Origin of the sequence: Paraburkholderia sp. GAS348, from assembly GCF_050434205.1 — a bacterium.
Taxonomy (GTDB): Bacteria; Pseudomonadota; Gammaproteobacteria; order Burkholderiales; family Burkholderiaceae; genus Paraburkholderia.
The window spans coordinates 400,618-457,064 of record NZ_JBNPVT010000004.1; the positions used below are offsets into that span (position 1 = coordinate 400,618).

General features: G+C 61.3%; 53 protein-coding genes and 2 tRNA genes (2 of these 55 only partly in view). 25 read left to right on the forward strand and 30 right to left on the reverse strand.

The features are described 5' to 3' along the window. Window positions 1-799, forward strand: the 3' portion of a protein-coding gene (locus P3T22_RS09875) for a pyridoxal phosphate-dependent aminotransferase (RefSeq protein ID WP_429324849.1). 398 nt of this gene lie to the left of the window's left edge; only the last 799 of its 1,197 coding nucleotides appear in the window; its start codon lies off the left edge, out of view; the stop codon is at window positions 797-799. 207 nt (window positions 800-1,006) lie between these two features. Here the strand turns inward: P3T22_RS09875 and P3T22_RS09880 are convergent, their stop codons facing one another. Continuing rightward, window positions 1,007-2,185: a lytic transglycosylase domain-containing protein gene (locus P3T22_RS09880; protein ID WP_063497064.1), complete on the reverse strand. Its 1,179-nt coding sequence runs from the start codon at window positions 2,183-2,185 to the stop codon at window positions 1,007-1,009. 608 nt (window positions 2,186-2,793) lie between these two features. Here P3T22_RS09880 and P3T22_RS09885 point away from each other — a divergent pair. Both P3T22_RS09885 and P3T22_RS09890 read left to right on the forward strand, forming a co-directional pair. Then, window positions 2,794-4,362, forward strand: a complete 1,569-nt coding sequence (locus P3T22_RS09885; protein ID WP_429324850.1) for a UbiD family decarboxylase — start codon at window positions 2,794-2,796, stop codon at window positions 4,360-4,362. Between the two features lie 126 nt (window positions 4,363-4,488). Continuing rightward, window positions 4,489-5,166 carry a LysE family translocator gene (locus tag P3T22_RS09890; RefSeq protein ID WP_063497066.1) on the forward strand — a complete coding sequence of 226 codons (678 nt, stop codon included), beginning with the start codon at window positions 4,489-4,491 and terminating at the stop codon, window positions 5,164-5,166. Between the two features lie 79 nt (window positions 5,167-5,245). On the opposite strand, the gene P3T22_RS09895 is transcribed toward P3T22_RS09890, so the two are convergent. Both P3T22_RS09895 and P3T22_RS09900 read right to left on the reverse strand, forming a co-directional pair. Then, window positions 5,246-6,211, reverse strand: coding sequence for a threo-3-hydroxy-L-aspartate ammonia-lyase (locus P3T22_RS09895; protein ID WP_429324851.1), 966 nt, complete (start codon window positions 6,209-6,211; stop codon window positions 5,246-5,248). A 146-nt stretch (window positions 6,212-6,357) separates the two neighbouring features. Further along, window positions 6,358-6,657, reverse strand: coding sequence for a hypothetical protein (locus P3T22_RS09900; protein WP_429324852.1), 300 nt, complete (start codon window positions 6,655-6,657; stop codon window positions 6,358-6,360). Between the two features lie 767 nt (window positions 6,658-7,424). Here P3T22_RS09900 and P3T22_RS09905 point away from each other — a divergent pair. The 5 genes from P3T22_RS09905 to trmB all read left to right on the forward strand — a co-directional run bounded on the left by P3T22_RS09905 (window position 7,425) and on the right by trmB (window position 10,951). Next, on the forward strand, window positions 7,425-8,360 hold the full coding sequence (locus tag P3T22_RS09905) for a Rossmann-like and DUF2520 domain-containing protein (protein WP_429324853.1): 936 nt from the start codon (window positions 7,425-7,427) through the stop codon (window positions 8,358-8,360). 77 nt (window positions 8,361-8,437) lie between these two features. Beyond that, window positions 8,438-8,758, forward strand: coding sequence for an EthD family reductase (locus tag P3T22_RS09910; RefSeq protein ID WP_429324854.1), 321 nt, complete (start codon window positions 8,438-8,440; stop codon window positions 8,756-8,758). 217 nt (window positions 8,759-8,975) lie between these two features. Further along, window positions 8,976-9,539, forward strand: a complete 564-nt coding sequence (locus P3T22_RS09915; RefSeq protein WP_063497070.1) for a YggT family protein — start codon at window positions 8,976-8,978, stop codon at window positions 9,537-9,539. Window positions 9,540-9,621: 82 nt separating this feature from the next. Then, window positions 9,622-9,695 (forward strand) — tRNA-Gly (locus P3T22_RS09920). A gap of 470 nt (window positions 9,696-10,165) precedes the next feature. Continuing rightward, window positions 10,166-10,951, forward strand: a complete 786-nt coding sequence (gene trmB / locus P3T22_RS09925) for a tRNA (guanosine(46)-N7)-methyltransferase TrmB (protein ID WP_429324855.1) — start codon at window positions 10,166-10,168, stop codon at window positions 10,949-10,951. An 85-nt stretch (window positions 10,952-11,036) separates the two neighbouring features. On the opposite strand, the gene P3T22_RS09930 is transcribed toward trmB, so the two are convergent. The 3 genes from P3T22_RS09930 to P3T22_RS09940 all read right to left on the reverse strand — a co-directional run bounded on the left by P3T22_RS09930 (window position 11,037) and on the right by P3T22_RS09940 (window position 12,982). Next, window positions 11,037-11,873 carry an undecaprenyl-diphosphate phosphatase gene (locus P3T22_RS09930; protein ID WP_429324856.1) on the reverse strand — a complete coding sequence of 279 codons (837 nt, stop codon included), beginning with the start codon at window positions 11,871-11,873 and terminating at the stop codon, window positions 11,037-11,039. Between the two features lie 81 nt (window positions 11,874-11,954). Then, the gene (locus P3T22_RS09935; protein WP_429324857.1) at window positions 11,955-12,548 is read right to left on the reverse strand and encodes a DUF1439 domain-containing protein; all 594 of its coding nucleotides are present in this window, start codon (window positions 12,546-12,548) and stop codon (window positions 11,955-11,957) included. A gap of 104 nt (window positions 12,549-12,652) precedes the next feature. Continuing rightward, window positions 12,653-12,982 (reverse strand): YkgJ family cysteine cluster protein, encoded by a 330-nt coding sequence (locus P3T22_RS09940; RefSeq protein WP_082855104.1) that lies wholly within the window; start codon window positions 12,980-12,982, stop codon window positions 12,653-12,655. Window positions 12,983-13,202: 220 nt separating this feature from the next. Here P3T22_RS09940 and hemN point away from each other — a divergent pair, with 220 nt between their 5' ends. The 3 genes from hemN to P3T22_RS09955 all read left to right on the forward strand — a co-directional run bounded on the left by hemN (window position 13,203) and on the right by P3T22_RS09955 (window position 16,461). After that, window positions 13,203-14,588 carry an oxygen-independent coproporphyrinogen III oxidase gene (gene hemN, locus P3T22_RS09945; RefSeq protein WP_429324858.1) on the forward strand — a complete coding sequence of 462 codons (1,386 nt, stop codon included), beginning with the start codon at window positions 13,203-13,205 and terminating at the stop codon, window positions 14,586-14,588. Window positions 14,589-14,694: 106 nt separating this feature from the next. Then, a tRNA-Leu gene (locus P3T22_RS09950) sits at window positions 14,695-14,779 on the forward strand. A 707-nt stretch (window positions 14,780-15,486) separates the two neighbouring features. Further along, window positions 15,487-16,461 carry an alpha/beta hydrolase gene (locus P3T22_RS09955; RefSeq protein WP_429324859.1) on the forward strand — a complete coding sequence of 325 codons (975 nt, stop codon included), beginning with the start codon at window positions 15,487-15,489 and terminating at the stop codon, window positions 16,459-16,461. A 63-nt stretch (window positions 16,462-16,524) separates the two neighbouring features. On the opposite strand, the gene P3T22_RS09960 is transcribed toward P3T22_RS09955, so the two are convergent. Next, window positions 16,525-18,234 (reverse strand): sigma 54-interacting transcriptional regulator, encoded by a 1,710-nt coding sequence (locus tag P3T22_RS09960; RefSeq protein WP_429324860.1) that lies wholly within the window; start codon window positions 18,232-18,234, stop codon window positions 16,525-16,527. Window positions 18,235-18,554: 320 nt separating this feature from the next. On the opposite strand from P3T22_RS09960, the gene P3T22_RS09965 reads away from it, so the two are divergent. Then, complete coding sequence (locus tag P3T22_RS09965; protein WP_429324861.1) at window positions 18,555-20,306, forward strand: flavin-containing monooxygenase; 1,752 nt, start codon at window positions 18,555-18,557, stop codon at window positions 20,304-20,306. A 240-nt stretch (window positions 20,307-20,546) separates the two neighbouring features. After that, entirely contained in the window at window positions 20,547-21,497 is a 951-nt protein-coding gene (locus tag P3T22_RS09970; protein ID WP_429324862.1) for a transporter, read from the forward strand. Between the two features lie 253 nt (window positions 21,498-21,750). On the opposite strand, the gene P3T22_RS09975 is transcribed toward P3T22_RS09970, so the two are convergent. Genes P3T22_RS09975 through P3T22_RS10000 form a run of 6 tightly spaced genes read right to left on the reverse strand, consistent with a single transcriptional unit; the run spans window position 21,751 to window position 26,469 of the window. Beyond that, window positions 21,751-22,815: an NADH:ubiquinone reductase (Na(+)-transporting) subunit F gene (locus tag P3T22_RS09975; protein WP_429324863.1), complete on the reverse strand. Its 1,065-nt coding sequence runs from the start codon at window positions 22,813-22,815 to the stop codon at window positions 21,751-21,753. Window positions 22,816-22,855: 40 nt separating this feature from the next. Then, complete coding sequence (locus P3T22_RS09980) at window positions 22,856-23,218, reverse strand: phenol hydroxylase subunit P4 (RefSeq protein ID WP_063497097.1); 363 nt, start codon at window positions 23,216-23,218, stop codon at window positions 22,856-22,858. 36 nt (window positions 23,219-23,254) lie between these two features. Continuing rightward, entirely contained in the window at window positions 23,255-24,850 is a 1,596-nt protein-coding gene (locus P3T22_RS09985; RefSeq protein ID WP_063497098.1) for an aromatic/alkene/methane monooxygenase hydroxylase/oxygenase subunit alpha, read from the reverse strand. 21 nt (window positions 24,851-24,871) lie between these two features. After that, complete coding sequence (locus P3T22_RS09990) at window positions 24,872-25,144, reverse strand: MmoB/DmpM family protein (RefSeq protein ID WP_063497099.1); 273 nt, start codon at window positions 25,142-25,144, stop codon at window positions 24,872-24,874. Beyond that, window positions 25,137-26,165, reverse strand: a complete 1,029-nt coding sequence (locus P3T22_RS09995; protein ID WP_429324864.1) for an aromatic/alkene monooxygenase hydroxylase subunit beta — start codon at window positions 26,163-26,165, stop codon at window positions 25,137-25,139. The genes P3T22_RS09990 and P3T22_RS09995 overlap by 8 nt, the downstream gene beginning before the upstream one ends. 28 nt (window positions 26,166-26,193) lie before the next feature. Then, window positions 26,194-26,469 carry a phenol hydroxylase subunit gene (locus P3T22_RS10000; RefSeq protein ID WP_429324865.1) on the reverse strand — a complete coding sequence of 92 codons (276 nt, stop codon included), beginning with the start codon at window positions 26,467-26,469 and terminating at the stop codon, window positions 26,194-26,196. A 422-nt stretch (window positions 26,470-26,891) separates the two neighbouring features. Here P3T22_RS10000 and P3T22_RS10005 point away from each other — a divergent pair, with 422 nt between their 5' ends. Then, complete coding sequence (locus P3T22_RS10005) at window positions 26,892-28,721, forward strand: sigma-54-dependent Fis family transcriptional regulator (protein WP_236720856.1); 1,830 nt, start codon at window positions 26,892-26,894, stop codon at window positions 28,719-28,721. An 11-nt stretch (window positions 28,722-28,732) separates the two neighbouring features. On the opposite strand, the gene P3T22_RS10010 is transcribed toward P3T22_RS10005, so the two are convergent. Both P3T22_RS10010 and P3T22_RS10015 read right to left on the reverse strand, forming a co-directional pair. Beyond that, window positions 28,733-29,092, reverse strand: a complete 360-nt coding sequence (locus P3T22_RS10010; RefSeq protein WP_335341175.1) for a hypothetical protein — start codon at window positions 29,090-29,092, stop codon at window positions 28,733-28,735. 316 nt (window positions 29,093-29,408) lie between these two features. After that, entirely contained in the window at window positions 29,409-30,794 is a 1,386-nt protein-coding gene (locus P3T22_RS10015) for an amino acid permease (protein WP_063497102.1), read from the reverse strand. Between the two features lie 214 nt (window positions 30,795-31,008). On the opposite strand from P3T22_RS10015, the gene P3T22_RS10020 reads away from it, so the two are divergent. Next, window positions 31,009-32,004, forward strand: coding sequence for an alpha/beta fold hydrolase (locus P3T22_RS10020; RefSeq protein WP_429324866.1), 996 nt, complete (start codon window positions 31,009-31,011; stop codon window positions 32,002-32,004). A 99-nt stretch (window positions 32,005-32,103) separates the two neighbouring features. On the opposite strand, the gene P3T22_RS10025 is transcribed toward P3T22_RS10020, so the two are convergent. Both P3T22_RS10025 and P3T22_RS10030 read right to left on the reverse strand, forming a co-directional pair. Beyond that, complete coding sequence (locus P3T22_RS10025) at window positions 32,104-33,096, reverse strand: isoaspartyl peptidase/L-asparaginase family protein (protein WP_063497104.1); 993 nt, start codon at window positions 33,094-33,096, stop codon at window positions 32,104-32,106. Continuing rightward, on the reverse strand, window positions 33,093-34,058 hold the full coding sequence (locus tag P3T22_RS10030; RefSeq protein WP_063497105.1) for a MurR/RpiR family transcriptional regulator: 966 nt from the start codon (window positions 34,056-34,058) through the stop codon (window positions 33,093-33,095). Before P3T22_RS10030 ends, P3T22_RS10025 begins: the two co-directional genes overlap by 4 nt. A gap of 195 nt (window positions 34,059-34,253) precedes the next feature. Between P3T22_RS10030 and P3T22_RS10035 the strand changes: the two genes are divergently transcribed. The 3 genes from P3T22_RS10035 to P3T22_RS10045 all read left to right on the forward strand — a co-directional run bounded on the left by P3T22_RS10035 (window position 34,254) and on the right by P3T22_RS10045 (window position 35,627). Further along, the gene (locus tag P3T22_RS10035) at window positions 34,254-34,457 is read left to right on the forward strand and encodes a hypothetical protein (RefSeq protein WP_063497106.1); all 204 of its coding nucleotides are present in this window, start codon (window positions 34,254-34,256) and stop codon (window positions 34,455-34,457) included. Between the two features lie 101 nt (window positions 34,458-34,558). After that, window positions 34,559-35,269, forward strand: coding sequence for a pseudouridine synthase (locus P3T22_RS10040; RefSeq protein WP_429324867.1), 711 nt, complete (start codon window positions 34,559-34,561; stop codon window positions 35,267-35,269). Window positions 35,270-35,438: 169 nt separating this feature from the next. Then, window positions 35,439-35,627 (forward strand): hypothetical protein, encoded by a 189-nt coding sequence (locus P3T22_RS10045; protein WP_063497108.1) that lies wholly within the window; start codon window positions 35,439-35,441, stop codon window positions 35,625-35,627. A 49-nt stretch (window positions 35,628-35,676) separates the two neighbouring features. Here the strand turns inward: P3T22_RS10045 and P3T22_RS10050 are convergent, their stop codons facing one another. After that, window positions 35,677-36,705 (reverse strand): NAD-dependent epimerase/dehydratase family protein, encoded by a 1,029-nt coding sequence (locus P3T22_RS10050; RefSeq protein ID WP_429324868.1) that lies wholly within the window; start codon window positions 36,703-36,705, stop codon window positions 35,677-35,679. A gap of 94 nt (window positions 36,706-36,799) precedes the next feature. On the opposite strand from P3T22_RS10050, the gene P3T22_RS10055 reads away from it, so the two are divergent. The 3 genes from P3T22_RS10055 (at window position 36,800) to P3T22_RS10065 (ending at window position 39,872) form a co-directional block, all read left to right on the forward strand. Next, window positions 36,800-37,831, forward strand: a complete 1,032-nt coding sequence (locus tag P3T22_RS10055; RefSeq protein ID WP_063497110.1) for a CDP-6-deoxy-delta-3,4-glucoseen reductase — start codon at window positions 36,800-36,802, stop codon at window positions 37,829-37,831. A 373-nt stretch (window positions 37,832-38,204) separates the two neighbouring features. Next, window positions 38,205-39,389, forward strand: coding sequence for an acetylornithine transaminase (locus P3T22_RS10060; RefSeq protein ID WP_063497111.1), 1,185 nt, complete (start codon window positions 38,205-38,207; stop codon window positions 39,387-39,389). Window positions 39,390-39,407: 18 nt separating this feature from the next. Further along, complete coding sequence (locus P3T22_RS10065) at window positions 39,408-39,872, forward strand: GNAT family acetyltransferase (protein WP_429324869.1); 465 nt, start codon at window positions 39,408-39,410, stop codon at window positions 39,870-39,872. Between the two features lie 116 nt (window positions 39,873-39,988). Here the strand turns inward: P3T22_RS10065 and P3T22_RS10070 are convergent, their stop codons facing one another. The 7 genes from P3T22_RS10070 to P3T22_RS10100 form a co-directional block, all read right to left on the reverse strand. Beyond that, window positions 39,989-40,705 (reverse strand): ABC transporter ATP-binding protein, encoded by a 717-nt coding sequence (locus P3T22_RS10070; RefSeq protein ID WP_063497113.1) that lies wholly within the window; start codon window positions 40,703-40,705, stop codon window positions 39,989-39,991. Further along, window positions 40,705-41,505 (reverse strand): ABC transporter ATP-binding protein, encoded by an 801-nt coding sequence (locus P3T22_RS10075; protein WP_063497114.1) that lies wholly within the window; start codon window positions 41,503-41,505, stop codon window positions 40,705-40,707. The genes P3T22_RS10070 and P3T22_RS10075 overlap by 1 nt, the downstream gene beginning before the upstream one ends. A 190-nt stretch (window positions 41,506-41,695) precedes the next feature. Then, window positions 41,696-42,865: an ABC transporter permease subunit gene (locus tag P3T22_RS10080; RefSeq protein ID WP_063497115.1), complete on the reverse strand. Its 1,170-nt coding sequence runs from the start codon at window positions 42,863-42,865 to the stop codon at window positions 41,696-41,698. A 13-nt stretch (window positions 42,866-42,878) separates the two neighbouring features. Beyond that, window positions 42,879-43,829, reverse strand: a complete 951-nt coding sequence (locus P3T22_RS10085; RefSeq protein WP_429324870.1) for a branched-chain amino acid ABC transporter permease — start codon at window positions 43,827-43,829, stop codon at window positions 42,879-42,881. A 229-nt stretch (window positions 43,830-44,058) separates the two neighbouring features. Next, a complete protein-coding gene (locus P3T22_RS10090) occupies window positions 44,059-45,258 on the reverse strand; it encodes a branched-chain amino acid ABC transporter substrate-binding protein (protein ID WP_063497117.1) in 1,200 nt (399 codons plus the stop codon). Between the two features lie 541 nt (window positions 45,259-45,799). Beyond that, the gene (gene ispH / locus P3T22_RS10095; RefSeq protein ID WP_063497118.1) at window positions 45,800-46,759 is read right to left on the reverse strand and encodes a 4-hydroxy-3-methylbut-2-enyl diphosphate reductase; all 960 of its coding nucleotides are present in this window, start codon (window positions 46,757-46,759) and stop codon (window positions 45,800-45,802) included. Window positions 46,760-46,761: 2 nt separating this feature from the next. Then, a complete protein-coding gene (locus tag P3T22_RS10100; protein WP_063497119.1) occupies window positions 46,762-47,217 on the reverse strand; it encodes an FKBP-type peptidyl-prolyl cis-trans isomerase in 456 nt (151 codons plus the stop codon). Between the two features lie 200 nt (window positions 47,218-47,417). Between P3T22_RS10100 and radC the strand changes: the two genes are divergently transcribed. From radC to nadB, 4 genes are all read left to right on the forward strand, one after another. Then, a complete protein-coding gene (radC, locus tag P3T22_RS10105; protein WP_082855111.1) occupies window positions 47,418-48,284 on the forward strand; it encodes a RadC family protein in 867 nt (288 codons plus the stop codon). A 241-nt stretch (window positions 48,285-48,525) separates the two neighbouring features. Then, window positions 48,526-48,759, forward strand: coding sequence for a 50S ribosomal protein L28 (gene rpmB / locus P3T22_RS10110; protein WP_007180631.1), 234 nt, complete (start codon window positions 48,526-48,528; stop codon window positions 48,757-48,759). Window positions 48,760-48,769: 10 nt separating this feature from the next. Next, on the forward strand, window positions 48,770-48,937 hold the full coding sequence (gene rpmG, locus P3T22_RS10115) for a 50S ribosomal protein L33 (RefSeq protein ID WP_006050116.1): 168 nt from the start codon (window positions 48,770-48,772) through the stop codon (window positions 48,935-48,937). A gap of 237 nt (window positions 48,938-49,174) precedes the next feature. Then, window positions 49,175-50,773 (forward strand): L-aspartate oxidase, encoded by a 1,599-nt coding sequence (gene nadB, locus P3T22_RS10120; protein ID WP_063498067.1) that lies wholly within the window; start codon window positions 49,175-49,177, stop codon window positions 50,771-50,773. An 83-nt stretch (window positions 50,774-50,856) separates the two neighbouring features. On the opposite strand, the gene nadC is transcribed toward nadB, so the two are convergent. From nadC to P3T22_RS10145, 5 genes are all read right to left on the reverse strand, one after another. Continuing rightward, window positions 50,857-51,768, reverse strand: coding sequence for a carboxylating nicotinate-nucleotide diphosphorylase (nadC, locus tag P3T22_RS10125; RefSeq protein ID WP_429324871.1), 912 nt, complete (start codon window positions 51,766-51,768; stop codon window positions 50,857-50,859). Continuing rightward, window positions 51,768-52,907, reverse strand: a complete 1,140-nt coding sequence (gene nadA, locus P3T22_RS10130; RefSeq protein ID WP_429324872.1) for a quinolinate synthase NadA — start codon at window positions 52,905-52,907, stop codon at window positions 51,768-51,770. Before nadA ends, nadC begins: the two co-directional genes overlap by 1 nt. 142 nt (window positions 52,908-53,049) lie before the next feature. Beyond that, a complete protein-coding gene (locus P3T22_RS10135) occupies window positions 53,050-54,246 on the reverse strand; it encodes a DesA family fatty acid desaturase (protein WP_063497122.1) in 1,197 nt (398 codons plus the stop codon). Window positions 54,247-54,448: 202 nt separating this feature from the next. Then, window positions 54,449-55,804, reverse strand: coding sequence for a mechanosensitive ion channel family protein (locus P3T22_RS10140; protein WP_429324873.1), 1,356 nt, complete (start codon window positions 55,802-55,804; stop codon window positions 54,449-54,451). 72 nt (window positions 55,805-55,876) lie between these two features. Further along, window positions 55,877-56,447 carry the 3' end of an RsmB/NOP family class I SAM-dependent RNA methyltransferase gene (locus P3T22_RS10145; RefSeq protein ID WP_063497124.1) on the reverse strand. Its footprint extends 689 nt past the window's final position, so only the last 571 of its 1,260 coding nucleotides appear in the window; the start codon falls outside the window, past its right edge; it ends in the stop codon at window positions 55,877-55,879.

Below are 56,447 nucleotides of genomic sequence, written 5' to 3' on the forward strand. Positions count from 1 at the left end.
GTGCAACCGCCACTTCGTGATCGCCGCGGAAGGCAAGCCGGTGATGGTGTCAAGCGGTCCGGCCGAACGCTTTCAGCTAACCGCCGCCGACGTCGAGCGCCGGTGGAACGAGCGCACGCGCGGCGTGCTGCTGGCGTCGCCGTCGAATCCGACCGGCACGTCGATCGAACCGGCCGAGCTCGAACGCATCGTCAAGGCCGTGCGGGCGCGTGGCGGCTTTACGATCGTCGACGAGATCTACCAGGGCCTGAGCTACGACGCCAAGCCTGTCTCGGCGCTCTCGTTCGGTGACGACGTCGTCACCGTCAACAGCTTCTCGAAGTACTTCAACATGACTGGCTGGCGGTTGGGCTGGCTGGTGGTGCCGCCCGGCATGGTCGGCGCGTTCGAAAAACTCGCGCAGAACCTGTTCATCTGCGCGTCGGCGCTCGCGCAGCATGCGGCGCTGGCCTGCTTCGAACCGGAAACGATCGCAATTTACGAAGCGCGCCGCCTCGAATTCAAACGCCGCCGCGACTTCATTGCGCCGGCGCTGGAATCGCTAGGCTTCTCTGTGCCGGTGATGCCTGACGGGGCGTTCTATGTGTACGCGGATTGCCGCACGGTCGCGCATCAGGCGGCCGGAGACAGTGCGGCGCTAACCAAAGCGATGCTGCACGACGCGGGCGTGGTTTTGGTGCCGGGCATGGACTTCGGCACGCACGCGCCGAAAGACTACATCCGGCTGTCGTATGCAACCGCCCTGCCGAAGCTGGAAGAAGCGGTCGAGCGGCTGGCGAGGCTTTTCGGGCGGCACTGAGCGGCAGGCGTCAACGACTGCGGCTTGAGTCCCCAAAGAGCCCGGCGAGGCGGGTTGCGAAGCGGGTTGCTATGCCTGTGACCCGCCCCTCACGGCCGCGCACGCCGCCACAAGTGCAAGCCATCAAAGGAAAAAGGACACCCGACGGAGGTGTCCTTTTTTGTACCGGCCGCTCTCATGCCAGACGAACTGAGTTAAGTCACAACCTCAGGCGCCCAACTCCGAGGCCGATGCCACATGCTTGGTCGCATTGGAACTGGCGTCGTCCTGCTCGGATACCGGCGTCTTCACCGGCGTTGCCGCGCTCAGCGGATGACCGGCATCGAGCGTCATCTGCACGCGCTTGCCGTTAGCCGATGCAGCAGCAGCCGTAGCCGTAGCCGTGTTCGAGGCCGTCAGAACCGGAGCCTGCGGTGCATTGATCGGCACCTTGCGGCCACGCACCACATCGCGCAAACGGCCACGCTCGGCCATCACCTTGGCGCCGTAGCCGCCGTCGTCCTGCGAGGTCGAGCCGACGTAGAGACGCAGGCCGCCCGGCAGCGAACCGCCGCGTGCGATGCAATCCTTCAGCACCAGCGCCCCCACCTTGATGTTCGCAACCGGTTGGAGCGCCGCGCTCTGACCGCCGAAATACTGGAATTTGTCCGAGTGGACCTTGGACATGACCTGCATCAGGCCCTGCGCGCCCACGCCGCTCTCGGCGTACGGATTGAAGCCCGATTCGATTGCCATCACGGAGAGCAGGAGAAGCGGATCGAGATCGACTTCGCGGCCGGTGTCGAACGCTGCCTTCACGAGCTCGCTAACGGGCGCCTGTGCGACGCGATAGCGCCGCGCCAGGTACGACGCGACCAGATCCTGCTCGCGGGTCGAGACCAGCACGCGATCGTCGCGCGCGTCGGCCGAGACACGCTGCGCCGGGATCAGCCGCGCCAGCGCGGAGACGCTGTGCATGGTGCGCGGGTCGAGGCCGTTCAGCGCCGCCACGCCCATACCGGATATCCCGGTGCCGTCGGAGGCCCCGTCGTAGCTGGTGTTGGTGGCAGTGGCACCGCTGTTCGCGCCGTTGGCGGCGTCGCTACCGGTCGAATTGGCGGCCAGCGAGTCGTCAGAGGACGCGCCGGGCGGTGCGAAGGCGGGCAGCGGGTGGCCTTGCAGCAGACGGGCAGGTCCGGCTTGCACAGCGGCGGAAATGACCGGCATCAGCTTGGCGGCAAGGGTGCCGCGCCAGGCCGGCATCAGCCACAGTGCAAGTGCCAGCACGACAGCGATTCCGCCGACAATGCTGAACAGGTGATGACTCATTTGCGTCCCGCGACGCAACGCACCACGCACAACTTGCGCGATACGCTCATCGGGACGCCACGATAACCAGGCGTTCATTCAGATCTCCCATGTTGCATGATCCACGAACCCCGCCAGTTGAACAGGCGGTAACACGCGTTCGCAGAATCAAGACGTCGCGCGCTCTGTCTGGTTAGGGCAGCAGCGACGTCGGGAAAACGGTAAATACCGTTTGTGGAGAGCCATCTTGAAAAGATGTCCGCGGCATGCCAAAAAAGCATGCAGGCGTTAGCTCCCACGCGAAAAACCAGCGTCAGTTGACGCTGGCCAGGACTTCGGTAAAGCCGTCAGATACCGTGCAGGGGGTCGGTAAACGGTGACGCGTTGCGTCTAAAGGGACCGGGGGCAGTGGTAAAAAGGTTCACGCCCTGCAACCAATGTGAACGGATTCTATGCAGGGTTTTATAGATCGTCAACACTATAGATAAGTAAATCTATAACTAATTGTAATAATGAACAGTGTTCAGTCCGCTGAAAACCGTACGGCGCGCGCCTCTTGAGCTATCTCAATTACGCCTCTGGAAGTAGGCCGTTTGGCCAATCTACGTGCAGGTGCTAACACAGGTAAAATCGACAATCGTTCTGGCACCGCAAAGCCCTGCGGCCCCCTTCTTTTTTGCCGCTTGCGCGGCTCTCTACCGCACCAGATGAAATACAAAGACCTGCGCGATTTCGTCGGCCGTCTCGAAACGATCGGTGAACTGCGCCGCATCTCGCAAAACGTCTCGCCCGTCCTGGAAATGACCGAACTGTGCGACCGCGTACTGCGCGCCGGCGGTCCGGCGATATTGTTTGAGAGCCAGCAGCAGCACGCGTTCCCGGTCCTCGGCAACCTGTTCGGCACACCGCGCCGCGTCGCGCTCGGCATGGGGATCGACGCGCAAGCGGGCGTTGGCGACGGCGCCGCGCTGGAGTCGCTGCGCGACGTCGGCCGCCTGCTCTCCGCACTGAAGGAACCGGAGCCGCCGAAGGGGCTCAAGGACGCCGGGAAACTGTTCTCGCTCGCGAAGGCGGTTTGGGACATGGCGCCCAAAACGGTGAGCGCGCCGCCCTGTCAGGAAATCGTCTGGGAAGGCAACGATGTCGACCTCGGAAAGCTGCCCATTCAGACTTGCTGGCCGGGCGATGCGGGGCCGCTGATCACATGGGGCCTGACCGTCACAAAAGGCCCGAATAAGAGCCGACAAAATTTAGGCATATATCGCCAGCAGCTGATCGGGCGTAACAAACTGATCATGCGCTGGCTCGCACATCGCGGCGGCGCACTCGATTTCCGCGAATTCGCGCTGCAGAATCCGGGCAAGCCGTATCCCGTGGCCGTGGTGCTGGGCGCCGATCCGGCGACCATCCTCGGTGCGGTGACGCCGGTGCCCGACACGCTCTCCGAATACCAGTTCGCCGGGTTGCTGCGCGGCGGCCGCACCGAACTCGCGAAATGCCTCACGCCGGGCGTCGACAGTTTGCAGGTGCCAGCCCGCGCGGAAATCGTTCTGGAAGGCTTCATCTATCCGCAGGAAGGCACGCCCTCTCCTGCTCCCGCGGGCGCGCCGCCGCGTCCGGCGAAGGGCGCATCGGCCGCTTACGAACACGCGCTGGAAGGTCCCTATGGCGACCACACCGGCTACTACAACGAGCAGGAGTGGTTTCCCGTCTTCACGGTCGAGCGCATCACGATGCGGCGCGACGCGATCTATCACTCCACCTACACCGGCAAACCGCCCGATGAGCCCGCCGTGCTCGGCGTCGCGCTCAACGAAGTGTTTGTGCCGCTGCTGCAAAAGCAGTTCACCGAGATCACCGATTTCTATCTGCCGCCCGAAGGATGCAGCTACCGGATGGCGATCGTGCAGATGAAAAAGAGCTACCCGGGTCACGCCAAACGCGTGATGTTCGGCGTGTGGAGCTTCCTGCGCCAGTTCATGTATACGAAGTTCATCGTCGTGGTCGACGAGGACGTGAATATCCGCGACTGGAAAGAAGTGATCTGGGCGATCACCACGCGTATCGATCCGGCGCGCGACACCGTGCTGGTCGATCGCACGCCGATCGACTATCTGGATTTCGCCTCGCCGGTAGCGGGCCTCGGATCGAAGATGGGGCTCGACGCGACCAACAAATGGCCCGGTGAAACCGATCGCGAATGGGGCCGCGCGATCGAGATGGACCGTTCGGTCAAACAGCGCATCGACACCTTGTGGAATGAGTTGGGACTGTAAAAACAGGCCTCGAAGCATGCCATTGAATTATTAGGATTCAGTCGGCATCGAAGCGATCCAGTTACTAGCAGGATCGCGCCCGCTCGAACAAGTCTGAAGAACAAAACTGATGGAGCCGTTGCGCGGATGCACGCCTTTTCAATGATGTCGGATGGTTTTTTTCTGTCGCTGTCGTTGTGTCTGGATATCGGTCTCGTCAATGTCGCGATGATTTCGCTGACGCTGTCGCACGGCTTCAAACCGGGCTTCTGGTTGGGCCTGGGTTCCTGTTTCGGCGATCTGGCTTACGCGGCGCTAGCGCTCGCAGGAATGGCTGCGCTGCTGCAGTTCGAATCGGTGCGGTGGGTAGTGTGGATCGGCGGCGCGGCGATCCTGCTGTTTCTCACGTGGAAGATGGCGCGTGAAGCGCTGTTCCCAGCGTCGGCACCCGCAGTCGCCGGAGAAGCGGATGCCAACGCGCCGCATCTTTCCCCGTGGCGCGGTTTCTTGCGCGGCGTGCTGCTGGCGATGTCGTCGCCTTCGGCGATTCTGTGGTTCGCCGCAGTCGGCGGCGCATTGATTGCAAAAGCCGGCGCCACCAGCGTGACGACTGCACCGGTATTCCTCGGCGGCTTCTTCCTCGGTGGCTTGTGCTGGACGATCTTTGTCTGTGGGCTCGGCAGCCACGGACGCAAACGCGCCGGCACCGGTTTGCTGCGCGCGTGCCACGTGTTGTCGGCGCTGCTGTTCGCGTACTTCTCGTATAGCGTGATCGTGAACGGCTATCGCGATCTGATCGTGCAGACCGCACAGATGGCGAGCTAGAAAAAACGGCTCGTCAAGGCGAGCCGCCTTCCATCAATTTCACCGCGCACAGCGCGGCGTAAAAACGATCGGCCGCCGATCAGGCGAGATACTGCGCCAGTTTCTCCAGATCGACGTTGCCGCCGCTCACCACCACGCCCACGCGCTTGCCCTTCACCGGCACGATGCCGTTGAGCACGGCAGCCGCAGCGAGACAACCCGTCGGCTCGACCACGATCTTCATGCGCTGTGCGAAGAAACGCAGGGTCTCGATCAACTGCTCGTCACTGACCGTTTCGATCTGCGCGACCAGCTTTTGAATAATTGCGAACGTGTAGTCGCCGAGATGCGTGGAGGCAGCGCCATCAGCGATCGTGCGCGGTGCTTCGATATGCACGATCTCGCCGCGAGCCAGCGATTGCTGGCCGTCATTGCCCGCTTCAGGCTCGACGCCGATCACCGTGCACGCCGGGCTCAATGCCGCCGCCGACAACGCGCTGCCGCCGATCAGGCCACCGCCGCCGAGGCAAACAAACAGCATGTCGAGCGGGCCGGTTTCTTCGATCAACTCCTTCACCGCCGTGCCCTGCCCCGCGATCACGTGCGGATGGTCGTACGGCGGAATCAGCGTCATGCCACGCTCTTCGGCGAGCCGCCGGCCGATCGCTTCGCGATTCTCGGTGTAGCGGTCGTAGCTGATCACTTCGCCGCCATAGCCCTTGGTCGCCGCGACTTTGGCGGCAGGCGCGTCGTGCGGCATGATGATCGTCGCGTGAATCCCGGCGAGGCGCGCCGACAGCGCGATCGCTTGCGCGTGGTTACCCGACGAGTACGTCAGCACGCCCGCTTTGCGTTGCTCGGCGTCGAAATGGGAAATCGCGTTGTAGGCGCCGCGAAACTTGAAGGCGCCCATGCGCTGAAAATTTTCGCACTTGAAGAACACCGACGCGCCCGTGCGCTCGTTGAACGTGCTTGAGGTTAGAACGGGGGTGCGGTGGGCGACACCTTCAAGACGCGCAGCGGCGTCGAGTACATCGTCGAAAGTGGGAGCGGGAAGCGCTTGCATCGGCGAAACTCTCCAGAAGCGGTGGCAAAACAGCCATTCTCCCAGCTTCGGCAGTGCTTTGGTACGCCGCAGTGAAAACACAAACGGCGCAACCCGGCGATCAAGCCGGCGTTACGCCGTCAATACATCCCGCGCTCGCCTTGCGATTAGCGGCGATAGTAGCCGTGGCCGTAGTAACCGCGGTAGTAGCCATGGTGATAATAAGGACGGCCATAGCCGCCGTAATACCCCCCCACCACGACTGCCGGCGGTGCGTAATAGCCCGGTGCATAGACCACCGGCGGAGGCGGCGGCTCGTAATAAACCGGCGGTGGCGCAGCATAAACCGGATACGCCGGCGCGACCGGAATGCCAATACCGATACCGACGGAAACGTGCGCCTCTGCAGCAGTAGCGAACCCCACACCAAGGGCGGCGGCAACGACAAACGGAACGATCTTTTTCACTTTTATTCTCCTGGCGCGGCCCACTAAGGTCGCCAACTTCGCATGCCTTGCATGCTATGAATTCAATGTATCGAAAAAGACCACGCATAGATGTTCGCATTTGTTGCAAATTGCAATTGGCGGCAAGAGCTCGGAATTTGCATCGGCACGGCGGTGCCGGGACACGCGGTGTAACGGACTGAGAATTAAGGGTTTGCCAGCGATCGAGCGAACGCGAATCCGATGCTTTGCGGCTCTTGCGGCTTCAGGCACTCACCGGTCAGTAATCTTTGATTACAAATTAGCTTCAATCCTGACGGCTGAGCATAAAAAATGCCCGGCGTAACCACGCCGGGCATTTTTTACTCGTAAGCAGACGATATTTCAGCCTACCTTCACATAGGCGAATTCTCTGGAGACGTTGGGCGGGACGTACGCGCCGCTGATGCACACGCGTGGGGTCAAGCGCTTCTTCTGGTCCCACCAGCGACGGCGCTGCGAACGCGTCAAGAACCGCAAGTGCTTTCGGTAAGAAAAAATATTCATCGTTACCTCCCGAATCTGACTGCGAGACGAAAAACCCAGAACAGCGACTGCCAAACCGGCTCAAGAAGAAATTGTGAGCAGTTTTCGGACCTGCGGGGCGCGCGTGGCCGGATGACCGACCGGAGGCGCCATATCGCCCCCGCACTGATCAGAGGAATGCCGGCATCGGGACACGCCACTACCGGACGGATGCGCGATACTTCTGCTTTCCCGTTCAAGCACCCCGTCTGGAGCAGGCAACCATGTCCCAGCCCTCTCTGCCGCGCCTCGGCTTCATCGGTGCGGGGCGGCTCGCGCGCTGTCTCGCGCTGAGCTTTTCACGCGCCGGCTATCCCGTCACGGCGGTGGCGAGCCGCACGACTTCGGCCAGCCGGCTCGCCAGTCAAATCGAGTATTGCGCGGCATTCGACGATCCACAACAGGTTGTCGACGCCGCCGATATCGTCTTTTTAGCGGTTCCCGATGACAGCATCGGTACGACAGCGCACACACTGCGGTTCGCAGCGGACACGGCAGGCAGCCCGCACGGCAAAGCGCTCGTGCATTGCAGCGGCGCCTCGCCAGTGGAATTGCTGGCCCCGGCGCGCGACCAGGGCGCCTTGATTGGCGGCTTTCACCCACTCTACCTCTTTAGCGGCGATCTCGCAGACATCGAGCGGATCGCCGGCTGCTCGGTGACGATCGAGGCCGACGGCGCGCTCAAGGACGCACTGACGGCACTCGCCGTCGCCCTGCACTGCCATCCGCTGTCGATTCCAGCGGGCGGCCGCATGCTGTACCACGCCGCCGCGCATTACGCCGCAAGCTTCGCGCTATGCAGCCTCGCCGAATGCGTCGCACTATGGCGCACGCTGGGCTTTGCCGAAGACGACGCGCTGCGCGCGCTGCTGCCGATGCTCTCCGGCACCATCGAAACCGCTCGCGACAAGGGCCTGCCCAACGCGCTCGCCGGCCCCGTGTCGCGCGGCGATACGGGTGTCGTGGAGAAGCAGTTGGCGCTGCTGGAGGGCCTTGGCGGCGATCATGCCGCGCTATATGGTTTGCTGACGCGGCGCGCGGTCGGCCTGGCCGAACGCCGCGCAAACCCGCCCGCCGCGATCGAGGCGATTGCCGAGGCGGTGGAAGAATCGCTCAACCGGTCGCTGAATCAGGCCGCAGCAGGTGCAAGCGTCAAGTAAGGCGTGATAATGTGACGTCCGGCGCCGCGCGCAATCCGCCAGCGCCGCGCTTCGGGACCAACAGACGAGAACGCACAATGATCAAGGTCAGCATCCTTTATCCGTATCGGGAAAACGGCCACTTCGACGTGGACTATTACTGCGTCACACACATGCCGCTCGCGGCCAGGCTGTTCGGGCCGTCGCTGAGAGGCTGGTCGGTCGACGTCGGCATCAACGCCGGGCCGCCGGGGTCGCCGCCGCCGTATGTCGCCGCCGGTCATTTCCTGTTCGATAGCGCAGATAACTTCTACAAGGTTTTCAAGCCTGCCTCGGACCAGTTGGTTGCTGACATCCCGAACTACACCGACGGTGGCAACGGCACGATTCTGATCAGCGAAATCAAGGTTTCTGTGTGATATCGCGTGGCCAGTGTGGCTTGGCGGCACGCAGTTTGCCGATTAGCCTGACTTGAACGCCTGGAAATAGATCCACCGCGTCCCCACTTTGACGCGTAACGCGCCCTCCCGCGGGAACGGCGCAGACAATCCAAATGAAACCGCCGGCGCACCGATCAGTCAACGCCGGCGCCCCGCGGCCGATCGACGGCCGCCATCCGAAGGATAAGGACACGAGATGTTTGGCGATATCGCCCGTTTTCTGCTCAATACCGTCTTTACGCTGTTCGGCGCAGCGTTGCTGCTGCGCGCATGGCTGCAGGTCGTGCGCATGCCGCCGTACAACCCCGTCACGAACGCGGTGCTGCAAGTCACCAACTGGATCGTGCTGCCCCTGCGGCACATCCTGCACAGCACCCGCAACATCGACTGGGCGAGCCTCGTTGCAGCGCTGCTTGCGGCAATTGTCTATGTAGTGCTGATGGTGGTGCTCACGGGCGCCGATCCGCTCACGCTTGTGCCGACGCTGCTGATCGTCGCCGTGCTGACCGTCATCAAGTGGGCGCTGAATCTGATCATCTGGATGACGATCCTGATGGCGCTGCTGTCGTGGCTCAATCCGCGCTCGCCGGCCATGCCGATCCTGTACCAGCTGACCGCTCCGTTCCTGAATCCGCTGCGCCGCGTGGTGCCGCAGCTCGGCGGCATCGACCTCTCGCCGATTCTGCTGTTCGTGATCGTGCAGGTGCTGCTGATGGTGGTGACTCGTGCGGCCGTACAGTTGACCTACTTCGTGATCTGAACATCGCTCCGTGCGCCTCGTGGGCAAGGGCGGCGGCGCGATTTGCGCTAACCGCCCCTTCCCGAGTAGAATTATGCGCTCTGCGGGCGTCGTATAATGGTAATACCCTAGCTTCCCAAGCTAGAGCCGTGGGTTCGATTCCCATCGCCCGCTCCAGATTCTTTTCGGCCAGCCTGGCGATTGACCAGGCGGCTTCGCAAAGGGATCTGAATCTGCCGCATTTCCCGCCCGCTTCACACACTCACTCCCCACCTGACATTCGGGAAGTCGCACAAACGCGCGATGAGCCGGACTGCCCACGCATATAGCGAATCCCGTTACGAAACCGTAATCTTGCTGCCAGTCTCAGGCCTCCTTCAAGCCGGCCGCCGTCTGGACGCACCCTTTTCGGGTGTGCTACCTTACGCGCACTTGCAACGTCCGCTCCATCTTCCTGCTGAGCCATCAGCAGAATCCAGCACGAGCCGCCTCCCATGAAGGCGGCTTTTTTGTAGTGGCAGCGGCCCGGCATGGCGATTCGAGCGAAGCGAGCCTGCGAACTGCGGCCCGTGCCGCGCAAGCGCAAAGGGCGCCTCGCAATACGCCATGCAAGCCGCCAAGCCCTCACCCTTGTAGCAGCATCGACAATGATCCACGATCCAAACGACGCCGGCCTGCCGGACGAACTCCCGCCTTCCGCCGAAGCTGAAGGCCAACCGGCCGATGCCGGCTCCGACGCCCCGCAAGAAGAAGCTTTGCATCGACGCCGCATCCGCAGCTTCGTCACGCGTGCGGGTCGCGTGTCGACCGGCCAGCGCCGCGCGATGGACGAACTCGGCCCGCGTTTCGTCGTACCCTTCACACCACAGCAACCCGACTGGAATAGCGTGTTCGGCCGTGCAGCGCCGCGCGTGCTGGAAATCGGCTTCGGGATGGGCGCGACCACCGCGGAAATCGCCTCGCACCGTCCCGGCGACGACTTCCTCGGCGTCGAGGTTCACGAGCCGGGCGTCGGCGCGCTGCTGAAGCTGATGGGCGAGCAGGCGCTGTCGAACATCCGCATCATTCAGCACGACGCTGTCGAAGTGCTTGAGCAAATGATCGCGCCGGATAGCCTCGACGGCGTGCATATCTTCTTCCCGGACCCCTGGCACAAGGCGCGCCACCACAAGCGCCGGCTGATCCAGCCAAAGTTCGTCGCGTTGCTGGTTTCGCGTCTGAAGCCGGGCGCGTACCTGCATTGCGCGACCGATTGGCAGAACTACGCCGAGCAGATGCTCGAGGTGTTGGGCGCCGATCCTGCGCTGCAAAATACCGCCGACGGCTACGCGCCGCGCCCCGAATATCGTCCGGTGACGAAGTTCGAGCGCCGTGGGTTGCGGCTTGGGCATGGCGTGTGGGATCTGGTGTTCAGGAGGCGCGGCGCGGCGTAAACCTGCACGCTACAACTCGCCCGCCATAAGAAAAAAGGTCCGCAAACGCGGACTTTTTTCATGACGTTGAAAACGGAGCGCAGACTCAGTCCGCCCAGCTCAACGCGCCGCTATAGCCCACCAGCAGGATCAATAGTCCGAAGCCGATCCGGTACCACGCGAACACGGTGAAATCGTGCGTGGAGATATAGCGCAGCAGCCAGCGCACGCAGGCGAAGGCGCTGACGAAGGCCGCCACGAAGCCGAGCGCGAAACTGCCAAGCGCGTCGGCGGACAGCAAATGCCAGTCTTTATAGAGCTCGTAAGCCGTCGCGCCGAAGATGATTGGAATCGCGAGGAAGAAAGAAAACTCCGTGGCGACGCGCCGTTCGAGGCCAAACAGCATCCCGCCGATGATCGTCGAACCCGAACGCGACATACCCGGGATCAGAGCGAAACATTGAGCGAGGCCGACTTTCAACGCATCTAGCGGACTCAAATCGTCAACGTTCCGTACCCGCGCCGCCACGTCGCCTCGCACTCGCTGGCGCGCTTCCGCCCACAGGATCACCACCCCGCCCGCCACCAGCGCGAACGCGACCGGCACCGGCGAAAACAACGCCGCCTTGATGGCCTTTTCGAACAGCAAGCCAAGCACAACCGCCGGAATCGTCGCGATGATCACGTTCAGCGTGAAGCGCCTTGCGTCGGGCCGGCTGGGCAAGCCGACCACCACGCTGCCGATGCGGCGGCGAAACTCCCAGCACACGGCCAGAATCGCACCAAGCTGGATCACGACATCGAAGGTTTTCGCGTGGTCATCCGTGAAATTGAGCAGACTGCCCGCGACGATCAAATGACCGGTGCTCGACACCGGCAAAAATTCCGTCAGCCCTTCGACGACGCCCAGAATCAGCGCCTTGCAAGCCAATAGCCAGTCCATCCGTGACCCTCATCGCTGTAGATAGTCGAAACGAACACGGTCAGCACGGTGCGCGCGCGGCCCTGCCGGCCGCGCGCAGCGTCATTTCTCGACGATTTGCACGCGTATGCCGTTTGTAAGGATGGTGATTGTACCGGGTTCGTAATTCACCCCGGCAAATTGCAGCTGTTCGGGCTTGAAGGTGTAGATCGGATAGTTGGTCAGCAACTGTGTGGCGAGCACGGCCGCCGCGGCGTTGATCTGCTGCGTGTAAGCCTGCGCCTGCCCGCTGACGCTGACGTTGTCGACGTTCGGCGCCTTCAGCACCACCGATTTGCTGGCGGCGTCGTAGGCCAGCTCGCTCGACAGCGTGAAAACGCCGTCGACCGGTTGCGGCATGAACGGGCTCGCGAGCCGGGCGTCGAGCTTCACCGAGACGCGGTTCGCGTCCGGCAGGAAGCCGACCACCGGATTGGTCAGCGCGACATCGAACACTTGCGAAACCGTGCGCTGATACGGGAATTTACGCTGCACAGCGTCCTGCACCTGCTGCTGCGAGAACGTGTAATGCGAAGGGATGAACGGGAAGATCGGTGTCGCGCAGGCCACCAGCGACACGGTAATACCAAGCGCGGTGCAGCCTGTCAGCGCTGCAAGCAGGAAGCGGCGCCGGGTCGGCGCAGCGGGTCGATTCATGCGAAATCTCCTGTGGAAGCCTTCTCGATCAAGCGGTTGCGTTGGTTTGCGTCGGATTGGGTTGTTTGCGCGAGCGGATCACGTGGCGGAATGGTTCGCGCGCGTTATCGGCGCACAGCCGGTTGCGGTTGAGTCTGCGTTTCAAGCTGGGTGAGCCATGCGAGCGCTTCGCTGCGGCTCGCGCCGCACATTTCCACCTGCGGCCGCAGACCGGAACAACACGCAGGACGCTCCGGCTGGCCGAAGATCGCGCAGCGCAGATCGTCGCCGAGTTGCACGCAACGCACCCCCGCCGGCTTGCCAAGCGGCATGCCTGGGATCGGACTCGAAATCGACGGCGCGATACAGCACGCGCCGCAATCGGGGCGGCACGCATGACCGGCCACATTGAATGGGGACTCGCGCTTCAGAACGCTGTTCGGCACATCACTCACGACATTTTTCCTGAACTCGAAAAGAGGCAACGCAACGCCAGACCCGCATTGTGCCATCGCATCGCGTGCGACCTTTTTACACAATCCGGCGGAGGGTCGCCCACGTAAACTTGGCGGATACGAAAAGCCACGCTCAAGAGGCACCTGCGCGGTTCGATCCGGTCTCGAGAACCCGCCGGCTCGTGCCTCTTCGATGGTGGCCGTCAAACCCGAGCGCCCCATGACCACCGCCAACACGCTATTCCGCCCCGACCTGCTCGCCAAATACAACGCGAACGGTCCACGGTATACGTCCTATCCGACCGCCTTGCAGTTCCGCGACGCGTTCGATCCCGCTGACTATTTAGGCGCCGCAGCCGACCCAGGCGCGTCCTCCACCGACCTCTCGCTGTACTTCCACATCCCCTTTTGCGACACCGTGTGCTTCTACTGCGGTTGCAACAAGGTTGCCACCAAAAACCGCGCGCACGCGCGTCCCTATGTCGAGCACCTGAAGCGCGAAATGGTTTTGCAGGCGGCGTGTTTCGACACGCGGCGCCCGGTGTCGCAATTGCATTGGGGCGGCGGCACGCCCACGTTCCTTTCGCACGATGAAATGGCGGAACTGATGGCAACGGCACGTGAACACTTCACGTTGCTGCCCGATAGTGAAGGCGAGTATTCGATCGAAGTCGATCCGCGCGAAGCGTCGCCCGAGACCATCGCGCATTTGCGCACACTCGGCTTCAACCGGCTCAGTCTCGGCGTGCAGGATTTCGATCCGGTGGTGCAACAGGCGATCAATCGCATTCAGCCGCTCGAAATGACCGCCTCGGTCATGCAAGCCGCGCGTGACACGGGGTTCCACTCGATCGGCGTCGATCTGATTTACGGGCTGCCGCATCAAACCGCCGACAGCTTCAGCCGCACGCTGGACACGATGATCGAACTCGCGCCCGATCGCCTTTCGGTGTTCGCGTATGCGCACATGCCTCAGCTCTTCAAGATGCAACGGCAGATGGACGCGGCCACGCTGCCCTCGCCCGCTGTGCGCCTGGCGATCCTGCAACGGGTGGTCGAGCGGCTCACGGGCGCGGGCTATGTCTACATCGGCATGGATCACTTCGCGCTGCCCACCGACGAACTCGCGCGCGCCCAGGCGCAGCGTACGCTGCAGCGGAATTTCCAGGGGTACAGCACGCGTGCGGAATGCGATCTGATCGGCTTCGGTGCGTCGGCGATCGGCAAGGTTGGGGACGTGTACGCGCAGAACACCAAGAACCTGCCCGGCTATGCCGCGGCAATCGATGCCGGCAAACTCGCGATCACGCGCGGCGTGCGGCTCACCGCCGACGACCGTCTGCGTCGCGATGTAATCACGCAATTGATGTGTAATCTGGAACTGCGCTTCGAAGAATTCGAAGCCGCGCACGGCATCCGCTTCGCCGATACGTTCGAGCCGGAACTGGAGCGCTTGCGCGGCTTCGAGCAGGACGGACTGGTGTCGATAGGCGGCAGCAAGCTCGAAGTGCAGATGGCCGGACGCATGCTCGTGCGTAACATCGCGATGGTGTTCGACCGCTATCTCGGCCAGCAGACGCTCGAACGGTTTTCACGCACGGTTTGATGGCTGAGCTTGCGAAGAAAGCAGCCGGCTTGCCGACCGTCGAATTTTCCGCCATAATCTGCGTCTTCGCCGCGCGCCCTACTCTGACGCGTGCGCTGCAGGACCTGCCCAGGTGGTGAAATTGGTAGACGCAGGGGACTCAAAATCCCCCGCCGCAAGGCGTGCCGGTTCGATTCCGGCCCTGGGCACCAGTACTGCAAACGCATAAACCTCTCCGAAAGTCAAGAAATACCGTACTTTCCGGCTCTAAGCCTTATCCAGTAAGCCTCCCAGCATTGTCCGACTGTGCATGAAAATGCATTGAGTTTTGATCCTTGCACCCAGCACTGCCCACGATCTGCACACGACACTGCACACGACACTGCACACGCTACAGTCTCGCTGCGATCTGCTCGGCCGATTCCCGGTAGTACGTGTTTTGAAGGATGGACAAATCTTTGTGACCGCTGATCTTGGCGAGCGTCATAACGTCCACCTTGCGCGATAGTCGCGTGAGCTTCCGCCCATGAATCGCGAATCGTGAAAGTACAAGCCTTCAATTAATAGTTGGTCGCGGGCCTTCCGAAACAACGCACCGAAAGACGCGGAGCGCCGCGCTCGGCTATGTGCCGAATCACGCCAACGCATTTTCTGGTTGCGTCTGATACGCGTCCATGTTGGACCTGGTGAGTCTCACGAAAGCGACGCGCAAGAACGAGCCTCGTTCATGAATTGATGAATCTCATTCGCCAAATGAGCAACCCCGTAATCTTCCGCAGATCTCGCGACCTGCCGCGTCGATCCGATGAAGCCACGAAGACCGCGTAAATCAACCCGACCTCAATTGCATCGCAATCAGAGAACCATTGGCATACCTGTTGCTCGTCACCTTCGTACATAAAACAACTGGAGGTGACACATGGCGCTCGATGCACATAGCAGAGCTTTCCTCGAGGCACTGGCGGAGAAGGGGGCCAAGCCGTTCCATCAAATAGGTGTGCCTGAGGCGCGGAACTTCATGGAGGGACTTCGTGACATCGTCGGCCCGGGACCCGACATGTACCGGGTCGAGGACCTATTCCTCGATCAAGGGGGACATGCCCTACATCTGCGGGTACTTGCTCCCGAAAGCAGGTCTTCCGGGATCGTTGTGTACTGTCATGGCGGTGGCTGGGCACTCATGTCGATCGACGACTATGACGCAGCAGGACGGCACATCGCGTACGAAACCGGTTGCACGGTCTTGCTCGTCGACTACCGTCTCGCTCCCGAACACCCCTATCCGGCAGCGATCGATGATGTATGGCTCGCACTCGAATGGGCGGCCACCCACCGGGAAGCATTGAACGGAAGTCCGCACGCACCGCTCATCGTCGCCGGCGACAGCGCGGGAGGCAATCTTGCAGCGGTCGTCACTCAACGAGCACATGCCCGTGGCGGACCCGAGATCGCGCAGCAACTGCTCATCTATCCGGTCACACAGGACGATCTGAATACGCCCTGCTATCTCGATCCAGACAATCAGGCGCTGCTTGGTCAGGAGGACATGCGCTGGTTCTGGGATCTCTATCTTCCGGACACCGCAGCCCGGCAAGCATCCGAAGCATCGCCGCTGCGGGCAAAAAGCTTCCGGGGGTTGCCACCGGCCATTGTCATCACCGCCGAACACGATGTGCTTCGCGACGAAGGCGAGGCGTATGCGGCCGCGCTACAGTCCGCGGGCGTCCACGTGGACCATCGACGCTTCGCCGGACAGATGCATGGCTTCTTTGGCCTCGACGCGCTTCTACCGGCGAGCGCCGAGGCCAGAGGTTATCTCGCTCAGGCTGTCCGTACTCGATTGGGCGAGCTTTGTAATGACGCGGAACGAAAGGATCTCCTCCTGGACCGATGAACGGCAAGACTGTCTTCGCTGGGGATGCCGGCCATCGCCGGCGCGCTCCCCGTCGGACGGCACCTACTTTTCGTCGCCCGGCAGTTTATCGAGACGATAGGCGAGTTGCGCACGTGTCAGCCCCAGAAGTCGCGCGGCCTTTGACACATTACCCTCGGCCTTGGCCAATGCAGCTTGTAGCAATCGCGCCTCCAGTTGTTCCAGACTAAAGTCCTCGACCAGCAACGACTCGCACAAAAGGTCCGGCTCACTCCCCATGACTGGCTTTGACGTTTTCAGTTGCCCCCTGTCGTCAACGCGAATCACCAGTTTGCCCGTCTCGGGAAGCGACGGGAAGAATGCGTCCAGCTCGATGGCCTGGTTGCTATCGGTCAGAATGACGCCGCGCTCGATCATGTTCTCGAGCTCCCGCACATTTCCCGGCCAGCTGTATGCCATGAGGGCCTTCATCGCCTTGTCGGAGACGCCCGCGGTCTTCTTGTTGTAGAGCGCGTGAAACTTGCCGAGAAAATGCTCGAGTAGAAGCGGTATGTCCTCCGTGCGGTCACGCAGCGCAGGAATATGAACCGGATAGACATTGAGCCGATAAAACAGGTCCGCGCGAAACTTGCCTGCCTTCACGGCGTCGCCCAGATCCTCGTGGCTCGCCGCGACCAGCCGAACATCAACCTTGCGGGTCTCGGTTCCGCCGACGCGCTCAAGCTCTCCTTCCTGCAGCACTCGAAGCAAGGCCGCCTGGGCACGCGGGCTCAGCTCAACCACTTCATCGAGAAAGAGCGTACCTTCGTTCGCTCTCTCGAACTTGCCCTCCCGGCTGGTCACCGCTCCGGTGAAGGCGCCTTTTTCCACCCCGAACAGCTCCGCCTCAATGAGATCAGGGGGGATGCAGGCACAGTTCACCGCAACGAACGGCCTGGAGGCTCTCGGTGAGCGCATATGCAGTGCGCGCGCAAAAATCTCCTTGCCGACACCGGTCTCGCCTTGCAGCAGGACGCTAACGGGCGCGGTCGCCGCTTTCTTCAAAAGCTCGCTCGCGTGCATGAAACGGCTCGAGCGGCCTACGGAGTTTGCGATAAGCCCATCTGGGGCGCTCGCGTTGCGTACGGACGCCTGCAACTGGCTCAGTTGAGTTTGAACCGAAAGCAGTTCTTCTGCCATCGCGTCCGGTTGCAGCAGGCGGACCAGATCATCATGATCTTCCCACTCCTCCGCAGGACGGCCGACAATTCGACAATGGTCCGCGCCGCACCCGAGGCACTCCACTTCCTTGAAAAAAATGCTTCGACCCATGTAGTACGTTGTGAAGCCGTTCGCATATCCAACGAGTTGCCAACAGACCGGTTCGCTTACCGGTCCGTGTTCCCGCAGGTGCAACTCAGCTTCAAAGGCGTCTTGCCACTGAAACTCCGCGTAGAACTGCCCTTGCCCGACATCGAACTCAAGCTTCAGCGGCTTTACGTTCACCATCCCCTTGATCAGCGCCAGTTGGGGACCGGCGAAGAACGCCTCCGCAGTGGAAAGATCCGGACGTAGCTGGCGGGCCAGGATCGCATCGCGCCAGCCGGAGTGGTAACTGAGGCGCATAAGCAGTCCTCGCGCGCGCTGACTTCCCAAGGTCCTGGTAAGCTCCGTCCGCAGGTTCGCGAACATGCTGCTGTGTGTGAGGAGCATGCGCTGCTCGTGCAGCCAGATCTTGCCCTGCTCGACGTCGAACGTGATTTGTGAAACCAGGTCCCGGCTCTCGGGGAATTTCGGATCTTTGTTGCTCGACATTCAGTCCCCACCATCGAAGGCGATTCGCGTATGTGCGGTGACCCGGGGTCGCGTCGCCGTCACCGGTCGTTTCGATTGTAGGCGCGCGCGTTCAGGTCGCGTCATCAGTATCCACCCTATCGAAGGGACGTCGGTCGCGACGAACGCGTGAACCAGTTGGGCGACACGCCGTGCTGCGGCCGAACTTCACCATATCGGAAAGAGCCTTGATGATTTCCGCAACCTGACGGGTCGATCGTTTGGCCGAGCTCCTCCGTTTCGGTCGCCAGGCGCTGTCGCCACAGGCTCTACAGCCAATGGCACAGACGTTGCATTGACTTGTGCACCCCGGTGGGCTTTTCCCATCCTGCGCCTGCCCGGAAACAGAGACCGTAAAACACAAGGAGACTCGTATGTCCGAAATGATCGGAGCAGTTGCGCAAGAGGCAATGGAGGAAGTCGATGCCGTCGTCGTCGGCGCGGGCTTTGCAGGCCTGTACATGCTTCACCTGCTTCGCGACAAGCTCAAGAAGCGCGTCGCCGTGTTCGAAATCGCGGATGGTGTCGGTGGCACCTGGTATTGGAACCGCTACCCGGGCGCACGTTGCGATATCCCCAGCCACCACTATTCGTATTCGTTCTCCGAAGAGTTGCAGCAGGAGTGGACCTGGTCCGAAAAGTACGCCGCGCAGCCGGAGATTCTTGAGTACCTCAACTTCGTTGCCAACAAATTCGACCTTTTCCGCGACATTCATTTTCAGACGGCCATTACCTCGGCGATCTATGACGAGGCATCGGCAAAATGGACTATTCAAACGAGCGCCGGCAAGCGCATCCTCGCAAAGTTCTTCATTCCTGCCGTAGGCACGTTGTCTCATGCCAACATCCCCAAATTCAAGGGGCATGACAGCTTCAGGGGCGACGTCTACTTTACCGGGCACTGGCCCAAGGAAGGCGTCAACTTCAAAGGCAAGCGCGTGGGCATCATCGGCACGGGGGCAACCGCCATGCAGGCGATTCCGCTCATCGCGGAAGAAGCGCTTCATCTGACGGTGTTCCAGCGCACCCCGAACTATGCCGCGCCCCTCATGAACGCGCCCATGGACCCCGTGCTGGACCAGCAGGCGAAAGCCATGTACCCGGAGCTTCGTCGTCAGGCATGGGACAGCTTTGCAGGCGTGCCGTTCGAGCGGCTCAAACCTTCGGCGCTAGAGGTCACGCACAACGAGCGCGTCGCCCACTATGAAGCATGCTGGAACGACGGTGGTTTCAGCCTCTGGATCGGCAGCTACCAGGACATCCTCTTCGACAAGCGGGCGAACGAAACCGCAGCGGAGTTCGTGCGCGGCAAGATTCGCGCGCGCGTGAAGGATCCGGCTATTGCGGACATGCTCTGCCCGCCTGTCGGCCAGACCTACGGCACCAAACGCCAGCCTTGCGAAACCAACTACTACGAGACGTACAACCGCGACAACGTCACGCTAGTCGACATCAAGAAAGCGCCCATTGAAGAGATCACCGAAACCGGCATCACGACCACTGACGCATCGTATGAATTCGACTGCCTGATCTACGCCACCGGCTTCGATGCCTTCACCGGCGCCCTGTTCAAGATGGACATCCGCGGACGCAACGGTCAGACGCTCAAGGAGCGCTGGTCCACCGGACCGCGCACGCTCGTCGGGCTCGCTGCTCACGGCTTCCCCAACATGTTCACTATCACTGGTCCGCAAAGCCCGTCGGTGCTGTTCAATATGCCGCTCGGCATCGAGATGCACTGCGAATGGATTGCCGAGTGTATCGAACACATGTCCGAGAACGGCATCGCAAGTATCGAGGCAAATGAGCGGGAAGAAGATGACTGGATCGCTCACGTCAAGGAGGTCGCTGACGCCAGCCTTCTACCAGAGGCGACGTCGTGGTATCTGGGCGCGAACATCCCAGGAAAGCCCCGTGTTTTCATGGTCTATCTCGGTGGCGGCAAACACTACAAGGACGTCATCTCGACGATCGCGCACAACGGCTACACCGGGTTCACGCTCGACAGGCAACAACGCCTGACGGATGCCCCCGAATCTGTACCCACGGCCTGACCAGGCGACGCGCGCGGCCTGCCTGCCGCACGACGGCGTGATTCGCGCCGTCCAGGCGGCGAGCCTTCAAACAGATTGAGCCATACCAGCGGCGCAGGTCGAGGCTGCTGCGATTGGCCCGCGCAATAACGTCCAACAAGCTGTAACTCCGGCGGCCAGGCGCAATTCGCGCCAGGCCGCCGGCACGGCATTGTGCGCCGCGTGCCAGTCCTTTCAATAAAACAAAATAGGAGATGCGAGATGCAGGATGAAAAAGGTCACAAACCGAAGAGGCTTCGATCACGTCGGAATGAGCGCGCAAGCGCCGCGTCCGGATCCATGCGAAAGGCATGCTGCAAGATCTTCGCGGCGTGCATGATGGCCGTTCCCTTCCAGATGGCCCATGCAGTCATCGAGACGGATCCCGCCGACTATGTTCCCTTGCCGCCAGGAACGAACCTCGCCGTTCTTTACTACCAGCATGCTTTCCGCGATAGCACGTACCACGGTGGCGAACAGGTGAACATTCCGTTCAGGCTGGAGACCGACATAGCGATCGCACGGTATGTACGCTATCTCAGCGTCGCCGGCTTCACCGTGGATGTGCAGGCAATCGTCCCGTTCGGCAGCGTACGCTTGAGTCAGCCGGTGAGCTCGGTCTCGAACGGTGCCGGCGATCCCTTCCTGGGAACGGTCATCTGGTTGTTGAACGATCAGAAGGCGCAGCGTTATCTGGCGCTCGGTGCGTTCCTGGGCATTCCGGTTGGCAGCTACGACAGCGCCAAGGGAGCCGTCAACGTTGGTTCGAATCGATGGCAAGGCGTTTTTCAGATCTCCTACGGTCAGCCGATCTACGGAAACCTCGCATTCGACGTGACGGGCGAATATGCGATCTACGGCGCCAACAACGACTTTGCTGGACTCAAGTATCAGCAAAAGCCCACCTACGAACTCCAGACGCATTTGCGTTATGCGCTGACGCCGCTCACCACATTTGGAGTCAGCTTCTATCAAACCGCGGGGGGACGCAGCACGCTTGGCGGAGTCGATCAGGCCGATCGCATCAACACCAGCCGCTACCTGCTGACTATCCAGCAGATAATCGTTTCCCCCACGCTGCAACTTGAAGCTCAGTTTGGACAGGATATCCACGTCTCGAGCGGACCCAAGGAAAAATATCGGGTCAACCTGCGGTTGGTGAAGGTCTTTTAACGCTGGACGTCTGTTTGACTGCCGGGCAGCCGCCCGGTGCAGCCCTCCGCCCGCTTCACCTCGGGGACGGGACCTTCGCGCGTGGCAACCGCGAAGTCCTCCCAGAGGTGCGGATCGCCGTCGATGTCAAGCCGACGGAAGGCGGCCCTTTACGGGCCGCTTTAGTTCGAGTAATGCCCTCTTGCGCAACATGCTCCGCAAGAGGGCTACGTGCGCCGCGCTGCGTAAGTGGGCAACGGGACCTGTCCAGGTTTCAGATCGACCTGAACAGAGGGCTTTTCGCCAGAGCTTCGGCGCCGTCCGCACTGGTCAGGAATTTCTCTGTGTAGATATCGCGCTCGAACAGTTGCCCTTGCATGAGCGTTCTGATGGACGCTTCAATCATGACCGGCGGCCCGCAGAGATACGCCTTGTGGCCGCGAAAATCGTTGGCAAAGTGCGCTTTCGCGGCTTCATGAACAAAGCCGCGAAAGCCATCCCAGGCGGAATCCACAGCCTCGCTGGAAAGTGCGGGTACATACGTGAAGTTTGCATGCCGCCCTGCCAGTTCAAGAAAAAGGTCGTGATAGTAGAGCTCTGCCCGATCGCGAGCGCCATACAGCAGCGTGATCGGCCGCTCATCTCCCTGCTCGAGCAAATCCAGCAGCATCGATCTTGGACTTGAAAGCCCCGATCCACCTGCAATCAGGATGACAGGTTGCGGGTCCGACGCGCGCACGAAAAATCGGCCGAACGGACCGCTAAAGCGAATCTCGTCGCCAGGCTTCAAACCCTCGTGCAGATAGCCGGTCCCTGTTCCGCCCGGCACACGCCTGACGTTCAGTTCGATCAGCCTCGAAGAGCCGGGCTTGTCTGCAAGCGAGAACGCGCGTGGCATGTCTTCACCGGGAATATGGACGTTCACGTACTGACCTGCCTGAAACTCGATGCCCTCGTCATCCAGTTCGATGAAGATGCCCTTGATCGTCGGCGTCAGATCGATCATCTCCTTCACGCGGCCCGTATGGTCCTTAACCGGGAAGTGACGTGCATCGACGTCTTCATCGATATCGGCCTCGATCGTGAGGTCGGATTGCGCCGTCGCGCAGCAGGCGAGACACTTGCGCTCGTCGCGCTCGAAGTCCATCAACGCGAACGGTGACGCGTTGCCATGTTCGACCTCGCCATCAGTGACCTGAACCTTGCAGGTCGCGCACAGGCCGTGACAGCACGCGTGCGGCAGCCACACACCTGCCCGAAGGCACGCGTCGAGAATGGTCTGGTTATCGCCGATTTCAATGGTGTGACCGATCGGCTCGATCGTTAGCTGATAGCTCATTTCAGCCTCTCCTCTCTTCGTGATTGCGTCCGTCGCTGGCCTAACTGCAGGAACCGTGGATTCCGGTCAGGCCGGGCGTGCGAAAGCGAATCAACGCCTTGTGCAGCAATCCGTTTTCAGCGAGCGTCCGGTCGAACTCGGGTACAAAGCGTTCGTTTGACCGGAACCATTCGATTTCTCCGATCACGACCTTGTCCCAGTCGGGATGCGATGAATAAATACCCGGAATGACTTCGTTGGCGAGCGTTGCGAAGGTCGTTGCCGGCGAGACTGGAATGCAATGCGGCGCGCAGAACATCAGATGATCCTCCCAGCCGATAAAGAGGAGCCGGTTGCCGTGAAAGTTTTCTTCACGGTCCTTCACTTCGCCCTTATAGCCTTCATTGAGCGCGATAACTGGCATGACTTGTCTCCTTCAGGATTCGATCGACGTGCGCCTTCAGGCGGCTTTTTCGGCGGGTGCGGTTTCCCGCGTCTCTTCTCCGCCATGACTCGGTTTGCCGGTCCAGCGCAGCCAGTTCTTCCTGTCTGGCGAATCCTCGAATTCGTGGCCGTCTTCACCTACGTTGATGTGGTAGTAGCGCAGCACTTCAGCCAGCGGGTTGAAGTCGGCTGCGGTGGGATCCGCATCTTTCTCGAAGCAATTTCCCTGGTAGATCTGGTGCACAGGTAGCCACGCCTGCACATACTTCTCTGGTTCGTTGTCGAAGACGTCCTTGCAGCCGTCGGAGCAGAAGTGATACTTGTTGCCGAGGTAGTCGCTTTCGCGATAGCAGATCTTCGTCGGATCGTCGGGCTCCGTGAACGCCATCGGAATCTGGCAAAGCTGGCACAGCATCGGCAACGTGTTGTTGTAAAAGCGCTTGCCCTGCTGTTGCTGTTCCCGCCAGTACTCGAGGCGGGGCCGATAGAGCTTGTCGAAGGTCGCAGGATACTTTTCGGCCAGCCAGATCATTTCGTCATCGGACGGTACCCATGTGTGCATGGCCGCCGCGTGCGTGTAGTTGTAGAAGATGCCCCACGCCTCATGCGAGAGGCGATCTTTCTCTTTCGATGCAACGTCGTGGTACTTCGGCATGCGAATGCCATAGCGCTCGAGGTCATGAAACAGCGCACCGCCGTTCTTCTCGAAGTAGGTTTCCCACGCTTCCTGCCAGGACATGATCCGCTTGGGCAACATGTAGTCCATCATCATCGCAACGAGCGTCAGCAGGCGGTAGCCGCGCCAGAACCACTTGTCGACCCATTTCTGGATGATCGGCACATTGCCGGGGTCCTGTTCAAGCAGAAATTTCACGACCTCCAGCCCGAGGGTCATGTGACGCGATTCGTCGGACTGCGCGGAGAAGCCGAATGTCACCGTCGCCATGTCGCCGTTAAACGCGGCACCTGACATGAACGGCATGAACAGCAGATTGGTCAGCACATATTCGAACGAGAACGAGATCGCCGTCACGAATTCGAATGGCCCGGCGCTCATCGCGTCTTCGAAATACGACTTCGGCACTGACAGGTACCAGAGCCGGTCGTGCATATGCTTGAAGTCGTGAAAGCCATTGAAGAACTTGTTGTAATGGCTGATCGTGTGGACCTGCGTTTGCGCGTGACGCAGTTCGTCGATCGCCTGCATCTGGCAGGCGATCCGCGCACCGGCTCCACGAAAGTTGCGCCCGGCCAGCGCGAAGCCGCGATGCGCCGCGTATTCGAGTGGGCTTACCCCCGTCAGGAACAGCTTCAGCGCGTTGATATACCGTGGGTCGGTGACGTTGAACTGGCCGTTGTTCTGCTGGAAAGCATCGATGATCGCGTAGAGCTTGCGTTCCTTCTCTCCCTGATACTTCCAGTAGGCGTCCATCGTCAGACGGAACGGGTCTTCCCATTTGTCCCAGTCGTGGACCTTGATGCCTTCGAATCTGTCGTACGGAAAAACCTTGTCCATCGGCTGGTAGGTCGTTTCCCATCCGAGGCCGCGTGTCAACATCGCATAGTTTTCCTTGATGCTCAACTTCTTCGGCGTCGCGTTGGTGGTGCTCATGTTGTGTCTCCTGTTCGCCCGTCAGGCTTTCCATTCAAGAATGAATTCGTCATCTGTCTCTTCGATGTTGCCGCCAAGCGAGATCAGGTTGAGTTGCAGTTCGCGCAGATCGAAGTCACGGCCAATGCGCGCCTCGATCGATTCACGCCTGATCACCAGACGGCCGACGGCATCGATCTTGACCATGGCCGGAAATGCGTTGATGACGGCGTGGGGGTTGTCCGCTTCGATTGCCTCGATGATCGGCCGGGAATCGTCGTTGGTCTGAAACGCGATGAACACGGAATCAGTCATGAATGGCCTCCACAGCGGATGCAAGCGACACGCCCTGTTTCAGCACGCGGGCGTCGAATGCTTCAGCGATCTCGCGCAGTGCCGATTCGGCGTCGTTGGCGCCAAGCGCTTCGATTGCAAGGGGTTGCAACGCGTCGAGAACCTGAGGACGCCACTTCGCGATCCACTGACCAAGCAGCGCGGCGTTTTCTGTCGACTCCGACGCAGCCGTCTTGAGGGTCGCGTCGACCCATCGATTCGACTCATCGAACCACGTGCTTGCGAACTCGTTCAGCATGCCGATGCCGGGTCCGCACTGTTGCGTCAGACGCTGGTCGATATGGCGGTAGAAGAGCGGATACAACAGGCCGTCCAGCACGACGTTCTGCGCGACGTAAGTCTCGAACCAGTCCTTCACGACCATCGTGTCTTCGACCATGCGGCGCACGCCTTGCCAGATCGGGCTGCCAAGCCAGCGCTCCTTGCCGTCCAGCAGCGACGTGCCCTGATTGCCGTCGAGCAGCAGGCCAAGGCGTGACAGGTACTGCGCAATGCCCAGCCGGTCCATGCTATGGAACATGGTGGCCTGGGTGATGGCCGTGCCCCATCCATAGCCCGTCACGAAGCAGTTATTCGTGTTGGCCGCCCATTCGACGTGCCTGAGAGGCACCATCAGCGCGGCAATGTGTGCTTTCACCTCAGCCGGCAGGTCACTCAGAAGGCGGCGTTTGGAGACGAACTCGATGTTCTTCTCCATCGTGTCCTGCTGCCTCGAACGCGTGATCGTGTAGGTCCCGTAGTAATACTGACGAGGGTCCTTGAACGCGTACCAGTCGTTCATCCTGATGGCCGTGCGGCCCTTGTCGTACAGCGCGAATTCGGGCTCCCACAGTGGCCGGTAATGGAAATTGTCTTCAGGCTGCAATTCCAGAGTGGCTTCCTGATATCGCGAAGCCGGCTTGTCTCCGCCCAACCGTCGCGCTACATGAGAGAAGGTCTGACGGATCTGCTGTACGGCAGACGTCTTGATGTCGATTTGCATGGCGTGTCTCCTTGGTTTCCTATACGGGTCACTCAGACAGTCCAGGCTGTCCGTAGCGCCATTTCAGCTGTTCGAGGTCAAGCGCCTCGCCTTCGTCGTCACTCAGGTGGACTGCGCGGTTTGCCGTGCAAAAGGACTCGTAGTCCGGCAACGCCATGACGAGCTCGACGCTGAGTCCCGGGTCACCGATGGAAAAGTCGAATTCGACAAAACCATCGTCGCGACGTTGCCTGACACGGACATAGCGTCGAGTTACGTCAAAAACGCTCGAGGCTGGCTCAACATGGGGTGGATGCGATGGCATCGCTGTCTCCTTCGTTTTGATTTCCGCATCAGACTCCTCGCGCGGTTCATGCCGTCATTCACTTCACGCTTTCATCGAAATGCGGGACTGCGCAGGTATTAAGGCAATCCCGATGCCAGCGGCAGTTCAACAGGCCACGAATGCCGCGCAGAAAGACGAAAAATCCTTTGTTAATCAATGGAAAAACAAAGGCCGAACAATCAGGCGACAAATGAACCGCGAGCCATCAGAACCCCTTGCGCTTGACCAAATGATCGAAATCCGTCGTGATCGCTTGCTCGGCGTCCAATCAAATCGGTATCCGGGAACACCCGGGGTTCGCAGGTGGGCGATTCGCCGTGCAGCGGGACACGGAGCGTTGCATACTGACAGGCAACACCCGTTGGCGGGACTTCAAGAAAAGTGGTGGGAGACGAATCCAGATGGTCACTCGAGACAAAGCGCAGGCCGCAGCCAGCGAACGCATGTCGCTGGTATCGCCCAAGGGCGACTGCGTGGACAGCCTTCGATATCCGGACATCGCAGACCTCATGTCGAGGCTGCATTTCTCGCCGGGCGACGGACGAATCTGGCTGGACGATCAACGCATGCTGCTGGTTCACACCGGCTCGGTCGGCGTGATGCGACGCGAGCTGATCGAGAGCCTCGGTATCGATGCCGCGCGCGGCTTGCTCACGCGGATGGGCTACAACTCCGGCGCGCGTGACGCAGAGCTGGCGCGCAAAGTCCGGCCCGACAGCGCGATCACCGAAATGTTCGCGGTCGGCCCGCAGTTGCACATGCTGGAGGGCATGACCGTCGTCGAACCGGTGCGCCTTGAACTAGACGTCGAGAAGGGGGAGTACTACGGCGAGTTCATCTGGAAGAATTGCGCAGAAGACGAGGAGCACATCCGCATTTATGGAATCGGCGCCGAGCCTGTCTGCTGGACTCAGATCGGGTATGCGTCCGGCTATACCAGTGTCTTTATGGGGCGTCCCGTTGTCTATCGCGAAGTGGAGTGTCGCGCGTTGGGCCAGGCTCAATGCAGGATTATCGGCAAACCCGTTGAGGAATGGGGTGACGAGGCGGCAGACGATCTCCGTTTCATGCAGGCACAATCGTTCACGCAAGGCTTGTCTGCGGGAGCGGTTAAACGCGAACAGAGCGCGCCCGTACTCGGTGACCCGCTGACGGCGCCGCCCACGGCGTTCGGCGACGACAACATGGTGGGTGCGTCCCCGGGTTTCAACGCGGTATGCCACATGATCCGGCGCGTGGCGAGCACTCGCGCGACAGTCCTTTTTCTTGGCGAGAGCGGTGTTGGCAAAGAGGTATGCGCCCGCACGCTGCACCGGATCAGCACGTGCAGCAATGGTCCATTCGTAGCAGTCAATTGCGCGGCGATTCCGGAAGCGCTGATCGAGTCAGAACTGTTCGGTGTCGAGCGCGGCGGCTTCACGGATGCCACGCAGAGCCGGCCTGGCCGTTTCGAGCGCGCGAATGGCGGTACGCTTTTTCTGGACGAGATCGGCATTCTCAGCCTGACGGCACAGGGCAAACTTTTGCGTGCGCTGCAGGAAGGCGAGATTGAACGGATCGGCGATACGCAGACACGCCGCGTCAACGTACGAGTCGTCGCGGCGACGAACCTGGACCTGAGGGATGAGATTCGCGCGGGGCGCTTCAGGGAAGACCTGTACTTCCGCCTGAACGTTTTCCCAATCCGTGTGCCGTCGTTGCGCGAACGACGCGAGGATCTACCCGTACTGCTGAATCACATGCTGCACAAGTATCGTGCGCGTCACCAGCGTAACGTAACGGGCTTCACCGGCCGTGCGATCGACGCGATGTTGAACTACGGCTGGCCGGGGAATATTCGCGAGATGGAGAACCTTGTCGAGCGCGGCGTGATCCTCGCGCCGGATGGAGGCGCAATCGACATCGGCCATCTTTTTACGAGCGGAGAAACAATTGACGCGGAGATGTTCGGCCTTGGCACCGATGGGGCATTGATGCCCTCTGGATCCTTGCTGGACCAGACAGCGGGCACTCCCGATGGAGAAATCGAGCGCGTCGCCCGAAAAGTAAACAGCTTGCTGATGGGGATCAGCGGCGATATCGAGCCAACATCGCTCGACGATATAGAAACCGCACTGCTAAAAAGCGCCGTGCAACGTGCGCAAGGCAACTTGTCGGCGGCCGCGCGGACGCTGGGGATTACGCGTCCGCAACTCGTGTATCGCCTTAAAAGCCGGGGGCTTCGGGTCTAGGGAACGGCGTTTCACGCGGCATACCTCAGCGCGTTCATGGCCGGCCGTTGCTGACCGGGCGGAAAGATGTACCAGTTCCCGTCGTCGTGACGAAAAAAGAACATCGCGCCAATACCCTGGCGACAAGCTGCTTCTACCCGCACATAGCAACACCCCTTCTGGGCGAGGTGTGTGAACAACGTAACGCGCGCGCTCGTTCTGTTGGACGGCGCAAGCCACTTTTCGACCAAAGCGTGCAGTGAGTATCCTGAATGCGCCATGACCATCTCCTCAACTGCATGTCGCTCGATGCGATCGAGTACATTGACGAACGTTTTCCACAGCTGACAGTGATTTTGCGGGTGTCGGTTGCGTACCGAATCTTCACTCACCCGATCCTGTTGGCTGAAAGGCCCGTGCTTGCGAAAACGCGAACACGCCCCAGATCATGCAACGACTGTGCCAGTCGCGGTCCCAAGGCTGTCCGTCACGGCTGGAATCGCCTCGCCCCTTACTGCGCGCGGCACGCAAGGGGTGGGGTAGCTGCTGCGGGGTACGGCTGACCTGAAGTGGTGAAGCGATCATTTGATGAAATGATCGAAAGTCGTCGTTTTTCCGGCGTTCGTATGGATCAAAGCAGTATCCGGGAATACCTCGGGCCGGGTGCCGTCGACACAAAAGGACGGCCTCCCGCGCCGCCGACACGCTCTACTGTCCTGCCACCCGCGCGCCGCCATGCATCGCCGCACGCCGGCGCTTGAACACATAACCGGCCCACATCACGACCAGCCATGCCGGCACAAGCCACACCGAGACCGAGAGGCCCGGCGTCATTGCCAGAATCACGAGGATCAGCGCCATGAAAGCGAGGCAGATCCAGTTGCTGACCGGGAACCAGAACGACTTGAACACGAGTGTCTCGCCCGCCGCCACCATCGCCTTGCGCGACTTCAGGTGCGTCAGGCTGATCAGCGCCCAGTTCAACACGAGGGCGGCCACCACCAGGGCCATCAGCAAGCCGAGCGCTTCGGCCGGAATCAGATAGTTGATGATCACGCACGTGAACGTGGCGAGCGCCGACAACCCGATCGCCATATACGGCACGCCGCGCCGGTCGACCTTCATCAGCGCACGCGGTGCGTTGCCCTGTTCCGCGAGACCGTAGAGCATGCGGCTATTCGCATACACGCCGCTGTTGTACACCGACAGCGCCGCGGTCAGCACTACCACATTGAGGATGTTCGCGGTCAGCGTCGAGCCGATCTGCGAGAAGATCATCACGAACGGGCTGCCGCCGGCCGCGACCTGATTCCACGGATACAACGAGAGCAGCACCGCCAGCGAGCAGATGTAGAAAATCAGAATCCGGTAGATCACCTGATTCACGGCCTTCGGAATGCTCTTCTGCGGGTCGGCCGCTTCAGCAGCCGTAATGCCGATCAACTCGAGCCCGCCGAACGAAAACATGATGACCGCGAGCATCATGAAGAGGCCATGAAAACCATGCGGGAAAAACCCGCCGTCGGCCCAGAGATTGGTGATCGAGGCTTGCGGGCCGCCATGGCCGCTGATCAGCAGATAGCCGCCGAACAGGATCATGCCGATCACCGCCACCACCTTGATGATCGCAAACCAGAATTCGGTTTCGCCGTACGCTTTGACGTTGGCGAGGTTGATCGCGTTGATGACGGCGAAGCACACCAGCGCCGAGACCCACGTGGGCACCCCCGGCCACCAGTAATGCACGTAGGTGCCGACTGCGGTCAGTTCGGCCATGCTCACGAGCACATACAGCACCCAGTAGTTCCAGCCGGACAGAAAGCCGGGAAAGTCGCCCCAATACTTGTACGCGAAGTGGCTGAACGAACCGGCAACCGGTTCCTGCGCGACCATTTCGCCGAGCTGCCGCATGATCATGAAGGCGATGATGCCGCCGATCGCGTAGCCGAGAATCATCGACGGGCCGGCCGCCTTCAACACGCTAGCGGAGCCAAGAAACAAGCCGGTGCCGATCGCCCCGCCCAGCGCGATCAGCTGGATGTGGCGATTCTTCAGCCCACGCTTCAGGCCGTCTTGCTGCTGTGCACTATTCAAAATTGCGCCCCAGTATATGGATATCGATCACCCGATCAGACTTATGGTCTGCCGCGGCAGAACCGATAATTTTACCGCGCCCGAAATTACCTCAATACTGGGACCAACCCGCGCTTGGTTCTGCGCCGCACTTAACGGCGCGGATAGTGATTGTCACTGGCGTGGCGCTTCTGTATGTTCCCCTAGTCGAGGCCTCAGCCTTCGGAGATTCAACATGTCGCCCAAACGTCTGCTTTGCGCCGCAGCTTTGTGTCTCTGCTTCGCTGGGGTGGGTACCCTCGCGCAAACCGCGGCGCCCACGGCAGAACCCGCCGCCGAACCGGCCGAGATGCCCGGTATGGAGTCGAGCGCACCCGAAGCACCGGCCCCGCCAGCCGCCGCGCCGACCGCAGTACCCGCAGTACCCGCAGTACCCGCAGTACCCGCGACGCCTGCCGCCACCGCCCCCATGCCCCCGGCACCCGCTACGCCAACGGCGACTGCTCCCAAACCACCCTCAGCGCCGATCACCGGCCCCGTGCGCAACGTCGTGCTGGTTCATGGCGCGTTCGTCGACGGGTCGAGCTGGAACGGCGTCGTCGCGAAGTTGCAGCAGAAGGGGTATCACGTGAGTTCAGTGCAGAACCCGCTCACGTCGCTCGCCGACGATGTCGCCGCCACCCGCCGCGTCCTCGCGCGCCAGCAAGGCCCGACCATCCTGGTGGGGCACTCGTGGGGCGGTGTCGTGATCACGGAAGCCGGTGCGAACGCACCGAACGTCGCAGGTCTCGTGTACATCGCGGCGATTGCGCCGGATCTGCATGAATCCGTGGCAGACCTTATGAAACGCGCGGCGCCGATGCCTGCGACCCAAGGCATCGTCGCGGACCCCAGCGGTTACCTCTGGCTCGACCGCACGAAATACCACACCGACTTTGCCGCCGATGTGCCCGAAAACCTCACACGCGTACTGTCCGCCGCGCAAGTTCCGATCTCCGCGACGGCATTCAATGAAACCGTCAGCCACGTAGCGTGGAAAGAAAAGCCGTCGTGGTACGTGGTGACGACCCGGGATCGCGCGGTGTCGCCTGAAATCGAAAAATTCATGGCCGACCGGATGAATGCGAAGGTCGTGTCGATGTCATCGAGCCATCTCGCGCCGGTGTCGCATGCAGGTGCTGTTGCGGATGTGATCGATCGTGCAGCGCGAGAGTTGAGCCGGCAACAGTAGGCCCTGGCTAGTAAGCGTAAGGGTGGGTTCGGACGCGGCTAACGGTGCTTCAGACGAACATTCAAGCGGCAGTTCAAGCGAAGACGCAGCGAGACCGTATTAGCGATAGATCGCCGTCACGGGCGTCTCGCCGATCCGCGCGAATCCGCGATACATGCCCTCGGTATTGAACGGCAGCGTGACGTTGCCGCGCGCATCGACGGCGATCAGGCCGCCGCGTCCGTCGATCTTCGGCAAACGGTTCATCACCACGTCGTGCGCCGCCTCTTCGAGCGAGATGTTGCGGTACGCCATCTGCGCCGCGACGTCGTACGCCGCCACCATGCGCATGAACATCTCGCCTGTGCCGGTGGTCGAGACTGCGCAGGTTGCGTCGTCCGCATAGCAGCCCGCGCCGATCAGCGGCGTATCGCCGACCCGGCCGAGCTGCTTGTTGGTGACGCCGCCCGTCGAAGTCGCAGCCGCCACGTGGCCATGTTGATCGAGCGCGACCGCGCCCACCGTGCCGAACTTGCGATTCGGATCGATCGGCTCGTGCGGCGCGGGATCGCCGTCGTTCGACGATGGCGCGGCGGCCAGCGTCGCGCCGTCGTGATCGAGCATGGCGCGCTGCTGACCGCGCGCGAGTTGCCATTGGCGACGACGCGCTTCGGTATGGAAATACTCGGGATCGACGAATTCGAGTCCTTGCGCGGCCGCGAAGGCTTCCGCACCGTCGCCCGCGAACAGCACATGTTCGCTGCGCTCGAGTACGCGGCGCGCCGCCAGAATCGGATTGCGTATGCGCGTTACGCAGCAGATCGCGCCGGCGTCGAGCGTGCTGCCGTCCATGATGGCCGCGTCGAGTTCATGCGTGCCGGCTGCTGTGTAGACCGCGCCACGTCCGGCGTTGAAGAGCGGGCAGTCTTCGAGCAGGCGTACGGCTTCGCTGACGGCGTCGAGCGCGCTGCCGCCGTCGGCGAGGACACGCTGGCCCGCGCTCAGCACGGCGTGCAAGGCAGCGTGGTAGTCGGCTTCGACGCTGGCCGACATCGATGCGCGCAGGATCGTGCCTGCCCCGCCGTGAATGGCAATGAGTGCGTTGGTGTTCATCTTTTGGCTTTCGAGGTGCGGGTGGTACGGGTAGAAGCGCGCGCTGGCTTCTCAGCAGTGCTGGACGGCGCGGCTTGTGGATCGGTCAGCCAGGGCAGCACGAATTCGCTGACGCCGGCGGCCGCCTTGACTGACTGTTGTGCGCGATACGCGAGCGCATCGCAAAGTGCTTCGATCACGGCCAGCACAGCGGAATCGGCATTGGCCGCAAGCCGCCGTTCGGAGCGGATATAGAGTGCGAGATCAGCGAATTGCGCGAGCGGCGAGCGCGGACTATCGGTTAGCGCAAGCACGCGTGCGCCGCGGCCTGCCGCACGACGCGCGAGTTCGATGGTGTCTTCGATATAGCGCGGAAACGCAATGGCGATCACCAGATCACCGTCGTCCGCTGTGAACAGGCGCCGCGCGGCATGCGACGGTCCACCGATCAAGGCGAGCGACTGCACGTTGTCGTGATACGGCATCAGGCCGTGCTCCATCAAGCCGGCGAGAAACGCGCTGGCCCCGTAGCCGAGCACGAAAACACGGCGGGCGGCAATGATCGCTTCAACCGCCGCTTCGGCTGCGGCGCTATCGATCGCGGTGCGTGTCGAATTAAGATTGGCCACCGCCTGTTCGAGCGATGCATCGAGCAGCGCGTCACCGGAAGCGGGCGATTCCTGCGCGCTACGCAACCGCTCTACCGGCGCGAGCGTCGCTTCGAAGCCGCGTACCAGCGCTTCGCGAAACTGCGGATAACCGTCGAAGCCCAGCGCGCGAGCAAAGCGATTCGCCGTTGCCACCGAGGCACCGACCACGTTCGCCAGTTCGTCGATCCGCATGGTCGCCGCGCGGAACAGATTCGCCAGCACGAACTCGCCCATGCGCCGATGGATCGGTGTGAGGGTCGGCATCGCTGCGGCAATGCGCGCGGCAATGGCCTGCTCGGCGGGGTTCGATGCAACGGACGAGTGATGGATCATGCGAGCGAGCCGACGTGGTGACTGTCCCTCAAGGGACCTCCCTTCGGGGCGCCCCCCAAGGGGACTTCCTTCGGGCGCAATCAAAATGAATGAAAGTATATTTACATAGAAATCCAATCTAAAAAAAATTCATTTTCATTTTCGAGGGTTTTCACGGACATCAGCAGGCGAGTCGGCGCGCAACGTGGCCGCCAGATGAAAACCGGTTTTCATTGCGCGATTGCTGCGCCCTCGGGGCGGCACGCAAGCGGTGCCGCCGGCGACATGATGATCGTCGACGCGCTCTATCCCAATCGATGCACGGCGCTCGGCACGTACACCGCTTGCAGCACGAAGAAACCGAAGTTGAAGAAGATCGCGGTGGACGGATCGCGGATAGAGAAGGTGAAGAGGACGTAGCGTGCATTGATGAACACCTGCGACGGAATGTCGGGAGACCCGCGTCGTCGCTACGGCGCTGCGCGGCGCTCTGCTTCTTGCGGTGTTATTCTTCGCTCGCCATGAATCTCGAAAGCATCCTCTTCACTCAAGGTTTCGGCTCGCGCCGCCAATGCTGGGCGCTGATCGGCGACGGCCGCGTGAGCATCGGCGGTTCAGTCTGCGCCGATGCCGACGCCGATTTCCCAACCCATGACAATACGTTCTGCTTCAGCGTGGACGGGGTCGTCTGGCCGTATCGCGAGCACGCCTATCTGCTGCTGAACAAGCCCGCCGGCTACGAATGCTCGCGCGACCCGCAGCATCATCTGAGCGTGTTCAGCCTGCTGCCGCCGCAGTTCGCCGAACGCGGCGTGCAATGCGTGGGACGCCTCGATCAGGACACCACCGGCCTGCTGCTGCTCTCCGACGACGGCAAGTTCGTTCACATGTTCACGTCGCCGAAACGCAAAGTGCCGAAGCTGTACATCGCAACCACGCGGCACCCCATCGACGACGTCCAGTTGAGTGCCTTGCGCGACGGTGTCCTGCTGCACGGCGAGTCCAAACCGATCGTCGCCGTCGACGCCCAGGCGCGCGGCGAGCACGCGTTGGCGCTTACCGTGATGGAAGGCAAGTATCACCAGGTCAAGCGGATGATTGCGGCAGCCGGCAACCGTTGCGAAGCGCTGCATCGCGAGCGGATCGGCGCACTCGCATTGCCTGCGACGCTCGCGGAAGGCGCGTGGCAATGGCTCGACGAAACCGACCTCGGATATTTACGGAGCGGGTAAACCGGTAGGGCCCTTTTAAGGCCTTGATGCGTCAGGACAATCGTGTGCGCCCCGCACACAGGCCCCGGGGGACACCTGATTACACGCTGCATCGCAGCATGCTCTTCCTTACAACTCGCTCTATACTCGTTTAAACAAAGACTACATAGGGTTCACAAGGAGGGGCGCCATGGTCATCCACGACACCACCGCGATTTCGCATTTGATGATCGCTTTCGTGTGCCTCGGCCTGGTTCTGATTGGCGGACTGCTGGTCATGATGCGGCTGCGGCACAAATATCATCCGAACCTGATCGGCGCACTGATCGGCGCGATGCTGTGCTTCCTGTTGCTGGAGGCGTTGCCTGCACTGACATAAGCCTGTGAGTCCGCGCGCCGCCGGGCGGCGCGTTTTCAATTTTCACGCTTCACGCCTCGCGCAAAAAATCCTCGACGCTCGGATAGCGCAAGCGCACGTGCAATTCCTCTTTGAGGCGCCGGTTCACAAGCCGCCTCGATTCACGCATGAAGGACAGCGAGGTCGGCTCGATCTGCTGCTCCGCCTCCACGCGCGTGATGCGCGGCGCGTGTTCGAGGCCGAACGCATCGGCCACCACGTCGAAGTACTCCCCCATTTTCAGCGACGTATCGTCCGATGCGTGGATTGCGCGCCCCGGCCGCCCGTGCGTAGCGAGGCGCACGAGGATCGCGGCGAGGTCGTCGGCGTGGATGTGATTGGTATAGACGTCGTCGGCATCGATCAAGGCGGGGGTGCGCTTTTCCAGCCGCACGAGCGGCAGACGGTTGCTCGCGTAGATGCCCGGAATCCGCGCGATGCTTGCGGCGATCACGCCTCGCGCAGTGGCGCGCCGCAATTGCCGCTCGGCCGACACGCGGCGTTTGGCACGCGCATTGGCCGGCTGCGACGCGCGCGTCTCGTCGATCCACGCGCCGCCGCAATCGCCGTAGACGCCTGTCGTGCTCGCGTACACCAACTTCACAGGCGCCCGCGGTGCGGCGGTCCAGCGCACCCTGTCGGGTACAATATTGGCTGCTTCAGATTCCGCCCACGAGGCACGAATGCGGCGCAACCCGCGGCGCAGCCGCCCGACCGGCGCCAGCGCGCCGCGCGCGGCACGCAGCGCCCGATCGCGGCGCGCGCTCAGCGTCGCAAGCAAGGCGCGGGTACGGCGGTCGTCATCGCCGGTCTTTTGCGGCGGCGCGAGATGCAGCACCGTCGGCGCGAGGCCGGCAAGCCGCTTCAGGCTGCGGCGCGCGTCAAGGTCGCCGACCAGCGGCGTGACGCCAGCGGCGCGCAATTCGGCGCTGCGTTCGGCGTGGCTGGTGAGCGCGAAGACATGCGCGTGAGGCCGCAGCAAGGGCACGCAGCGCATGCCGACATCACCGCAGCCAACGATCAACACGCGCGGCCGGCGTAAATTTCGTGTCGCTTTCATGGTGGACGCATTGTAGCCGCCTGGCGCGGCAGGTACCGCACAGTTGCACCGCGGGTCCGATAACGATTACCGACTTTTCGATTTCGAACACTCTATGGCATTTAACGTCACGCTCCGGCAAAGCGGCCGGCAGTTTCAGGTAGAACAGGACGAACCGGTCCTGATCGCGGCTTTACGCCAGGGCATCGGCCTGCCGTACGGCTGCAAGAACGGCGCCTGCGGCTCATGCAAAGGCACCGTGGTCAGCGGCCAGGTCGAACAGCGTCAGCATTCGTCGTCGGCCTTGTCGAACGATGAAAAGACGCGCGGCATGGCGCTCTTCTGCTGCGCGACGGCATGCTCCGATCTCGAAGTGGATATCCGCGAAGTGGCCGGCGTGGGCGACGTGCAGGTCAAGAAACTGCCGTGCCGCGTGAACGCGATCGAGCGCAAGGCTGACGACGTCGTCGTGCTGAAGCTGCAACTGCCCGCCAACGAACGTCTGCAGTATCTGGCCGGCCAGTACCTCGAATTCATTCTGAAAGATGGCAAGCGCCGCAGCTATTCGATGGCGAGCGCGCCACACACGGAAGGCCCGATCGAATTGCACCTCCGTCACATGCCCGGCGGCACGTTCACCGATCACGTCTTCAATACGATGAAGGAGCGCGACATCCTGCGCTTCGAGGCCCCGCTCGGCACCTTCTTCCTGCGTGAAGATTCGGACAAGCCGATCGTGCTGCTGGCCTCGGGCACCGGCTTCGCGCCGCTAAAGGCGATCGTCGAACATGCGGTGTTCAAGAACCTGAACCGCCCGATGACGTTGTACTGGGGCGCGCGCCGCAAGAAGGATCTGTATCTGCTCGATCTCGCCGAGCAATGGGCTCGCGAGATTCCGAACTTCAAGTTCGTGCCGGTGCTGTCGGAACCAGACGCGGGCGATGCGTGGACGGGCCGTGTCGGCTTCGTGCATCGCGCGGTGATCGAGGATCTGCCCGACCTGTCGCCGTATCAGGTGTACGCCTGCGGCGCACCGGTGATGGTCGAGTCGGCACAGCGCGACTTCACCCAGCATCATGGGCTGCCGGAGGACGAGTTCTACGCGGATTCCTTCACGAGCGAGGCGGATCTGGCGAACGCGGTTTGAGGCGGTGAATGGGTTGATCGGGTGACGATTAACCCATTCACCAAAACGAAACCGGTACGCTGGCAGACTTGCACACATCCGCGTTGATGTGACTCCGCGCAAATTCATGGTTTACACCAGCGCTTTCCTTGTCGTATTCTTTCGCGCATGAACCGCATCCAGTCCGAACTCCGACGTCGCCGCTCGCCGCTCCCTTAGGGACGCCGCTGGCTTCGTCACGGATTCGCGCCGCACAAAGGCGCTAGCAGTTCGGATCATGAAAGCCACGGCATGCCGTGGCTTTTTTGTTTGCTTTTTTTGTTTCCCCCGGCCCCTGTTTCGTATTGGCCAACCGCTCATCAACCCTTCACCCCGCTGTCTGGAGCCCGCCGTCATGAATTTCAATGAGTACCCGATCGAGTCGCTGATGAGCATCACGAACCGGCCCGAAATCGTTTTCACGCACGGCAAGGGCTCGTGGCTCTATGACAATAACGGCAAGCGATATCTGGACTTCATCCAGGGCTGGGCGGTCAACAGCCTCGGCCATTGCAACGACGGCATGATCGAAGCGCTGAATAAGCAGGCACAACTGCTGATCAACCCATCGCCGGCTTTCTACAACGAGCCGATGGCGCAACTCGCAGGCCTGCTTACGCAGCACAGCTGTTTCGACAAAGTGTTCTTCGCGAACAGCGGCGCCGAAGCGAACGAAGGCGCGATCAAGCTCGCGCGCAAGTGGGGCAGGAAATTCAAGGACGGCGCGTTCGAAATCATCACGTTCGATCACAGCTTCCACGGCCGCACCCTCGCCACCATGTCCGCAAGCGGCAAGCCGGGCTGGGACACGATCTACGCGCCGCAAGTGCCGGGCTTCCCGAAAGCGGATCTGAACGACATCGCGTCGGTTGAAAAGCTCATCAACGCGAAGACCGTCGCCGTGATGCTCGAGCCGATTCAGGGCGAAGGCGGCGTGATTCCCGCCACGCGCGAGTTCATGCAGCAACTGCGCGCGCTGACCAAGCAGCACAACCTGCTGCTGATCGTCGACGAAGTGCAGAGCGGCTGTGGCCGCGCCGGCACCTTGTTCGCGTATGAACTGTCGGGCATCGAGCCGGACATCATGACGCTCGGCAAAGGCATCGGCGGCGGCGTGCCGCTCGCGGCGCTGCTCTCGAAAGCCGACATCGCCGTGTTCGAACCAGGCGACCAGGGCGGCACTTACAACGGCAATCCGCTGATGAGCGCGGTCGGCTATTCGGTGATCTCGCAATTGACCGCGCCGGGCTTCCTCGAAGACGTGCGCGCGCGCGGCGAGTATCTGCGCGCCAGGCTGCTCGAATTGTCGGAAGAACGCGGTTTCGAAGGCGAACGCGGTGAAGGCCTGCTGCGCGCCCTGCTGCTCGGCAAGGACATCGGCAATCAGATCGTCGAGAAGGCTCGTGTGATGCAACCCGACGGCCTGCTGCTGAACGCGGCGCGTCCGAACCTGCTGCGCTTCATGCCGGCGCTGAACGTCACGAACGAAGAAATCGACCAGATGATGGCGATGCTGCGGTCGATTCTCGACACGCTGTAATCACAGAGGAAAGCGCGTATGACGAGCGCAACGCTATCGATCCGCCGCTTCGAAGCGAGCGACACCGACGCCGTGGTCGCGCTGTGGCAGGACGCATTCCCCGAGTACCGGGACGTGACGAGGCCGCAGCGCAATCCGCACCTTTCGATCGCCAACAAGCTGGCGACGCAACCGGAACTGTTCTTTGTCGCAGTGTTCGGCGAGCGTATCGTCGGCACAGTGATGGGTGGCTACGACGGGCACCGAGGCTGGCTGTATTCGCTCGCGGTGGATGAATCGTTGCGTCGTCACGGCATCGGCACGCGTCTGGTCGCGCATGTCGAATCCGCGTTGACCAAACGTGGATGCCCAAAGCTGAACTTGCAGGTGCTGTCCGCGAAGGACGACGTGCGGGCGTTCTATGAGGCACTCGGTTATCGCGCGGATGCCGTGATCAGTCTCGGCAAACGCCTTGGTGAACTGGTGGAAACGCCGGCCGCTTAGGCGCCGGGCAAGCGCTTGAATAGAAAAAGGCCGCATGCGCGATTGAAACGCATGCGGCCTTCTTTACGGCTAAGGCAAACCTGGTCCGGGTTATTTACCCAGTTCATTTACCCAACTTACTCGCCCAGATAAGCCGCCCGAACCTTCGGATCATCGAGCATCTGCTTCGCGTCACCGGACATCGTCACCAGACCCGAGTCCATCACGTAGCCGCGGTTCGCCGCCTGCAACGCGAGACGCGCGTTCTGCTCGACCAGCAGCACTGTCATGCCTTCAGCCGAGATCGCCCGCACCACTTCGAAGATCTTCTCGACCATGATCGGCGACAGACCCATCGACGGTTCGTCGAGCAACAACAGCTTCGGCTTGCTGATGATCGCGCGCGCCATGGCCAGCATCTGCTGTTCGCCGCCCGAGAGCGTGCCTGCGTACTGCGTCGCCCGTTCCTTCAGGCGCGGGAAGAAGCCGAACATGCGATCGACGTCCGCCTTGATGGCGTCCGTATCGTTACGCAGATAAGCACCCATCTGCATGTTCTCAACGATCGACATGCGCGAGAAGATGCCACGGCCTTCCGGCACCATCGCCAGACCGCGCTTGAGCAGTTCGTGCGCCGGGATGCCTTTGATCGACTGGCCCATGTACTCGATGTCGCCCGCCGAGTACGGCTTCAGACCCGTGATCGCCTTCATCGTCGTGGTCTTGCCCGCGCCGTTCGCGCCGATCAGCGTGACCAGCTCGCCCTGCGCGACTTCGAGGTCGATACCCTTGACTGCCTGGATGCCGCCGTAATTGACCTGCAGGCCCTTGATTTTCAACATTGCCGTTGCCATTAGTGGACCCCCGCACCCAGATAAGCTTCGATCACCTTCGGATCCTTCTGCACGTCTGAAGGCAAACCTTGCGCAATCACCTTGCCATAGTCGAGCACCGTCATCTGGTTGCACAGACCCATCACCAGTTTCACGTCGTGCTCGATCAGGAGAATCGTCTTGCCGTCGCTGCGGATCTTGTCGAGCAGCTTGGTCAGCTCGACCTTTTCCGTTGCGTTCATGCCGGCAGCCGGTTCGTCCAGCGCGAGCAGTTTCGGATCCGTAGCCAGTGCGCGGGCGATTTCCAGCCGACGCTGGTGACCGTACGACAGATTGCGCGACGTGTAGTCCGCGTACTGCGCAATGCCGACGTACTCCAGCAATTCGATTGCGCGTTCCTTGATCTCGCGCTCTTCCTTGCGCTCGGCCGGCGTCTGGAACACCGCGCCGATCAGACCGTGCTTCGTGCGCACGTGACGGCCGACCATCACGTTTTCCAGCGCGGTCATGCCGCCGAACAAACGGATGTTCTGGAACGTGCGGGCAATCCCCGCCTTCGCCACCTGATACACAGCGGTCGGCGTGTATTGCACGTTGTCGAGCTTGAACTCGCCCGAATCGGGTGTGTACAGACCCGTGATCACATTAAAGAAGGTCGTCTTGCCGGCGCCGTTCGGACCGATCAGACCATAAATCTGGCCCGCCTTGATCTGCAGGCCGACGTCGGACAAAGCCTGCAGGCCGCCGAAGCGCTTGTTCACGCCTTTCACCGACAGGCGGATCTGATCGCTGCCCACGTTGTTGCTTACGTTATCGCTCATATGTTTTCTCCTGTCGACCTGAGTTAGCGCTTCAGCGCTTACTCAGGTCCCATGCACCGCTGTCGACCTGAGTTAGCGTGTCGACCGGAGTTGGCGCTTTAGCGCTTACTCCGGTCCCATGCTTACTCAGGTCCCATGCATCGCTGTCGACCGGAGTTAGCACTTCAGTGCTTACTCCGGTCCCATGGCCTCAGGCGCGCACCGGCTTCTTGCCAGCGCGCTTCGCCAGTTTCGCAATCTTGTCTTCGTGCTTCGGCGACGGCCACAGGCCTTCCGAGCGGTACAGCATGATCACGACCATCGCGAGGCCGTACAGCAACTGACGGATCACTTCGGTATCGACGATTTCATGGCCGAAGATCATGTTCTGCAACGGACCCATCGTCGAGCGCAGGAATTCCGGGAACACCGCAAGCAGCACCGCACCGAGAATCACACCAGGGATGTGGCCCATGCCGCCCAGCACCACGCACGCCAGCACCACGACCGACTCCCAGAACGTGAACGATTCCGGCGACACGAAGCCCTGGAACGAACCGAACATCGCGCCCGACAGGCCGCCGAACGACGCGCCCATCGCGAAGGCCAGCAGCTTCACGTTACGGGTGTTGATGCCCATTGCCTTGGCGGCGATTTCGTCTTCACGGATCGCGGCCCATGCACGGCCGATCCGCGAGTGCTGCAAACGCGTACAGGTCCAGATCACGAACAGCGCGCACAACACGAACAGGTAGTAATACATGTACACCGACGGGAACGAGAACCCGAGGAACGTGTGTGTCTGCGCCAGACTGAAGCCGCCCACCTGCACCGGATCGATCCCCGTGATCCCCTTCGGGCCATTGGTGATGTTCACCGGACGGTCGAGGTTGTTCATGAAGATCCGCACGATTTCCCCGAAGCCCAGGGTCACGATGGCGAGGTAGTCGCCACGCAGCCGCAAGGTCGGCGCGCCGAGCAGGACGCCGAAGGTCGCGGCGAGCCCCATGGCGATCGGCACGATGATCCAGATCGGCACATGCAGCCCGTTCGGCGCCAGATGCGCGATCCACTCGAACTGCGAGGTCAGGTGGGGCGAACTCAGCAAAGCGGCAACGTAGGCGCCGATGGCGTAGAACGCGATATAGCCCAGGTCCAGCAGGCCGGCGAAGCCGACCACCACGTTGAGACCCAGCGCCAGCATCACATACAGCATGGCGAAGTCGAGCACGCGGACCCAGTAGTTGCCGCCTGCCGCGCCGATGATCATCGGCGCCGCGATCACGAAGATCGCGGTGATGATGCCGACGGTCAGCGTCTTCGTCAGGTTCTTTTCAGGGATGAGCGTCGTGGACGGCTCGATCGGTTGAATTGAGGTCATGTCTGTCTACTCCTTATGCTCGATCCGCAACACGTTCGCCCAAGAGGCCCGACGGACGGAACACCAGCACGATGATCAGCACGATGAATGCGAACACGTCCTGGTAGTTACTGCCGAATACACCGCCCGTGAGGTTGCCGATATAACCCGCCCCCAACTGTTCGATCAGGCCGAGCAGCACGCCGCCCACCATGGCCCCGCCGAGGTTGCCGATCCCGCCCAGCACCGCTGCGGTAAACGCCTTCAGACCTGGGATGAAGCCCATATAGAAGTGTGCGTTGCCGTATTCGGACGCGATCATCACGCCGGCCAAGGCAGCCAACGCCGAGCCGATCATGAAGGTCGCCGAAATCACGAAGTTCGGGTTCACGCCCATCAGGCTGGCGACGCCCGGGTTCTCAGCGATCGCACGCATCGCGCGGCCCAGCCTGGTCTTGTGCACCAGCAGCAGCAGACCGCCCATCACGAGGAACGCCACGACAATGATCACGATTTCGGTCATCGAGATCACGGCGCCAGGCGTCGTGTCGGTGGCCTTGATCACGTTGATCGGGTCGGTGGGCAACAGCTGCGGGAACGGCAGCGGGTTGCGCGACCAGATCATCATCGCGAGGGTTTGCAGCAGGATCGACACGCCGATCGCGGTGATCAGCGGGGCGAGACGCGGCGCTTTACGCAACGGCCGGTAGGCCACGCGCTCGATCGTGTAGCCGACCACCGAGCAAACCACTGCCGCGATGATCAACGCAATGACGAGCGTCGGCACATTGCCGAGGCCGGGGAAGTGGTTCTGAAGCACGCCTATGGCCGAGAGCGCAACCATCGCGCCCACCATCAACACATCGCCATGCGCGAAGTTGATGATGCCCAAGATGCCGTAAACCATCGTATAGCCCAGTGCGATGATGGCGTAAACGCTGCCAAGCACCAGCCCGTTGAGGACCTGCTGGATGAAGATATCCATTTAATGCTCCTTAGCCCGTGCGACTGGATTCGCGTTCTTCATCAGCCGGTGGGCGGTGATGCGGGACGGAATCTCAACGGCACTGCGGGTACTGATGTAAAAGACCGGTAAGGGTTATCCGCCATCCGGTTCGTCTTACGACTGGGATGCAGCCGGGGACTCGCCGATGGCGGATGCAAAAACGGCACCGTTGGGTGGTGTCGGTGCCGTCAGGCTGAACGTCCCGTCATCACATCTTTACGACGTCGAGAACCGCTTTCTTGCCGTCCTTGAAGTCGTAAAGCGTAATGGCGCCCTCTTTCAAATCACCCTTGTCGTCGAACGCGATGTGGCCGATTACCCCGTTGTAATCGGTGGACGGCATCGCAGCCAGCACCTTGGGCGCCTCGATCGAATTGGCGCGCTTCATTGCATCGACAATCACGTACACAGCGTCATACGTGAACGGTGCGTAAATCTGCACCGGCGTGTGGAAGCGGTCGACGTACTTCTTCTCGAAGTCCGCTCCCTTGTCCATTTTCGAAAGCGCGAGTCCCGCCTCCGAACAGACCAGGTTTTGCACGGCGGTTCCCGCCAGCTCACCCACCTTGTCGGTACACACGCCGTCGCCGCCAAGGATTTTTGCCCTGATACCGAGCGCCGCCGCCTGTTTGGTGAACGGCCCGCCCGTTGCGTCCATGCCGCCGAACATGATCACGTCCGGCTGAACACTCTTGATCTTTCCAAGGACGGCCTGAAACTCCGTTGCCCTGTCATTCGTAGTTTCGCGCGCGACGATCTTCGCCCCGCTCGCCAGTACTGTCTTCGCGAACTCGTCGGCCAATCCCTTGCCGTACACGGTCGAGTCGTCGACGATCGCGATGCGTTTCGCGCCGAGCACTTTCGTTGCGTAGTTGGCAAGCGCCGGCCCCTGCTGGGCATCGGTCGCGACCACCCGATAAGTCGTCTTGAAACCTTGCTGCGTATACCCCGGGTTCGTCGACGACGGCGAGATCTGCACGATCCCGGCATCGCTATAGATCTTCGACGCCGGAATCGAAACGCCCGAATTCAGGTGCCCGACCACGGCGACCACATGATCGTCGACGAATTTTTCGGCGACGGCCGTACCCGTTTTCGGGTCCGCGGCGTCATCTTGCGCGTCGAGCTCCAGCTGGATCTTGTGACCGTCGATAGTCAAACCCTGCGTGTTGATTTCCTCGACCGCCAGACGCGCGCCGTTTTCATTGTCTTTACCGAGGTGCGCGATAGGACCCGTCAATGGGGCCGCATGACCGATTTTCACGACAGTCGCTTCACTCGCCGGTGCCGCTGCCGCCGTGGCAGCCGATGCCGCGGCTCCCGCCTCACCTTCCTGTTTCTTGCCGCATGCGGTCAACATCGCAACCGCGGTCACGATGGACACGGCGTAAGCAAATTTGACTCGCATTATGTAGGTCTCCCGCGCCTTGCAAAATCCGTTGTTCGGGACCCGGAGGCCTTGAGAACGCGCGCATTGTAACTCCAATTATGCGACGCGCAATATTGTTGAAACGGTGGGGTTTTCCTGCATTGCAACCTTATTTTGAGAGAGGAATCCCACCATTGGCGCAACCCGGTTGCGACTATTTCCCGTGCACCAGTTGCACCACCGTTGCGCCCAATGGCATCAAGTGTTGCAGCGATATGCCTCGATCGCCGATTGCGCCGTGGTCCGCGTTAAGTATTACGTTTTCATTGATATCAAGACACACGCACTATTTTAGTGCGCCAAAAATCGGTGCAACGTCTCTGACACGATTTAAACGGGGTCACATCATCGGAAAATCGATTAAATGCCAAATCGCAATTCAAAAGAATTTGTGTGGGAGCACACTTAAAACGGCTCGACGCGGTGTTCTGGCACTTTATTCAGAGAGACTCACGAATCTACGGGCGTAAAAAAAGCGCGCCATCGGGCGCGCTTTTCTTTCAGAAACGTCAGCTAATTGTCAGGCGGGGAGACCCAGCCCGCGTGGCAGCGGAAACGCAATGTTCTCCTCGATGCCTTCGAGCGCACGCACGTTGCGCACGCCGAGCTCACGCAACCGGGCGATCACCGCTTGCGCCAGCACCTCCGGCGCCGAAGCGCCCGCCGTCACGCCGATCCGGCGCTTGCCTTCGACCCAGACCGGATCGATCTGGTCCGGCGAGTCCACCATATAGGAAGGCACGCCAAGCTTTTCGGCCAGCTCGCGCAAGCGGTTCGAGTTCGAACTATTCGGGCTGCCGACCACGATCACGACGTCGCATTGCGGCGCCATGAACTTGACCGCGTCCTGGCGGTTTTGCGTGGCGTAACAGATGTCCTGCTTCTTCGGCTCGCGGATCGCCGGATACTTCGCCTTCAGGGCAGCGATGATCTCGGCTGCGTCGTCGACCGACAGGGTGGTTTGCGTAACGAACGCGATCCGCTCGGGCTCGGCCAGTTGCAAAGCCTGCACGTCTTCGATGTCTTCCACCAGATGCATGCCTTCGCCTGCCTGCCCCATCGTGCCCTCGACTTCCGGGTGGCCCTTGTGGCCGATCATCACAATGTCGAAGCCGTCCTGGCGCATTTTCGCGACTTCGATATGCACCTTGGTCACAAGCGGACAAGTGGCGTCGTACACCCGCAGGCCGCGCGATTCGGCCTCCGAGCGGACTGCTTTCGACACGCCATGCGCACTGAAGATGACTGTATTGCCGGGCGGCACTTCTTCCAGCTGCTCGATGAAGATTGCGCCTTTCTTGCGCAAATCTTCGACAACATAGGCGTTATGGACGATTTCGTGACGCACATAGATCGGCGAGCCGTGCAGCGCGATGGCACGCTCCACGATTTCAATGGCCCGATCGACGCCGGCACAGAACCCACGCGGCTGCGCCAGCAGGATCTCTGCTTCGGCAAGAGTCGTATCCGTGATGCTCATGTTTACAGAATCCCGATGATTTTCACTTCAAACGCCAGCGCCTGGCCGGCAAGCGGATGATTGAAATCGAACAACGCCGACGTTTCGCCGACTTCTTTCAGGACGCCAGCGTAGCGGCCGCCGCCTGGCGCGTTGAATTCGACCAGGTCGCCTGGCGAAAAATCCTCGCCGATCATGCTGTTTTCGCGCAGTGTGGCCAGCGAGACCCGCTGGATCAGCTCCGGATTGCGCGGCCCGAACGCCTGATCCGGCGTTAGCTGAAAGGTCGAATGGTGGCCCACCTTCAAACCCAGCAGAATATCTTCCAGCGGCGGCGCCAGTTGACCCGCACCAAGCAGCAGCGTGGCCGGCCTGTCGGTAAATGTATTGATGACTTCGGCGCCATCGGCAAGGGAAAGCCGGTAATGAAGCGTCACGTGTGAACCGGGTTTTACTTCGGAAATGTCGATGATGCTCATGCAATGCTCGCTCAGTCGAAGCGCGCTGCACGCGTGCGCCGCAGGCGCAGTCGACGCGTGTGGCAGACCGTCGGAGTGCCGTGCGCAAAGCGTCTATTGTAAGCCACATAGCGCGCGGCAGCTTGGCGCCGTTGCATGCACGCCGGCACAGCCTGACACCGCGCGCCGCCACAAACCCAAACTGGAGGATGCGTACCTATATGGCCGACTACGCCTGCACGATAGACCAAGCGACACTCAATGCGACCTCGCCGGAGCCTGCCACGCCCGCCGCCCTGGCGCCCGCCCTGATGTCGCCGCGCGCTTGCGCCGCAGCGGGCAATACCGCAGCCGATCGTGGCGCTCGCATCGCCGGCGCTGCGGCGAACGCCCGCACACCCCCAGCCCGACAGCTCGTACGCGGCAAATGGCTGAAAGACGACATGCCGCGTGAGCGGCTAATCGCGGAAGGGCCGGGCGTGCTGTCCGACGCCGAAATGATCGTACTGGTGCTTGGCTCAGGCCTGCCCGGCCACGATGTGTTCAACGTCGCGCGCACCCTGCTCGACCGGTTCGGCTCGCTGCGGGCAATGCTCGACGCAACCTATTCGGATTTCGACGGCCTGCGCGGCGTCGGCCCGGCAAAGAAGGCGCAGTTGCTCGCCATCATGGAGATGGCGCGGCGCTCGCTGGTCGACAAAATGCGTGACCGATCGCTGATGAACTCGCCCGAGGCCGTACAAGACTATCTGCGCCTGCGCATAGGCGGCATGACGCAAGAAGTCTTCGTGTCGCTCTTTCTCGACGCCAGGCATCGGTTGATCCGCTGCGAAGAAAGCGCACGCGGCACGCTGACACGCATGGCGGTCTATCCGCGCGAGATCGCGCGGCGAGCCCTGAGTCTGAATGCCGCCAGCCTGATCGTCGCGCATAATCACCCTTCCGGCGCCGTCCAGCCGAGCGCGAGCGACTGCCGACTGACGCATACGCTGCGCGACGCGCTTGCGCTGATCGACGTGCGGCTGATCGATCATCTGGTGATCGGCGCCGACGATACCTACTCGTTCGCCCGCGCCGGCTGGCCGTGAAATGGGCTGAACCTGGGCCGCGGCAACGTCGCGCCGAGTTCGGCATCGCAAATAAGGTTTGATTTTGCGGCTTTTTTTCTGCTAGAATTCCGGTTTGCCTATTTCCAACCCCCTGTTCCGAAGCCACCAAGGCGTTCCGGAAAGGAAACGTGCCTCGAGTTTCAATAAACTCTTAGCGCGGCTCTTTTCGGGAAACTTTCACGGCGTTCGAACTCAGAATTAGCGTATTAGGAGTGCTCTCATGGCACGCGTATGCCAAGTAACTGGGAAAGCGCCGATGAGCGGCAACAACGTTTCCCACGCGAATAACAAAACCAAGCGCCGGTTCCTGCCGAACCTGCAAAACCGCCGTATTTGGGTGGAAAGCGAAAACCGTTGGGTGCGTCTGCGCGTTTCGAACGCCGGCCTGCGCCTGATCGACAAGAACGGTATCGACGCTGTGCTCGCAGATCTGCGCGCACGCGGTGAAGCCTAAGGAGTAAATCATGGCGAAAGGCGCACGCGACAAGATCAAGTTGGAATCGACCGCAGGCACGGGTCACTTCTACACGACTACGAAGAACAAACGCAACATGCCGGAAAAGATGCTGATCAAGAAATTTGATCCGGTCGTCCGTAAGCACGTTGACTACAAGGAAACCAAGATTAAATAAATCTTGGCTCCTGCCTGACGAAGGCAAAAAGATTTGCAAAAAAGCCTCGCATTCGTGCGAGGCTTTTTTGTTTTGTGCGCCCCAATATCGCGCTGCTTAGCGGCCCTTTGTCTACCAGGACAGTCTTATCCCGTTCGGCCAGCTTTCCCTCATCCGTTGTGACGCGTATCCTTTCTCGTTTTAGCGGCGTGCGAATGGCACACCGTCATGGCAAAACGAAAGACGGAGATGCAGGCGATGGAATTCGATGTAGCGATTGTCGGTAGCGGTCTGGCAGGTTTGAGCGTCGCGCTCAATCTCGCGGAGACCCGGCGGGTTGCGGTGGTCGCCAAGCGATCGATGACCGAAGGTGCAAGCGATTGGGCGCAAGGCGGCATCGCCGCGGTACTGGATTCGGCGGACAGCATCGAAAACCATGTGCGCGACACACTCATTGCGGGTGGCGGCCTGTGCGACGAGGCGGCAACGCGCTTCATCGTCGAGCACGGACGTGCCGCGATCGAATGGCTGATTGAGCAAGGGGTGCCATTCACCAAAGACGACGCGGCCGAACTCGGCTTCCATCTGACACGCGAAGGCGGCCATAGCCATCGCCGCATCATTCATGCTGCGGATGCAACGGGCCATGCCGTGGTCACCACGCTCAGCGAGCGTGTACGCCATCATCCGAACATCACCCTGCTCGAAGACCACTACGCGATCGACCTGATCACGTCCGACCGCCTCGGCCTGCCAGGCCGTCGCTGCCACGGTTTGTATGCACTCGATCTGCAAAGCGGCCGCACCGTGACAATCGAGGCGCCGCATACGGTGCTCGCCACCGGCGGCGCCGGCAAGGTCTATCTGTACACCACCAACCCCGACACCGCGACCGGCGACGGTATCGCGATGGCCTGGCGCGCGGGCTGCCGCGTGTCGAATATGGAATTCATCCAGTTCCATCCGACCTGCCTGTTCCATCCTTATGCGAAGTCGTTCCTGATCTCGGAAGCGGTGCGCGGCGAAGGCGGCATTCTGAAGCTGCCGGACGGCACGCGCTTCATGCCGAACCACGACGAACGGGCCGAACTCGCGCCGCGCGACATCGTCGCGCGCGCGATCGACTTCGAGATCAAGAAACGCGGCATTGATTGCGTGTATCTCGACATCAGCCATCAGCCGCCTGAATTCCTACGCGAACACTTCCCAACGATTCTGGCCCGCTGCCTGGAATTCGGCATCGACATCACCAAAGAACCCATTCCGGTGGTCCCTGCCGCGCACTACACGTGCGGCGGCGTCGTGACGGATCTGGAAGGCCGGACTGATCTCGCGGGCCTCTATGCGGTCGGTGAAACGTCATGCACCGGCCTGCACGGCGCAAACCGGCTTGCCAGCAACTCCTTGCTCGAGTGCCTCGTGATCGGACGCTCCGCCGCGCAGGCCATCGAGGAAGAAGGCTTCAGCGCCGCCGTCCATGCGCCGCTGCCGGACTGGGACGAAAGCCGCGTGTCCGATCCGGACGAAGAAGTGGTGGTCGCGCACAACTGGGATGAACTGCGTCGCCTGATGTGGAACTACGTCGGCATCGTGCGGACGGACAAGCGGCTCGCGCGGGCCAGGCATCGGCTCGCCTTGCTCCGGGACGAGATTCACGAGTATTACGCGAACTTCAAGGTGAGCCGCGATTTACTTGAGCTGCGCAATCTGGTCGACGTGGCATCGCTAATCGTCGAAGGCGCTCGCTCACGGCGTGAAAGCCGCGGCCTGCACTTCAGCCGCGATTGGCCGGCCACGTTGCCTAAAGCGCTGCCGACGGTGTTGTCACCAGAGCATGTGCGCAACCGCAATGTGTGATGTCTAAAGCTGAAGTGAAAAAGCCATCGCGGGTTTCCCAGCGACGGCTTTTTCATTGACTGCGAGCGCTTAGGCGCGTGCGCTCAGACGATCCGCATCGAGTAATCCGTTGCGCGCACATCTTTGGTCAGCGCACCGATCGACACACGGTCGACGCCCGTTTCCGCGATGGTCCGCACCGTCTCGAAGTTCACACCGCCGGACACCTCCAGCACCGCCCGCCCTGCCGTAATACGCACTGCGTCGCGCATCGCATCGAACGAAAAGTTGTCCAGCAGAATGGATTGCGCGCGATGCGCCAACGCGGTTTCCAATTGCGCCAGCGTTTCGACTTCGATCTGGATCGACACGCCCGCATTCAGCGCGAGCGCCGCATCCATCGCCGCACCGACGCTACCCGCTGCGGCGATGTGGTTTTCCTTGATCAGAATGCCGTCGTATAACGCAAGCCGCTGATTCGCTCCGCCGCCCACACGCACTGCGTATTTCTGCGCGAGCCGCAAGCCCGGCAAGGTCTTACGTGTATCGAGGATGCGCGTCTGAGTGTGGGCAATCGCGTCGACATAACGGCGCGTTGCGCTCGCCACGCCCGACAGCAGTTGCAGGAAATTCAGCCCATTGCGCTCGGCTGTCAACAGCGCTCGAACAGGGCCGCGCAGCTCGCAGACCGGCGCGTCCGCTGTCATCCGATCACCCTCGCGATAACGCCATTGCACGTCGATACGCGGATCGACCTGGCGCATCACCGCGTTGAACCATGGCACACCGCACAGCACGGCATCTTCGCGCACGATAATGCGTGCATCACGCAGGTCGTCTGCGGGGACAAGGCGGCCGGTCTGATCGCCTGCGCCAACATCTTCGGCCAGCGCGTCGGCGACGTTGCGGGCTAACGCAGCATCGAACGCCGCACCGTACTGCGCATGAATCTCTGCGAACAGCGGCGACACCGCCTCGGCCTGATTGAGTTCCACAGCCCCTTCAACTGCCCCCATTACGCCGCTCCCACGTTCGAATACAGTTGTGCGTCGCGCGCGAGATCGCCGCTGGCTTGCACGCGCTTCTTGTGACGCGCCGCGAAGTCGAGCATCCGGTCGATCGGCAGACGCGCCCGCTCGCCGATCACTCGATCGACGAAGATTTCGTTGTGGCCGCGGTCGAGCACCTCGGCCAAGTTGGCGAGGCCGTTCATCGCCATCCACGGACAATGCGCGCAACTCTTGCAGGTCGCGCTGTTGCCAGCCGTGGGCGCGGCGATCAACGTCTTGCCGGGCGCCGCAAGCTGCATCTTGTGCAGAATGCCGAGATCGGTCGCCACGATGAAATGCGTCGCGTCGAGTTTTTGCGCGGCGTCGATCAACTGGGTTGTCGAACCCACCACGTCCGCTTGCGCGACCACGTTAGCCGGCGACTCCGGATGCACCAGCACTTTCGCGCCCGGATATTCGGCGCGCAACAGATCGAGTTCAATGCCCTTGAATTCGTCGTGCACGAGACACGAGCCCTGCCACAGCAGCATGTCCGCACCGGTCTTGCTCTGGATATAGCTGCCGAGGTGCCGATCCGGCGCCCAGATGATCTTTTCGCCGCGTGCGTGCAGGTCGGCAACGATTTCCAGCCCGATCGACGACGTCACCATCCAGTCCGCACGAGCCTTAACGGCCGCGCTGGTGTTCGCGTACACGACCACCGTGCGATCCGGGTGAGCGTCACAGAAAGCCGAGAACTCATCGACCGGACAGCCCAAGTCGAGCGAACAGGTCGCGTCGAGATCAGGCATCAGAATGCGCTTGTCCGGACTCAGGATTTTCGCGGTCTCGCCCATGAAGCGCACGCCCGCCACCACCAGCGTTTGCGCCTCGTGATCGCGACCGAAACGCGCCATTTCCAGCGAATCGGCCACGCAACCGCCGGTTTCGTCGGCGAGCTCCTGCAGTTCCGCGTCGACGTAATAGTGCGCGACGAGCACGGCTTTCTCGCGCTTAAGCAATGCGCGGATGCGCTCCTTCAACGCCACCTTCTGTTCCGCCGACGGCACGTCGGGCACCTTCGCCCACGCCTGCCCGATCCCGCAGGTCGTGCCCTGCGCCTGTGGCCGGTCGTATTCGACGGTCCTGATCGCCTGCTGATCCATAATCTCCTCTGCCCTCGCTCTGCCGCCGCGGACCGTCAATCGCGTGTCGTTGAAATTGCCGCGGCCCAAAAAGCAAAACCCCGCCAACGCGGGGTTTTGTGACGTAACGAAATTTTAATGGATTTCGCGCTCAGGCATGCGATCAAGCATAACGGCGCAGGCGCATCGCGAAGTCTTGCAGTGCTTTGATACCGCTTTGCTCTGCGCGATGACACCAGTCTTGCAACTGAATCAGCAGTTGATCGCGCGACGCATTCGAGCGCTCCCACATCGCCGCCAGTTCATTGCGCATGTCGATGTAGGTCTTGAGCTTCTGGCTGTTCGCGAAGATTTGCGGCAACTGGCGCTTCTGCGGCTCGTCGAGACCCGCTTCTTCCTTGTGGAACCAGCTACGCGCACCGCGCATCACCTGATATTTCTCGCGCGCGCCAACTTCCTTCAGGTGCGCCAACTCCTGGCGGTAAGCACGCTTGAGCGCCTTGCCGTAACGCGCCATCACTTCGTAGCGGTTTGCCAGCACGGCTTGCAACGTGTCCTGGTCAAGCACCAGCTTGCCGGTGGTCAGACGCGGCGTAGGCGCGATCTTCTTTACCTTGGCCAGACGAAACGCCGACATGATGCGGATGTACATCCAGCCGATATCGAACTCGTACCACTTGTTCGACAGCTTGGCCGAAGTCGCATACGTGTGGTGATTGTTATGCAGCTCTTCACCGCCGATGATGATGCCCCACGGGAAGATGTTGGTGCTGGCATCCGACGAGTTGAAGTTGCGGTAGCCCCACCAGTGCGCGAGGCCGTTCACCACACCGGCCGCCCAGAACGGAATCCAGATCATCTGCACGGCCCAGATGGTCAGGCCGACGACGCCGAACAGCGCAACGTTCAGCACCATCATCAGGCTCACGCCGAGGATCGGGTACTTGGTGTAGACGTTGCGTTCCATCCAGTCATTCGGCGTGCCGTGACTGAATTTGCGCATCGTTTCTTCATTCTTGGCTTCGGAACGATACAGTTCCGCGCCTTCGAGCAGCACCTTCCAGATGCCACGCGTTTGCGGGCTGTGCGGATCTTCTTCGGTCTCGCACTTGGCGTGGTGCTTGCGGTGAATCGCGGCCCACTGGCCGGTCAGCATGCCGGTGGTCATCCACAACCAGAAGCGGAAAAAATGACTGACGATCGGATGCAACTCCAGCGCACGGTGCGCCTGGCAGCGATGCAGATAGACCGTTACGCCAATGATCGTGATGTGCGTTGCGACCAGCGTGTACAGCACAAGTTGCCACCACGAGAAGTGCAGCAGGCCGTGGGCAAGGAAATCGAGCAAGGAATTCAACAAGGCAATTTACCTGTGGAACAAGAGACGCCAGACACAAGCAAAATGCGTGTGTCAAGAAAGTGAAAGCATACAGCGGGATTGGACGATATTCTACTTGAAGCGTTCCAAGTGTTTGTAACAAATAGGGATTTTTTGTGCGACATCAACCGGACGGAAGCGCCGGAGCTTGTTTTTTGACCTGCAGGCGGGTCCGAAGTGCCCGTCAGTGGGCGCTGTCGGCCTGATTAGCCGCGGCAGCGGTCATTGTTACCTCTCGCTGCATCGCGTCGCTCACGTTACCGACGATTCGCACCTCGCGTTGCGCGAAAGGAATCGAGATGTCATGTTCGGAGAATAGACGCCAGATGTTGCGATTCACGGCCGAGCGCACGCCAGAGGTGCCCGTCGCCGCGTCTTCGATCCAGAAACCCAGTTCGAGGTTGATGCCGTCGGGGCCGAAGCCAACCAGATAGGGCGCAGGCGCCGGCTCCTGCAGCACCCGCGCGACACCTTGCGCGGCTTGGGCGAGCAGCGCCATCGCCTGCTCGACGTCAGAGGAGTAGGCGACCTGTACGGCCGCCTTGGCGTAGCCGCGCGTCAGATAGGAGGACTGGTTCTGCACCACGTCCGTAATCAGCTTTTCATTCGGGATCAGCGTTTCGATCCCGTCCAGACCGCGCACCACCGTATAACGCGTGCGGATCTGCGTGACCATGCCCTGCAGGCCGCTGACGTTGATCGTGTCGCCGATGCGCAGCGAGCGGTCGATCAGGATGATGAAGCCCGAGACGTAATTGCTGGCGATTTTCTGCAACCCGAACCCAAGCCCCACGCCCAGCGCGCCGCCAAACACCCCCAGCACCGTAATGTCGATGCCGACCAGCGACAGACTGATCAGCACCGCCGCCAGCACGAACGCAGCACGCCCGACCCGCGCCACCACCACTTTGAGGTTGGCGTCGAGCGTCTTTGAGCGCATCAGGCGGTCTTCGAACGTGGCGCCGAGCCACATCGCGACGATCATCGTCACGCACACCCACAGCAGGCCCGTGGTGAGCGAGAGCACCGTCATGTGCGCATTCGCGACCTTGAAGTGCACGCTGCCCATCCAGGCGATCACGTCGTCCTGAATGCCCATCACGGTGAGCACCATGCCGACCCAAACGACCAGCGAGACGATCTTCTCCACCAGGAACAGCCCGGGATGCGTCGCGCCATCCTGGCTGAAGACCCGCCGCGCGAAGAAAAACACGATATAGATCAGGCCTATACCGAACAGCGGCACCAGCGCCAGATCGAGCAGCGCGGTGTGCATGAACTGGCCGGTGATCGCCTGCGCGACCCAGACGAGCGCCGCCCCGATCAGCGGAAAGAACGCACGGTTCAGGCTTTCCGCGCCGAAACGCAGGGTCTGGTAACGCGTCTGGCGCCGCAGATCGAGCGTGCGGCGCAACAGGCGCGCGAGCAGCCACGCGACGACGAGCGTGCCAAGCAGCGCGCCGGCCTGCCACAGCATCACCGGCTGGCCGAAGTCGCGCGCGAGGTCGCTGAACATGTGAGGAAAAATACGGTTTTGCATGATGCAGCCGAAATCGCCTGCACGCCGGGTTCAGCAAAGGAGCCCGGCGCGCCGGCGGATAGCCTGTTGCGTTTAGCTCTGGCGTTCCAGCACGGCTGCGAAGAAGCCGTCAGTGGCGTGGCGATGCGGCCACAGCGACAGGTAATCGCCCATTTCCAGGTCGATGCGCTGCTCGGCGAGCACGTCGCGCGCCGGCACCAAAGCGAAGTCCGGATGATCGGCGAGGAACTGCTGCACGACGGCTTCGTTTTCCGCTTCCAGAATCGAGCAGGTCGCGTAGACGAGACGGCCGCCCTTCTTCACCAGGCGCGAGGCGCTGGCCAGAATCGACGCCTGCTTCGGCGCCAGTTCGGCCACCGATTCCGGCGACTGGCGCCACTTCAGGTCCGGATTCCGGCGCAGCGTACCGAGCCCGCTGCATGGCGCATCGACCAGCACGCGGTCGATCTTGCCGGCCAGACGCTTGATCTTCGCATCGTGTTCGCTGTCGATCAGCACCGGATTCACGTTCGACAGCCCGCTACGCGCGAGGCGCGGCTTGAGCTTGGCCAAACGCCGCTCGGAGATGTCGAATGCGTACAGGCGCCCGGTGGAGCGCATCGCCGCGCCCAGCGCCAGCGTCTTGCCGCCCGCGCCCGCGCAG

What these genes read in the sequence shown, in the direction of transcription:
- P3T22_RS10070 (WP_063497113.1), bottom strand. Translation starts at nt 40,705, where the DNA reads ATGGCAACGGCAATGTTGAAAATCAAGGGCCTGCAGGTCAATTACGGC.
- P3T22_RS09880 (WP_063497064.1), bottom strand. Translation starts at nt 2,185, where the DNA reads ATGAACGCCTGGTTATCGTGGCGTCCCGATGAGCGTATCGCGCAAGTT.
- P3T22_RS10005 (WP_236720856.1), top strand. Translation starts at nt 26,892, where the DNA reads ATGGTCACTCGAGACAAAGCGCAGGCCGCAGCCAGCGAACGCATGTCG.
- P3T22_RS09910 (WP_429324854.1), top strand. Translation starts at nt 8,438, where the DNA reads ATGATCAAGGTCAGCATCCTTTATCCGTATCGGGAAAACGGCCACTTC.
- nadA (WP_429324872.1), bottom strand. Translation starts at nt 52,907, where the DNA reads ATGGATCAGCAGGCGATCAGGACCGTCGAATACGACCGGCCACAGGCG.
- P3T22_RS10020 (WP_429324866.1), top strand. Translation starts at nt 31,009, where the DNA reads ATGTCGCCCAAACGTCTGCTTTGCGCCGCAGCTTTGTGTCTCTGCTTC.
- P3T22_RS09895 (WP_429324851.1), bottom strand. Translation starts at nt 6,211, where the DNA reads ATGCAAGCGCTTCCCGCTCCCACTTTCGACGATGTACTCGACGCCGCT.
- P3T22_RS09955 (WP_429324859.1), top strand. Translation starts at nt 15,487, where the DNA reads ATGGCGCTCGATGCACATAGCAGAGCTTTCCTCGAGGCACTGGCGGAG.
- P3T22_RS09935 (WP_429324857.1), bottom strand. Translation starts at nt 12,548, where the DNA reads ATGAATCGACCCGCTGCGCCGACCCGGCGCCGCTTCCTGCTTGCAGCG.
- rpmG (WP_006050116.1), top strand. Translation starts at nt 48,770, where the DNA reads ATGGCGAAAGGCGCACGCGACAAGATCAAGTTGGAATCGACCGCAGGC.
- trmB (WP_429324855.1), top strand. Translation starts at nt 10,166, where the DNA reads ATGATCCACGATCCAAACGACGCCGGCCTGCCGGACGAACTCCCGCCT.
- P3T22_RS10045 (WP_063497108.1), top strand. Translation starts at nt 35,439, where the DNA reads ATGGTCATCCACGACACCACCGCGATTTCGCATTTGATGATCGCTTTC.
- P3T22_RS10035 (WP_063497106.1), top strand. Translation starts at nt 34,254, where the DNA reads ATGAAAACCGGTTTTCATTGCGCGATTGCTGCGCCCTCGGGGCGGCAC.
- P3T22_RS10100 (WP_063497119.1), bottom strand. Translation starts at nt 47,217, where the DNA reads ATGAGCATCATCGACATTTCCGAAGTAAAACCCGGTTCACACGTGACG.
- nadC (WP_429324871.1), bottom strand. Translation starts at nt 51,768, where the DNA reads ATGGGGGCAGTTGAAGGGGCTGTGGAACTCAATCAGGCCGAGGCGGTG.
- P3T22_RS09975 (WP_429324863.1), bottom strand. Translation starts at nt 22,815, where the DNA reads ATGAGCTATCAGCTAACGATCGAGCCGATCGGTCACACCATTGAAATC.
- P3T22_RS09915 (WP_063497070.1), top strand. Translation starts at nt 8,976, where the DNA reads ATGTTTGGCGATATCGCCCGTTTTCTGCTCAATACCGTCTTTACGCTG.
- P3T22_RS09885 (WP_429324850.1), top strand. Translation starts at nt 2,794, where the DNA reads ATGAAATACAAAGACCTGCGCGATTTCGTCGGCCGTCTCGAAACGATC.
- P3T22_RS09905 (WP_429324853.1), top strand. Translation starts at nt 7,425, where the DNA reads ATGTCCCAGCCCTCTCTGCCGCGCCTCGGCTTCATCGGTGCGGGGCGG.
- P3T22_RS10085 (WP_429324870.1), bottom strand. Translation starts at nt 43,829, where the DNA reads ATGGATATCTTCATCCAGCAGGTCCTCAACGGGCTGGTGCTTGGCAGC.
- P3T22_RS09930 (WP_429324856.1), bottom strand. Translation starts at nt 11,873, where the DNA reads ATGGACTGGCTATTGGCTTGCAAGGCGCTGATTCTGGGCGTCGTCGAA.
- P3T22_RS10060 (WP_063497111.1), top strand. Translation starts at nt 38,205, where the DNA reads ATGAATTTCAATGAGTACCCGATCGAGTCGCTGATGAGCATCACGAAC.
- P3T22_RS10080 (WP_063497115.1), bottom strand. Translation starts at nt 42,865, where the DNA reads ATGACCTCAATTCAACCGATCGAGCCGTCCACGACGCTCATCCCTGAA.
- P3T22_RS10000 (WP_429324865.1), bottom strand. Translation starts at nt 26,469, where the DNA reads ATGCCATCGCATCCACCCCATGTTGAGCCAGCCTCGAGCGTTTTTGAC.
- P3T22_RS10055 (WP_063497110.1), top strand. Translation starts at nt 36,800, where the DNA reads ATGGCATTTAACGTCACGCTCCGGCAAAGCGGCCGGCAGTTTCAGGTA.
- P3T22_RS09990 (WP_063497099.1), bottom strand. Translation starts at nt 25,144, where the DNA reads ATGACTGATTCCGTGTTCATCGCGTTTCAGACCAACGACGATTCCCGG.
- P3T22_RS09890 (WP_063497066.1), top strand. Translation starts at nt 4,489, where the DNA reads ATGCACGCCTTTTCAATGATGTCGGATGGTTTTTTTCTGTCGCTGTCG.
- P3T22_RS10075 (WP_063497114.1), bottom strand. Translation starts at nt 41,505, where the DNA reads ATGAGCGATAACGTAAGCAACAACGTGGGCAGCGATCAGATCCGCCTG.
- P3T22_RS10025 (WP_063497104.1), bottom strand. Translation starts at nt 33,096, where the DNA reads ATGAACACCAACGCACTCATTGCCATTCACGGCGGGGCAGGCACGATC.
- hemN (WP_429324858.1), top strand. Translation starts at nt 13,203, where the DNA reads ATGACCACCGCCAACACGCTATTCCGCCCCGACCTGCTCGCCAAATAC.
- P3T22_RS09995 (WP_429324864.1), bottom strand. Translation starts at nt 26,165, where the DNA reads ATGCAAATCGACATCAAGACGTCTGCCGTACAGCAGATCCGTCAGACC.
- nadB (WP_063498067.1), top strand. Translation starts at nt 49,175, where the DNA reads ATGGAATTCGATGTAGCGATTGTCGGTAGCGGTCTGGCAGGTTTGAGC.
- P3T22_RS10140 (WP_429324873.1), bottom strand. Translation starts at nt 55,804, where the DNA reads ATGCAAAACCGTATTTTTCCTCACATGTTCAGCGACCTCGCGCGCGAC.
- P3T22_RS09960 (WP_429324860.1), bottom strand. Translation starts at nt 18,234, where the DNA reads ATGTCGAGCAACAAAGATCCGAAATTCCCCGAGAGCCGGGACCTGGTT.
- radC (WP_082855111.1), top strand. Translation starts at nt 47,418, where the DNA reads ATGGCCGACTACGCCTGCACGATAGACCAAGCGACACTCAATGCGACC.
- P3T22_RS10050 (WP_429324868.1), bottom strand. Translation starts at nt 36,705, where the DNA reads ATGAAAGCGACACGAAATTTACGCCGGCCGCGCGTGTTGATCGTTGGC.
- ispH (WP_063497118.1), bottom strand. Translation starts at nt 46,759, where the DNA reads ATGAGCATCACGGATACGACTCTTGCCGAAGCAGAGATCCTGCTGGCG.
- P3T22_RS10030 (WP_063497105.1), bottom strand. Translation starts at nt 34,058, where the DNA reads ATGATCCATCACTCGTCCGTTGCATCGAACCCCGCCGAGCAGGCCATT.
- P3T22_RS10090 (WP_063497117.1), bottom strand. Translation starts at nt 45,258, where the DNA reads ATGCGAGTCAAATTTGCTTACGCCGTGTCCATCGTGACCGCGGTTGCG.
- P3T22_RS09985 (WP_063497098.1), bottom strand. Translation starts at nt 24,850, where the DNA reads ATGAGCACCACCAACGCGACGCCGAAGAAGTTGAGCATCAAGGAAAAC.
- P3T22_RS09970 (WP_429324862.1), top strand. Translation starts at nt 20,547, where the DNA reads ATGCAGGATGAAAAAGGTCACAAACCGAAGAGGCTTCGATCACGTCGG.
- P3T22_RS10065 (WP_429324869.1), top strand. Translation starts at nt 39,408, where the DNA reads ATGACGAGCGCAACGCTATCGATCCGCCGCTTCGAAGCGAGCGACACC.
- P3T22_RS09980 (WP_063497097.1), bottom strand. Translation starts at nt 23,218, where the DNA reads ATGCCAGTTATCGCGCTCAATGAAGGCTATAAGGGCGAAGTGAAGGAC.
- rpmB (WP_007180631.1), top strand. Translation starts at nt 48,526, where the DNA reads ATGGCACGCGTATGCCAAGTAACTGGGAAAGCGCCGATGAGCGGCAAC.
- P3T22_RS10040 (WP_429324867.1), top strand. Translation starts at nt 34,559, where the DNA reads ATGAATCTCGAAAGCATCCTCTTCACTCAAGGTTTCGGCTCGCGCCGC.